Source organism: Tardiphaga sp. P4_G1 (assembly GCF_056401215.1).
In genome coordinates this window covers 55,759-112,268 of sequence record NZ_JBFUJU010000011.1, presented here as the reverse complement: position 1 = coordinate 112,268, position 56,510 = coordinate 55,759, and the positions used below count along the sequence as shown (strand labels likewise).

52 protein-coding genes and 1 pseudogene (2 of these 53 only partly in view) are annotated in these 56,510 nt (G+C 62.4%); 34 read left to right on the top strand and 19 right to left on the bottom strand.

All coding sequences use genetic code 11. The features are described from left to right. The 3 genes in view from pcaG to pcaF are tightly spaced (at most 60 nt apart) and all read right to left on the bottom strand, a layout consistent with a single transcriptional unit that may run on beyond the window. Positions 1-327, bottom strand: the 5' portion of a protein-coding gene (gene pcaG, locus AC1DUY_RS24625; RefSeq protein WP_441228539.1) for a protocatechuate 3,4-dioxygenase subunit alpha. The gene continues 255 nt to the left of window position 1, outside the view; only the first 327 of its 582 coding nucleotides appear in the window; the start codon lies at positions 325-327; the stop codon falls past the left edge of the window. Further along, positions 327-1,028, bottom strand: a complete 702-nt coding sequence (gene pcaH / locus AC1DUY_RS24620) for a protocatechuate 3,4-dioxygenase subunit beta (RefSeq protein WP_068732948.1) — start codon at positions 1,026-1,028, stop codon at positions 327-329. Before pcaH ends, pcaG begins: the two co-directional genes overlap by 1 nt. 60 nt (positions 1,029-1,088) lie before the next feature. Then, positions 1,089-2,297: a 3-oxoadipyl-CoA thiolase gene (gene pcaF, locus AC1DUY_RS24615; protein ID WP_093759700.1), complete on the bottom strand. Its 1,209-nt coding sequence runs from the start codon at positions 2,295-2,297 to the stop codon at positions 1,089-1,091. A 232-nt stretch (positions 2,298-2,529) separates the two neighbouring features. On the opposite strand from pcaF, the gene mutS reads away from it, so the two are divergent. Continuing rightward, entirely contained in the window at positions 2,530-5,253 is a 2,724-nt protein-coding gene (mutS, locus tag AC1DUY_RS24610) for a DNA mismatch repair protein MutS (RefSeq protein WP_478117763.1), read from the top strand. A 100-nt stretch (positions 5,254-5,353) separates the two neighbouring features. Here mutS and AC1DUY_RS24605 read toward each other — a convergent pair whose 3' ends face one another. From AC1DUY_RS24605 to AC1DUY_RS24585, 5 genes are all read right to left on the bottom strand, one after another. Continuing rightward, positions 5,354-6,151, bottom strand: coding sequence for a hypothetical protein (locus AC1DUY_RS24605; RefSeq protein ID WP_478117761.1), 798 nt, complete (start codon positions 6,149-6,151; stop codon positions 5,354-5,356). A gap of 61 nt (positions 6,152-6,212) precedes the next feature. Then, complete coding sequence (locus tag AC1DUY_RS24600) at positions 6,213-6,722, bottom strand: OsmC family protein (protein ID WP_093759694.1); 510 nt, start codon at positions 6,720-6,722, stop codon at positions 6,213-6,215. 57 nt (positions 6,723-6,779) lie between these two features. Beyond that, positions 6,780-7,559: an ABC transporter ATP-binding protein gene (locus tag AC1DUY_RS24595; protein ID WP_441228542.1), complete on the bottom strand. Its 780-nt coding sequence runs from the start codon at positions 7,557-7,559 to the stop codon at positions 6,780-6,782. Next, positions 7,559-8,407 carry an ABC transporter permease gene (locus AC1DUY_RS24590; protein ID WP_478117758.1) on the bottom strand — a complete coding sequence of 283 codons (849 nt, stop codon included), beginning with the start codon at positions 8,405-8,407 and terminating at the stop codon, positions 7,559-7,561. The genes AC1DUY_RS24595 and AC1DUY_RS24590 overlap by 1 nt, the downstream gene beginning before the upstream one ends. Positions 8,408-8,502: 95 nt before the next feature. Then, positions 8,503-9,477, bottom strand: a complete 975-nt coding sequence (locus AC1DUY_RS24585) for an aliphatic sulfonate ABC transporter substrate-binding protein (RefSeq protein WP_478117756.1) — start codon at positions 9,475-9,477, stop codon at positions 8,503-8,505. Between the two features lie 271 nt (positions 9,478-9,748). On the opposite strand from AC1DUY_RS24585, the gene AC1DUY_RS24580 reads away from it, so the two are divergent. Continuing rightward, positions 9,749-12,544, top strand: a complete 2,796-nt coding sequence (locus AC1DUY_RS24580) for a [protein-PII] uridylyltransferase (RefSeq protein ID WP_184513274.1) — start codon at positions 9,749-9,751, stop codon at positions 12,542-12,544. Here AC1DUY_RS24580 and AC1DUY_RS24575 read toward each other — a convergent pair. Together AC1DUY_RS24575 and phaR are read right to left on the bottom strand one after the other, a co-directional pair. Further along, the gene (locus tag AC1DUY_RS24575) at positions 12,541-13,065 is read right to left on the bottom strand and encodes a methylated-DNA--[protein]-cysteine S-methyltransferase (RefSeq protein ID WP_439057075.1); all 525 of its coding nucleotides are present in this window, start codon (positions 13,063-13,065) and stop codon (positions 12,541-12,543) included. The genes AC1DUY_RS24580 and AC1DUY_RS24575 overlap by 4 nt on opposite strands. 88 nt (positions 13,066-13,153) lie before the next feature. Then, complete coding sequence (gene phaR / locus AC1DUY_RS24570; RefSeq protein WP_089262652.1) at positions 13,154-13,753, bottom strand: polyhydroxyalkanoate synthesis repressor PhaR; 600 nt, start codon at positions 13,751-13,753, stop codon at positions 13,154-13,156. Between the two features lie 308 nt (positions 13,754-14,061). Between phaR and AC1DUY_RS24565 the strand changes: the two genes are divergently transcribed. From AC1DUY_RS24565 to AC1DUY_RS24555, 3 genes and pseudogenes are all read left to right on the top strand, one after another. After that, entirely contained in the window at positions 14,062-15,240 is a 1,179-nt protein-coding gene (locus tag AC1DUY_RS24565) for an acetyl-CoA C-acetyltransferase (RefSeq protein ID WP_089262650.1), read from the top strand. A 183-nt stretch (positions 15,241-15,423) separates the two neighbouring features. Beyond that, a complete protein-coding gene (gene phbB, locus AC1DUY_RS24560; RefSeq protein WP_184513276.1) occupies positions 15,424-16,149 on the top strand; it encodes an acetoacetyl-CoA reductase in 726 nt (241 codons plus the stop codon). A 69-nt stretch (positions 16,150-16,218) separates the two neighbouring features. Continuing rightward, positions 16,219-16,452, top strand: a pseudogene (locus AC1DUY_RS24555) (aromatic amino acid exporter YddG); the annotation flags it as partial. Here AC1DUY_RS24555 and AC1DUY_RS24550 read toward each other — a convergent pair. The 3 genes from AC1DUY_RS24550 to AC1DUY_RS24540 form a co-directional block, all read right to left on the bottom strand. Beyond that, positions 16,449-16,883 carry a cupin domain-containing protein gene (locus AC1DUY_RS24550; RefSeq protein ID WP_478117752.1) on the bottom strand — a complete coding sequence of 145 codons (435 nt, stop codon included), beginning with the start codon at positions 16,881-16,883 and terminating at the stop codon, positions 16,449-16,451. The pseudogene AC1DUY_RS24555 and the gene AC1DUY_RS24550 sit on opposite strands and share 4 nt — an antisense overlap. Further along, complete coding sequence (gloB, locus tag AC1DUY_RS24545) at positions 16,883-17,650, bottom strand: hydroxyacylglutathione hydrolase (RefSeq protein WP_441228546.1); 768 nt, start codon at positions 17,648-17,650, stop codon at positions 16,883-16,885. Before gloB ends, AC1DUY_RS24550 begins: the two co-directional genes overlap by 1 nt. A gap of 84 nt (positions 17,651-17,734) precedes the next feature. Next, positions 17,735-18,082, bottom strand: coding sequence for an MliC family protein (locus tag AC1DUY_RS24540; protein ID WP_478117750.1), 348 nt, complete (start codon positions 18,080-18,082; stop codon positions 17,735-17,737). A 180-nt stretch (positions 18,083-18,262) separates the two neighbouring features. On the opposite strand from AC1DUY_RS24540, the gene AC1DUY_RS24535 reads away from it, so the two are divergent. After that, positions 18,263-19,045, top strand: coding sequence for a class I SAM-dependent methyltransferase (locus tag AC1DUY_RS24535; RefSeq protein WP_175368639.1), 783 nt, complete (start codon positions 18,263-18,265; stop codon positions 19,043-19,045). 3 nt (positions 19,046-19,048) lie between these two features. Here AC1DUY_RS24535 and xerD read toward each other — a convergent pair whose 3' ends face one another. The 3 genes from xerD to AC1DUY_RS24520 all read right to left on the bottom strand — a co-directional run bounded on the left by xerD (position 19,049) and on the right by AC1DUY_RS24520 (position 21,569). Continuing rightward, positions 19,049-20,002 carry a site-specific tyrosine recombinase XerD gene (gene xerD / locus AC1DUY_RS24530; protein WP_231078199.1) on the bottom strand — a complete coding sequence of 318 codons (954 nt, stop codon included), beginning with the start codon at positions 20,000-20,002 and terminating at the stop codon, positions 19,049-19,051. A gap of 83 nt (positions 20,003-20,085) precedes the next feature. Further along, positions 20,086-20,496 carry a nuclear transport factor 2 family protein gene (locus AC1DUY_RS24525; RefSeq protein ID WP_231078198.1) on the bottom strand — a complete coding sequence of 137 codons (411 nt, stop codon included), beginning with the start codon at positions 20,494-20,496 and terminating at the stop codon, positions 20,086-20,088. A 32-nt stretch (positions 20,497-20,528) separates the two neighbouring features. Beyond that, positions 20,529-21,569 (bottom strand): NAD-dependent epimerase/dehydratase family protein, encoded by a 1,041-nt coding sequence (locus tag AC1DUY_RS24520; protein ID WP_309947809.1) that lies wholly within the window; start codon positions 21,567-21,569, stop codon positions 20,529-20,531. A gap of 100 nt (positions 21,570-21,669) precedes the next feature. On the opposite strand from AC1DUY_RS24520, the gene AC1DUY_RS24515 reads away from it, so the two are divergent. Continuing rightward, the gene (locus tag AC1DUY_RS24515) at positions 21,670-22,248 is read left to right on the top strand and encodes a TetR/AcrR family transcriptional regulator (protein ID WP_309947808.1); all 579 of its coding nucleotides are present in this window, start codon (positions 21,670-21,672) and stop codon (positions 22,246-22,248) included. On the opposite strand, the gene AC1DUY_RS24510 is transcribed toward AC1DUY_RS24515, so the two are convergent. Further along, entirely contained in the window at positions 22,238-22,384 is a 147-nt protein-coding gene (locus tag AC1DUY_RS24510) for a histidine kinase (protein ID WP_089262632.1), read from the bottom strand. The two genes, AC1DUY_RS24515 and AC1DUY_RS24510, sit on opposite strands and share 11 nt — an antisense overlap. A gap of 175 nt (positions 22,385-22,559) precedes the next feature. On the opposite strand from AC1DUY_RS24510, the gene AC1DUY_RS24505 reads away from it, so the two are divergent. From AC1DUY_RS24505 to AC1DUY_RS24485, 5 genes are all read left to right on the top strand, one after another. Further along, complete coding sequence (locus tag AC1DUY_RS24505; protein WP_309947806.1) at positions 22,560-23,201, top strand: shikimate kinase; 642 nt, start codon at positions 22,560-22,562, stop codon at positions 23,199-23,201. Continuing rightward, a complete protein-coding gene (gene aroB / locus AC1DUY_RS24500; protein WP_478117746.1) occupies positions 23,198-24,340 on the top strand; it encodes a 3-dehydroquinate synthase in 1,143 nt (380 codons plus the stop codon). Before AC1DUY_RS24505 ends, aroB begins: the two co-directional genes overlap by 4 nt. Positions 24,341-24,395: 55 nt before the next feature. Continuing rightward, positions 24,396-25,745 (top strand): hemolysin family protein, encoded by a 1,350-nt coding sequence (locus tag AC1DUY_RS24495; RefSeq protein WP_439073300.1) that lies wholly within the window; start codon positions 24,396-24,398, stop codon positions 25,743-25,745. A 78-nt stretch (positions 25,746-25,823) separates the two neighbouring features. Further along, positions 25,824-26,789: a Bug family tripartite tricarboxylate transporter substrate binding protein gene (locus AC1DUY_RS24490; protein WP_478117744.1), complete on the top strand. Its 966-nt coding sequence runs from the start codon at positions 25,824-25,826 to the stop codon at positions 26,787-26,789. A 177-nt stretch (positions 26,790-26,966) separates the two neighbouring features. After that, complete coding sequence (locus tag AC1DUY_RS24485; RefSeq protein WP_478117742.1) at positions 26,967-27,926, top strand: Bug family tripartite tricarboxylate transporter substrate binding protein; 960 nt, start codon at positions 26,967-26,969, stop codon at positions 27,924-27,926. Between the two features lie 54 nt (positions 27,927-27,980). On the opposite strand, the gene AC1DUY_RS24480 is transcribed toward AC1DUY_RS24485, so the two are convergent. Beyond that, the gene (locus AC1DUY_RS24480; protein ID WP_441279347.1) at positions 27,981-28,412 is read right to left on the bottom strand and encodes a nuclear transport factor 2 family protein; all 432 of its coding nucleotides are present in this window, start codon (positions 28,410-28,412) and stop codon (positions 27,981-27,983) included. A gap of 268 nt (positions 28,413-28,680) precedes the next feature. Here AC1DUY_RS24480 and AC1DUY_RS24475 point away from each other — a divergent pair, with 268 nt between their 5' ends. After that, complete coding sequence (locus AC1DUY_RS24475; protein ID WP_478117740.1) at positions 28,681-29,916, top strand: amidohydrolase family protein; 1,236 nt, start codon at positions 28,681-28,683, stop codon at positions 29,914-29,916. Between the two features lie 32 nt (positions 29,917-29,948). Continuing rightward, positions 29,949-31,133 (top strand): amidase, encoded by a 1,185-nt coding sequence (locus AC1DUY_RS24470; protein ID WP_175368652.1) that lies wholly within the window; start codon positions 29,949-29,951, stop codon positions 31,131-31,133. 94 nt (positions 31,134-31,227) lie between these two features. Here AC1DUY_RS24470 and AC1DUY_RS24465 read toward each other — a convergent pair whose 3' ends face one another. Then, entirely contained in the window at positions 31,228-33,567 is a 2,340-nt protein-coding gene (locus AC1DUY_RS24465) for a Tex family protein (RefSeq protein WP_338117603.1), read from the bottom strand. 239 nt (positions 33,568-33,806) lie between these two features. On the opposite strand from AC1DUY_RS24465, the gene AC1DUY_RS24460 reads away from it, so the two are divergent. From AC1DUY_RS24460 to AC1DUY_RS24365, 20 genes are all read left to right on the top strand, one after another. Next, positions 33,807-35,060, top strand: a complete 1,254-nt coding sequence (locus AC1DUY_RS24460) for an Hsp70 family protein (RefSeq protein ID WP_089262612.1) — start codon at positions 33,807-33,809, stop codon at positions 35,058-35,060. A gap of 94 nt (positions 35,061-35,154) precedes the next feature. Next, positions 35,155-35,736: a TetR family transcriptional regulator C-terminal domain-containing protein gene (locus AC1DUY_RS24455; protein ID WP_175368654.1), complete on the top strand. Its 582-nt coding sequence runs from the start codon at positions 35,155-35,157 to the stop codon at positions 35,734-35,736. Positions 35,737-35,851: 115 nt separating this feature from the next. Then, a complete protein-coding gene (locus AC1DUY_RS24450; RefSeq protein ID WP_175368655.1) occupies positions 35,852-37,198 on the top strand; it encodes an MFS transporter in 1,347 nt (448 codons plus the stop codon). 111 nt (positions 37,199-37,309) lie between these two features. Then, positions 37,310-38,416, top strand: a complete 1,107-nt coding sequence (locus AC1DUY_RS24445) for an efflux RND transporter periplasmic adaptor subunit (protein WP_175368656.1) — start codon at positions 37,310-37,312, stop codon at positions 38,414-38,416. Positions 38,417-38,443: 27 nt separating this feature from the next. Further along, positions 38,444-41,584 (top strand): efflux RND transporter permease subunit, encoded by a 3,141-nt coding sequence (locus tag AC1DUY_RS24440; protein ID WP_478117735.1) that lies wholly within the window; start codon positions 38,444-38,446, stop codon positions 41,582-41,584. A 19-nt stretch (positions 41,585-41,603) separates the two neighbouring features. Then, entirely contained in the window at positions 41,604-42,203 is a 600-nt protein-coding gene (locus AC1DUY_RS24435; RefSeq protein ID WP_093759638.1) for a TetR/AcrR family transcriptional regulator, read from the top strand. A 35-nt stretch (positions 42,204-42,238) separates the two neighbouring features. After that, positions 42,239-42,862, top strand: coding sequence for a flavin reductase family protein (locus AC1DUY_RS24430; protein ID WP_439062100.1), 624 nt, complete (start codon positions 42,239-42,241; stop codon positions 42,860-42,862). 236 nt (positions 42,863-43,098) lie between these two features. Then, positions 43,099-45,375, top strand: coding sequence for an acyl-CoA dehydrogenase (locus AC1DUY_RS24425; protein WP_478117732.1), 2,277 nt, complete (start codon positions 43,099-43,101; stop codon positions 45,373-45,375). 13 nt (positions 45,376-45,388) lie between these two features. Next, entirely contained in the window at positions 45,389-46,672 is a 1,284-nt protein-coding gene (locus tag AC1DUY_RS24420) for an acetyl-CoA C-acetyltransferase (RefSeq protein WP_478117730.1), read from the top strand. Between the two features lie 7 nt (positions 46,673-46,679). Beyond that, positions 46,680-48,776: a 3-hydroxyacyl-CoA dehydrogenase NAD-binding domain-containing protein gene (locus tag AC1DUY_RS24415; protein ID WP_478117728.1), complete on the top strand. Its 2,097-nt coding sequence runs from the start codon at positions 46,680-46,682 to the stop codon at positions 48,774-48,776. A 25-nt stretch (positions 48,777-48,801) separates the two neighbouring features. Continuing rightward, a complete protein-coding gene (locus tag AC1DUY_RS24410) occupies positions 48,802-49,233 on the top strand; it encodes an acyl-CoA thioesterase (RefSeq protein WP_184513321.1) in 432 nt (143 codons plus the stop codon). An 86-nt stretch (positions 49,234-49,319) separates the two neighbouring features. Continuing rightward, a complete protein-coding gene (locus AC1DUY_RS24405; RefSeq protein ID WP_093759633.1) occupies positions 49,320-49,514 on the top strand; it encodes a hypothetical protein in 195 nt (64 codons plus the stop codon). Positions 49,515-49,622: 108 nt separating this feature from the next. Next, on the top strand, positions 49,623-50,441 hold the full coding sequence (locus AC1DUY_RS24400; protein WP_231078170.1) for a DeoR/GlpR family DNA-binding transcription regulator: 819 nt from the start codon (positions 49,623-49,625) through the stop codon (positions 50,439-50,441). 139 nt (positions 50,442-50,580) lie between these two features. Next, positions 50,581-52,125 (top strand): glycerol-3-phosphate dehydrogenase, encoded by a 1,545-nt coding sequence (gene glpD / locus AC1DUY_RS24395; RefSeq protein WP_478117725.1) that lies wholly within the window; start codon positions 50,581-50,583, stop codon positions 52,123-52,125. Beyond that, on the top strand, positions 52,122-53,210 hold the full coding sequence (locus tag AC1DUY_RS24390) for an ABC transporter ATP-binding protein (protein ID WP_478117723.1): 1,089 nt from the start codon (positions 52,122-52,124) through the stop codon (positions 53,208-53,210). Before glpD ends, AC1DUY_RS24390 begins: the two co-directional genes overlap by 4 nt. A gap of 1 nt (position 53,211) precedes the next feature. Continuing rightward, positions 53,212-54,297, top strand: a complete 1,086-nt coding sequence (locus AC1DUY_RS24385) for an ABC transporter ATP-binding protein (protein WP_439073280.1) — start codon at positions 53,212-53,214, stop codon at positions 54,295-54,297. Continuing rightward, complete coding sequence (locus AC1DUY_RS24380; RefSeq protein ID WP_478117945.1) at positions 54,297-55,199, top strand: carbohydrate ABC transporter permease; 903 nt, start codon at positions 54,297-54,299, stop codon at positions 55,197-55,199. Before AC1DUY_RS24385 ends, AC1DUY_RS24380 begins: the two co-directional genes overlap by 1 nt. Continuing rightward, positions 55,199-56,005, top strand: coding sequence for a carbohydrate ABC transporter permease (locus AC1DUY_RS24375; RefSeq protein ID WP_478117721.1), 807 nt, complete (start codon positions 55,199-55,201; stop codon positions 56,003-56,005). Before AC1DUY_RS24380 ends, AC1DUY_RS24375 begins: the two co-directional genes overlap by 1 nt. A gap of 9 nt (positions 56,006-56,014) precedes the next feature. Beyond that, the gene (locus tag AC1DUY_RS24370; protein ID WP_089262582.1) at positions 56,015-56,344 is read left to right on the top strand and encodes a DUF2160 domain-containing protein; all 330 of its coding nucleotides are present in this window, start codon (positions 56,015-56,017) and stop codon (positions 56,342-56,344) included. 61 nt (positions 56,345-56,405) lie between these two features. Continuing rightward, on the top strand, positions 56,406-56,510 hold the 5' end (the start) of the coding sequence (locus tag AC1DUY_RS24365; RefSeq protein ID WP_478117718.1) for an ABC transporter substrate-binding protein. It continues 1,689 nt past the right edge of the window; only the first 105 of its 1,794 coding nucleotides appear in the window; the start codon lies at positions 56,406-56,408; its stop codon lies beyond the right edge, outside the window.

Below are 56,510 nucleotides of genomic sequence, written 5' to 3'. Positions count from 1 at the left end.
GGGTTTGACGGTGTCGAACGAATATTCGCCGGCATCGGTGGTGCCGGAGCGACCGAAACCCCTGAAGCTCGAATTCGGCAGCCCGCGGGTATCCTGCGGATCGGCGAAGCGGCCCTGCGCGTCGGCCTGCCAGATTTCCAGCACGGCGTCGGGCACCACCTTGCCGTCGCCGTCATAGATCACGCCTTCGATGCGGATCTTGTCGCCGGTGACGTCGGATGTCAGCAGGTTGCTGGTGAAGGCGTCGTTCCAGGCGTATTTGCCGTTCGGTGTCAGGCCGTAGGCATAGAACGGACCGACGGTCTGCGACGGGGTAATTCCGGGCATCAGTGATTCTCCGTCGGGGTGGCGTTGCGGCCGCGCAGCACGATGTTGAAACGATAGGCCAGCGCCCAGCCAGGCTCGGTGACGTCGAGGTCGAAATCCGACACCATGCGCAGGCGCGCCTTTTCGTCTGTGACCGAGTTGAAGATCGGGTCGAACGGGAACAGCGGATCGTTCGGGAAATACATCTGCGTCACGAGGCGCGAGACGAAGGAGTGGCCGAACACTGAGAAGTGGATGTGCGCAGGGCGCCACGCATTGTGGTGATTGCCCCACGGATAGGCACCGGGCTTGATCGTGACGAATTTGTAGTTGCCCGCGGCGTCGGTGACGGTGCGGCCGGCGCCGGTAAAATTCGGATCAAGCGGGGCAGGATGCTGGTCCCAGACATGCACATAGCGGCCGCAGGCATTGGCCTGCCACAGTTCGACCAGCGTGTTCGGCACGCCGCGGCCATCCTCGTCCATCACCGTGCCGTGCACGATGATGCGTTCGCCGAGCGGCTCGCCGGCATGCATGGTGGTGAGGTCATGATCGCCGGGGCGCACCGTCTCGTGGCCGTAGACCGGTCCTGTCGTTTCCGACAGCGTGTGCGGCATCAGGATGCGCTGCTTCTGTGGCGCGCGCTTGATGGTGCTCTTGTAGCCAGGTGAGAGGCGCGGCGCGTGCGCCGCATTGCTCTCGACGGGATAGATTAGCGTCATGCTGGTTTTCCCTTTTTGGCCGCCGCGGATTCCGCGGCGGCAGTCTTGAAAACGTCGTTGTTAGTTCAGTTTCTCGATCGCCATGGCGACGCCCTGGCCGACGCCGACGCACATGGTGGCCAGCGCGAGCTTGCCGCCGCGCTTCTCCATGCCGTGCACGGCCGTCATCGCCAGGCGCGCGCCGCTCATGCCGAGCGGATGGCCGAGTGCGATGGCGCCGCCATGCGGATTAACGAAGTCAGCGTCTTCCTTGACGCCGAGCTGGCGCAGCACCGCGATGCCCTGCGACGCGAAGGCCTCGTTGAGCTCGATCAGATCGAAATCGCTGATCTTCAGACCAAGGCGTTCCATCAGCTTCTTGGTCGCCGGCACGGGGCCGATGCCCATGATGCGCGGCGCGACGCCGCCCGAGGCGAGGCCGAGAATGCGGGCGCGGGCCTTGAGGCCGTGCTTCTCGACCGCAGCACCCGAGGCGAGGATCATGGCGCAGGCGCCGTCATTGACGCCCGAGGCGTTACCGGCGGTGACCGTGCCATCCTTGCGGACAATCGGGCGCAGCTTGGCGAGGCCTTCCAGCGTGGTTTCGGGGCGCGGATGCTCGTCCTTGTCGACGGCGATCGGGCCGGCCTTGCCGCCGGGCACCATCACCGGGATGATTTCTTCGGCGAAATAGCCCGAAGCGATCGCCTTTCCGGCGTTCTGCTGCGAGCGGATCGCAAAGGCATCCTGGTCGGCGCGCGAGATCTGGAAATCCTGCGCGACGTTCTCGCCGGTCTCCGGCATAGCGTCGACGCCGTACTTTTCGCGCATCAAGGGGTTGATGAAGCGCCAGCCGATGGTGGTGTCGAAGATTTCCGCCGAGCGGGAGAAGGCTTCGGTAGCCTTGCCCTGCACGAATGGCGCGCGGGTCATGGATTCGACGCCGCCGGCAATGGCGAAATCGATTTCACCGGCGCGGATGGCACGGGCGCCGGCGCCAACGGCATCGAGGCCGGAGGCGCAAAGACGGTTCAGTGTGGCGCCGGGAACGGAATCCGGCAGGCCGGCCAGCAGCGCGGCCATGCGGGCGACGTTGCGGTTGTCTTCACCGGCCTGGTTGGCGCAGCCGAAATAGACTTCCTCGACGGCAGCCCAATCCACACCGGGATTGCGGTCCATCAGAGCTCTAATGGGGGCGGCGGCGAGGTCGTCGGCGCGAACTTTGGCAAGGGAGCCGCCGAAACGGCCGATGGGGGTGCGGACGGCGTCGCAAATGAAGACATCGCTCATCAATTCTCTCCCTGGAGACTGCATCCGCGCTCGATTGCCGGATTTTCGCGGTGGTTTTAAGAACCCCCGCTGACCCGGTCAAATGCTGCTGCTGGATGGCAGCGTTGTCCTTGGAATTGCGGATATGAGATCGCAGTTGACTTGTCAACTGCCTCTCCGCGGTGGGGAAAACTACGGTTTGCGACAGCCGCGGGTGGGATCGGCGGAGCAAAATTTGCTAGCGTCCGGCGCCATGACGATCCAGCAGCCCATTACCGCCCCAGAACCCGCTCCCCGCGTGGATGACACCGCAAAAGTGTCTCCCATGATGGAACAGTACCTTGAGATAAAGGCCGCCAATCCCGGCCTCTTGCTGTTCTACCGGATGGGCGATTTCTACGAGATCTTCTTCGAGGATGCGGAGGTTGCCTCGCGCGCCCTGGGCATCGTGCTGACCAAACGCGGCAAGCATCAGGGCATGGATATCCCGATGTGCGGCGTGCCGGTGGTTCGCGCCGATGATTATCTGCACCGCCTGATCTCGCTCGGCATCCGTGTCGCCGTCTGCGAACAGATGGAGGATCCGGCCGAGGCGAAGAAGCGCGGCGGCAAGAGCGTGGTTCGCCGCGACGTCGTGCGCGTGGTTACGCCGGGCACGCTGACCGAAGAAAACCTGCTCGACGCGCGGGCCAATAATTATCTGCTGGCGATTGCGCGCAGCAAGGGCTCAAGCGGTGCGGATCGCATCGGTCTGGCCTGGATCGATATTTCGACTGCCGAATTCATTGTCACCGAATGTGCGACAGGCGAACTCGGCGCGACGCTGGCGCGGATCAATCCGAACGAGGTGCTGGTTACGGATGCGCTCTACAGCGATCCTGATCTCAGCCAGTTGCTGCGCGAATTGCCGGCGGTGACGCCGCTGACCCGTGACGTGTTCGATGGTGCCACCGCCGAGCGCCGGCTGTGCGATTACTTTGCCGTCGCCACCATGGACGGCCTCAGCGCCATGTCGCGGCTGGAAGCGACCGCTGCGGCGGCGTGCGTCACCTATGTCGAGCGCACGCAAGTCGGCAAACGCGTGCCGCTGTCGCCGCCGACCCACGAAGCGGTCGGCACCACCATGGCCATCGATCCGGCGACCCGCGCCAATCTCGAACTGACGCGCACGCTATCAGGCGAGCGCAAGGGCTCGCTGCTGGATGCGATCGACTGCACCGTCACCGCCGCCGGTTCGCGCCTGCTGGCGCAGCGCCTCGCCGCGCCGCTTACCGATGAAGTGGCGATCGGCCGCCGGCTCGATGCGGTCACGAGTTTCGTATCCGACAGCGGGCTGCGCGACGATCTGCGCTCGGCCCTGAAGTCTGCGCCTGACATGTCGCGCGCACTGGCGCGGCTTTCGGTCGGCCGCGGCGGTCCGCGTGATCTCGCCTGTCTGCGTGATGGTGTGCTTGCCGCCGATCAGGTGCTGGATCGCCTCGGCGCCATCGACAACCTGCCGGCGGATATCACCGCGGCGATGGCCGGCCTGCGCCGTCCGTCGCGCGAGCTCGCGGCGACCTTTGCGCGGGCGCTGGCCGACGATCTTCCGCTGCTGAAGCGCGATGGTGGTTTCGTGCGCGAAGGCTTCGAAGCTGCGCTCGACGAGACCCGAAATCTGCGCGACGCCTCGCGTCTCGTGGTCGCCGCGATGCAGGCGCGCTATGCCGATGACACCGGCGTGAAGGGCCTCAAGATCCGTCACAACAATGTGCTCGGCTATTTCGTCGAAGTCACCGCGCAGCATGGCGACAAGTTGATGCAGGCCCCGCTGAACGCGACCTTCATCCATCGCCAGACACTGGCAGGGCAGGTGCGCTTTACCACGTCCGAACTCGGCGAGATCGAGGCCAAGATCGCCAATGCCGGCGACCGTGCGCTCGGGCTCGAGCTCGAAATCTTCGAACGGCTGTCGGCGATGGTCGCCGAGGCGTCGGAAGATCTGCGCGCTGCGGCGCATGCTTTCGCGCTGCTCGATGTCGCAACGGCTTTGGCGAAGCTGGCGGTCGATGACAACTACGTCCGCCCCGAAGTCGACAACTCGCTGTTATTCGCCATCGAGGGCGGCCGGCATCCGGTGGTCGAACAGGCGCTGCGCCGCGACGGCCAGCCGTTCATCGCCAATGCCAGCGATCTGTCGCCCGGGCCGGGGCAGAAGTCCGGCCAGATCTGGCTGATCACTGGTCCGAACATGGCCGGTAAGTCGACCTTCCTGCGCCAGAACGCATTGATCGCGCTGCTCGCGCAAATAGGCAGTTTCGTGCCGGCCTCGCGCGCCCGCATCGGCATTGTCGACAGGCTCTTTTCGCGCGTCGGCGCTGCGGATGATCTCGCGCGCGGGCGTTCGACCTTCATGGTCGAGATGGTCGAGGCCGCCGTCATTCTCAATCAGGCCACCGAACGTGCGCTGGTGATCCTGGATGAAATCGGCCGCGGCACTGCGACCTTCGACGGTCTATCGATCGCCTGGGCCGCGATCGAGCATCTGCATGAGAGCAATCGCTGCCGCGCACTGTTCGCGACCCATTATCACGAGCTCACGGCGCTCTCCGCTAAACTGCCGCGGTTGTTCAATGCCACGGTGCGGGTCAAGGAATGGCACGGCGACGTGGTGTTCCTGCACGAGGTGCTGCCGGGCTCGGCGGATCGCTCCTATGGCATTCAGGTGGCTAAGCTCGCGGGCCTGCCGCCGGCGGTAATCGCGCGCGCGAAGTCGGTGCTGGCCAAGCTTGAAGCGCAGGATCGCGGCCAGAGCGCCAAGGCGCTGATGGATGACCTGCCGCTGTTCGCGATCACAGCGCGTGCACCGGTCGAGGCGGCTCCTCCGTCGGAGGCGGAATTGCTGATGGACGCCGTGAAGGCGCTGCATCCCGACGAGATGTCGCCAAGGGAGGCGCTGGATGCGCTCTATGCGCTGAAGGCGAAACTGCCGAAGTAACATTCTCCATCGTCATGCCCGGCCTTGTGCCGGGCATCCACGCCTTCGATCGGCGAAGACAGACGTGGATGGCCGGGACAAGCCCGGCCATGACGGCGTTTCAAATGAAGCGCGCGCGCCTGCGTCCCCACGACCACAGGCCGAGATTCCACACCACGCAAGTCGCCAGCGCGAGGCTCAGGGCGACCACCGAGCCGAAGCGCGTGGCGGTGACATGCATCACGGCCACCGCGATACCGAAACCCATCAGGCCCCAGCCACCATTGGCGATCACGGCGGCGGTGGGCGGGCCACCGATCCGCGGATGCAGGATCAGCATCAGGCTGGTGAAGACCACGGGATAAAGTGCGAGAATGCCGCTGCCGGTCGGGCCGATGGTCGAGGACAGCGTCACCACGGTGGCGACCAGCGTTGCGACGAGAGCAGCACGCAGCGGGATGTCGTACCAGCGCCTGGTGATGAGCGGCATCCTCGCATGGCGAAACCGCGCCATCAGCGGCAGGCAGATGCCGAAGGCCACGACATTGGCCGCGATGCCGCCAAGCAAAGTCCATTCGAACTGCCGCACCAGCAGGGCGAGGGCGAACCACACCAGCACAGCGGTGCCGAGGCTGACGATCACGTTGTGGCGTTGCGCCAGCAGCACGTAAGTCAATCCGAGAAACATCGTTGCGCCATTGATCGGCAGGCTGGCCAATGCACCTTGCGCGATGAAAGCGGCGTCATGATCGAGCGCGAGAAAGACGTAGGACGGTCCCGCCGAGATCGGCAGCGTCGCTACCAACGCGCCGATCACCGGGCCGGATCGTTCGGTGATGATGGAGGCCGTGATCACGAAGGCGGCGGTGATCGCCATGCGCAGAGTGAGCGTCAGGAGGAAAGCAAGTTCGGGGGACATGGCAGCCTGACGAGAGGAGGTGCTTGGCCTCCTCTTTCTTGGTGAGAGTCGTCTGGCCTGCTTACACCCTGTTGAGGGACACCGAAACCTTCGGGCCATGTTTGATGGTCTGGTAGACCACGCAATAACGCTCGGTCAGTTTCAGCAGCAGATCGAGCTTGTCCTGCGGCGCGTCGGTGGCGACGTCGAAGCGCAGGCGGATTTCGGCGAAGCCGACCGGGGCTTCCTTGTCGACGCCGAGCGTGCCGCGGAAATCGAGATCGCCCTCGGCTGTCACATTGCCGGACTTCAAGGGAATTTCGACCGCGGTGGCCACCGACTTCAGCGTCACGCCGGCGCAGGCCACCAATGCTTCCAGCAGCATGTCGCCCGAACAGAGTTCGAGACCCGAGCCGCCCGTTGCGGGGTGCAGGCCGGCAGCGGCGATTTGCCGGCCGGTCTCGACTTTGCAGGCGATGCCGTCACTGTCGATCGAGCCCTTGGCCTTCAGCGTGATGAAGGCAGCCTTGGGATCGGTCTTGTAGAGCTCCTTGATGGGGGCCTGGGTGGCGCGAAGCGCGGCGGCGTCCATGATATCTCTCCCTGAGATTTTGTTAGTTGCAGCTTTTATTAGCTCGCGGTGCTGTTGTCACCACCACGCGCCGACGGTCTCGGCGGGAGCGCTATCGGGCACGTCACGATCCAGCGATCGATCCAGTGCGGTAAGCACGCGGCGCTTCACCGCGTCGAACAGCGGCGATGCGCGGTCGCGGGGACGCGCAAGGCCGACATCGATCTCGGCGAACAGCCGACCCGGCCGCGGACGCATCACCAGCACGCGGTCCGCCAGCACAACGGCTTCGTCGACATCATGGGTGACAAGGACCAGCGTCGGCCGCGTGTCGGCCCACAGATCAAGCAGATGATCCTGCAGGTCGCGGCGCGTGAAGGCGTCGAGCGCGGAGAACGGCTCATCCAGCAACAGCACCTCCGGCTGCGGTACCAATGCGCGGGCAATGGCCACGCGTTGCGCCTGCCCGCCGGATAGTTCGCGCGGCCATGCCTGTGCTTTATCCGACAGGCCGACGCGCGCCAGGGCCTGTGCGACTTTCTCGCGGCGTGCGGCGACAGGAAGCTCGGACAGTCCGAAGCCGATATTGTCGGCGACGGTCAGCCACGGCAGCAACCGCGGTTCCTGGAAGATGATGCCGATTTTCTCATGCGGCGCGCTGATATCGATATTGTCGATGCGGATGCTGCCGGTCGAGGCGCGATCGAGCCCGGCAACGGCGCGCAACAGTGTCGATTTTCCGCAGCCGGAGCCACCGATGATGGCGACGATCTCGCCCTGCGGGATTTGCGCGGTGAAGCGCTCCAGCGCATGGACGCCGTTGGGATAGGTCTTGCCGACCTTGTCGAGGGCAAGCATCAGGTCTCTCCACCCGGTCGGAACGCATCCTGCCAGCGCAGCAGTGGTGTGGTGATCAATTCGATCAGCCAGTCGGTGGTCTTGCCGAGCAGCGCGAAGATGGTGATTGCGGCGAGGATTTGCGCGGGCTTGCCGAGCTGCTGGCCGTCGATGAGGAGATAGCCGAGCCCTTCGGAGGCGCCCATGAATTCGGCCGCGACCACGAACATCCAGCCGAGCCCGAGGCCGACGCGCAGCGCGACCACATAGGCGGGCAGAACCGCAGGCAGCAGGATCCGGCGGATCATGGTGGGGCCGGAAAGGCGGAAGGTGCGGCCGACCTCGACGATCTTGCGATCGACCGAGAGGATCGCGCCCAACACGCCGAGATAGACCGGAAAGAACACGCCGACGGCAATCAGCGCGACCTTCGAGGTCTCGAAAATGCCGAGCCACAGGATGAACAGCGGCACCCAGGCGATCGACGGGATGGCGCGCAGCGCCTGCACGGTGGGATCGAGCAGTCGCCGCGCGATTCCCCAATAGCCGGAGATAGCGCCGAGCAGCGTGCCGGCGATAACGCCGAGCCCAAAGCCTGCGCCGACGCGCATGAGCGTGGTGGTGATGTGACGCCAGAGTTCGCCGCTTCGGGCGAGCTCCATGATGGTGGCGAAGACGCGCGACGGCGGCGGTACCAGCCGGCCGTTCGACCAGCCGGACCAGACGGCCAGCTCCCATGCCAGCGCGAGTGTCAGGGGCAATACGACGCCCAGCGCCGGCCGCGCGAAACGCTGCCAGCGTTTGTTGGATACAGATGTCGCGCGCGTTTCCGTCGCGTCGAGCGCAGTCGTGTCGAGCGTCATGGCCATAGCTGAAGCGCGTCTCGATTTGGTTTGCAAGATACTCAAAAGCTTCACCCTCCCTTTGCAGGGAGGGTGAAGGGCGGCTTCGCAGATGCGGGACGTCAGCTCTTTGGCAGCGGCACCTGATCGTCGATCAGTGCATCCACCGTCGCCTTCACATCGACCTTGGCGTCGATGACGCCGGCTTGCTGCAATGCGAGACCGGCGGCGAGGATGGACTCGCGCTGCGATGCGCCAATGCGGCTGTGGGTCAGTTCGGTGCGTTCCTTGAGCTGCTTGTCGACCACGGCGTCGGGCAGTTTGGTGACGCCGATGAAGGCCTTCTTCAGCTCGGGATAATTCTCCAGCGAATATTTGCGGGCTTCCTCATAGACCGCGAGCACGCGACGCGCGGCATCCGGATAGTCCTTCAGGAACTGTTCTCGCACATTGAGGATGCCCCAGGTGTTGGCGTCCGGCTTGCGGAAGAACAGCTTGGCGCCGTCTTCAACCTCGGCCTGCGCCATCATCGGATCGAGTCCGGCCCATGCATCAACGTCGCCGCGGATCAGCGCGGCCTTGCCGTCGGCATGCTGCAGCAGAACTGGCGTGATGTCCTTGTCGGTCAGGCCGGCGCCGAGCAAAGCGCGGACCAGAAAAATGTGGGGATCGGTGCCGCGGGTCACCGCGACCCGCTTGCCCTTGAGATCGGCGACGGAGGCGATCTTGGAGTCCTTGCCGGTCACCAGCGCCGTCCATTCCGGACGCGAATAGACGTAGACCGACTTGATCGGGTTGCCGTTGATCTTCGCCACCAGCGCAGCGGAGCCCGCGGTCGAGCCGAAATCGATGGACCCCGCATTGAGGAATTCGAGCGCCTTGTTGGAGCCGGCCGACTGTACCCAGGTGATCTTCACGCCGTCCTTGGCGAATTCCTTCTCCAAGAGGTCGTTCTGCTTGAGGATGATCGAGACCGGATTGTAGGTCGCCCAGTCGAGCCGGATTTCCTTGAGCGGTTCGGCCGCGAAGCTAGCTCCGGGCAGCAGTGCAGCCGCAGCAATCAGACCGGCGACAGCGCGCCGTGACATCGTGAACATTCTGGTCTCTCCCTGATGAACTGTCGAAACGTGAGGTTCGAAGGCGACTTGCATCCTGCGGGCGTCATGGCACCATGCTGGGGTCGCTCTCTGTGCGAAAACGTGCTTTAATTTCAATTAGTTATGGCGTTTCGTCAACGAGAAGATATGAGGCGCCAAGGTCACCGCCGCGAGAACGTTGTTGCCCGGATTGCGCAAAAGGCAGCATGGACTAGCTGTGGGGCTACAATCACCGTGACAGCGCTTGCGCCGTCCGATATCCGGGTTGTTCATGGACAGCGTTGCTACACAAGACAGACCGACGACCGAAACCGACTTCGACACGACGCGGATTACCGCCGAGATCGATGCGCTTGCAGCGCAGCATCGCGGCAAGAACGATTTGTTTCGTGCCGCGGTCGCCAAGCTGCTGAAGGCGGAACTGCTCAAGGCCAGTGAAGCCGCCGAGGCCGTGTTGCTGAAGGACCGCCACGGCCGACGCTGTGCCGAGCAGCTCTGCCACGTGCAGGATGAAATCATCCGCATGCTGTTCGCCGCGGCGACGAAGCATCTGTATCATTCGCCAATCCCGTCTGGTGCCGAACGGATGGCGGTGGTCTCCACCGGTGGCTATGGCCGTGGGCTGATGGCGCCGGAATCCGACATCGATCTGCTGTTCATCCTGCCCTACAAGCAGACCGCCTGGGGCGAGCAGGTCGCCGAAGTCATTCTGTATTGCCTGTGGGACATGGGCCTGAAGGTCGGCCACGCTACGCGTTCGGTGGATGAATCGATCCGCCAGGCGCGCGGCGACATGACGATCCGCACCGCGATCCTGGAAACGCGCTTCCTCACCGGCGATCAGGCTCTCTACGACGAACTGGTCACGCGCTTCGATGCCGAAGTGGTGCAGGGCACCGCCGCAGAATTCGTCACTGCCAAGCTCGCCGAACGCGAGGAGCGCCATCGCCGCGGCGGCCAGTCGCGCTATCTGGTCGAGCCCAACGTCAAGGACGGCAAGGGCGGCCTGCGCGACCTGCACACTGTGTTCTGGATCGCGAAATACGTCTATCGGGTGCGCGACAGCAAGGAGCTGGTGGCGCGGGGCGTGTTCGATCCGCAGGAATACCGCACCTTCAAGCGTTGCGAAGACTTCCTGTGGTCGGTTCGCTGCAATATCCACTTCCTGACCAAACGGCCGGAAGAGCGGCTGTCCTTCGACCTGCAGCGCGAGATTGCGGTTCGTCTCGGCTATACCTCGCATCCTGGTATGCAGGACGTCGAGCGCTTCATGAAGCACTATTTCCTGATTGCCAAGGAAGTCGGCGATCTCACCGCGATCCTGTGCGCCAAGCTCGAAGACCAGCAGGCCAAGCCGGCGCCGGCGCTGACGCGCATGATGGCCAAGCTGCGGCCCGAGATGCATCGCCGCCGGCTGCCGGACAGCGATGCGTTCATCATCGACAACAACCGTATCAACCTTGCTGCGCCTGACGTGTTCAAGGAAGACCCGATCAACCTGATTCGGTTCTTCCGGTTGGCGCAGAAGCACAATCTGGCCTTCCATCCCGATGCGATGCGGACCGCGACGCGCTCGCTCCGGCTGATCACGCCGGAGATACGCGAGAACGCCGAAGCTAATGCGCTGTTCATGGAGATCCTGACCTCGGACAATGCCGAGATCGTGCTGCGGCGGATGAACGAGACCGGCGTACTCGGTCATTTCATTCGTGCCTTCGGCCGCATCGTGTCGATGATGCAGTTCAACATGTATCATCACTATACGGTGGATGAGCATCTGCTGCGGTGTGTCGGCATCCTTCAGGAGATCGAGCGCGGCGGGAATGACGAGTTCGTTGTCGCCAGCGATCTGATGCGTAAGATCCGCCCGGAACATCGGGCGGTGATCTATATCACGGTGTTGCTGCATGACATCGCCAAGGGGCGTCCGGAGGATCACTCCATCGCTGGCGCCAAGGTGGCGCGGCGGCTATGCCCGCGGCTCGGATTCAACGCCGCCGACACCGATCTCGTGGCATGGTTGATCGAGGAACATCTGACCATGTCCACGGTGGCGCAGTCGCGCGACCTGTCGGATAGCAAGACCATTGAGAATTTCGCGGCGGTCGTGCAGTCGGTCGAGCAGATGAAGCTGCTGACGATTCTCACCACCGCGGATATCCGCGGCGTCGGTCCCGGCGTCTGGAACGGCTGGAAAGCGCAGTTGATCCGGACGCTGTATTACGAGACCGAGCCGGTGCTCACCGGCGGCTTCTCCGAGGTCAATCGCGCGCAGCGCATCGCGTCGGCACAGGCCGAATTCCGCCGTGCCTTCACCGAGTGGCCCGAGCAGGATCTCAACGCCTATATTTTGCGGCACTATCCGGCCTACTGGCTCAAGGTCGAGCTCGATCGCAAAATTCGCCACGCGCGCTTCCTGCGGGCATCGGAAGAGGCCGGGCACAAGCTCGCGATCAATGTCGGGTTCGATGAAGCCCGCGGCGTCACCGAGCTCACGATTCTGGCCGTCGACCATCCCTGGTTGCTGTCGATCATCGCCGGCGCATGCGCCGCAGCCGGTGCCAATATCGTCGACGCGCAGATCTACACCACGACCGATGGCCGCGCGCTGGACACCATCGCGATCTCCCGGGAATACGATCGCGATGACGACGAAGGCCGCCGTGCAACACGGATCGGCGACATGATCGAGGACGTGCTCGAAGGCAAGGTGCGGCTGCCGGAAACCGTGGCCAAGCGCGCCTCGACCAAGGGCAAGATCAGGGCCTTCACGGTGGAGCCGGAAGTTATCGTCAATAACCAGTGGTCAGATCGCTACACCGTGATCGAGGTCTCCGGCCTCGACAGGCCGGGTCTGTTGTATCAACTGACCACGGCGATCTCGAAGCTCAACCTCAACATCGCTTCGGCGCATGTCGCGACCTTCGGCGAGCGCGCGCGAGACGTGTTCTACGTCACCGATTTGCTTGGAGCGCAGATCAATGCCCCGACGCGTCAGGCTGCGATCAAGCGCGCGTTGATCCATCTGCTGGCAAACGGCGATATCGCGGAGAAGCCGGCGGCTTAGGACGCCACCACGACACCCTCATGCTCTAGCAGCCAGCGTTTGCGCGCGATGCCGCCGCCATAGCCGGTGAGCGAACCGTTGGCGCCGATCAGGCGGTGGCAGGGCACGACGACACTCAGGGGATTGGCGCCATTGGCATGGCCGACCGCGCGCATTGCATTGGGCACGCCGAGTTGCGCGGCCAGCGTGCCGTAGCTGAGTGTGCTGCCTGCAGGGATTTTTCGCAGTGCCGTCCAGATGCGGTTCTGAAACGGCGTGCCGGGGATGTGGCAGGTGATGCCATCGAGCTGGTCGAGGTCGCCGTCGAAATAGCGTGAGAGTGCACTGCGGATCTCGGATGGTGCCGAGTTCTCGGTCAGTTCGACCGTCCCATAGTAACGACGCAGCAAAGTCAGCAAGCGCTCTTCGTAATCGATCCAGTCGAGTGCGCAGAGTGCGCCACCGTGGTTCGTCACCAGCAGCGCGATGCCGATCGGGGTGTCGAGCCGGTCGAGAGTGAGTGGGGTGGGTTGCTTCGCCATGGCGATGTTGCGCTCATCAAATGGAAACGCCGACCGTAGGTGTAGCTACGGCCGGCGTCATTCCGATTTCCGATAAGTGAGCCGCGAATTATTCCGGCTTCGGCTCGTGCGACATGCGCTCGAGGCGTTCCTGCATTTCCTTCATCTGGCGACGCAGGTCATCCATGGTGTCGGCAGGCTCAGCGGTCGGCTCCGGCGCCTTTTCCGGCTCCGGCGACGCAGCGCCACCGCGCGGCGGCACGAACGGCTTGAACATCGCGAAGGTCTGCTGAAACAATTCCATGTTGCGACGAACGGTTTCCTCAAGTGGCGCGAACGGCGTCATGCTGAACGTGTTCGTCATCTGCTTGCGGAATTTCTCCTGCTCGCGCGTCAGGCTGTCGATGGACTGCTCGAGATACTTCGGCACCACCATCTGCATGCTGTCGCCATAGAAGCGGATCAACTGGCGCAGGAAAGTGGTTGGCAGGAGATTCTGGCCAGCCTTGTTTTCCTGTTCGAAGATGATCTGGGCCAGCACCGAGCGGGTAATATCGTCGCCGGTCTTGGCGTCATAGACGAGAAAATCCTCGCCGTCCTTCACCATCGCAGCGAGATCTTCAAGCGTCACGTAAGTGCTTGTTCCGGTATTATAAAGCCGGCGGTTCGCATATTTTTTGATTGTCGTGGGTTGATCTGATTTCGCCATGGGGGCTCACACATACGGACCGAGGACAGGGAACCTTACGGCAGCGCGCCATAAGGTTGTCGAACAACGCAATGCAATAAAGTAAGCACTTTCAAAGGGGCTCGGCTACCGTTTTGTGCGTCACGGTTAAAATGGCAGCAGTCTTGTGCTATGCAAAGCGACATCCGTGCCATTTTGCGTGCGTTGCGGCCGTAATTTGGCGTCTGACCAATTGACAGTCCGACCCTCAGTTAACAGGATAGTTTGCAACGCGGCCCCCGCCATCCTGGCTCTGACCGTCGAAAAAACCTCAACAACAGGAGATGTCCATGTCAGACGATGTCGTCATCGTCAGCGCTGCCCGCACACCCGTCGGCAGCTTCAACGGCGCTTTCGCGACCATGCCGGCGCATGATCTCGGCGCCATTGCCATCAAGGCGGCGCTTGAGCGCGGCAAGATTGATCCGGCCCGCGTCTCCGAAGTCATCATGGGACAGATCCTCACTGCTGCGCAGGGCCAGAACCCCGCGCGTCAGGCCTCGATTGCTGCCGGCCTGCCGGTGGAAACCTCGGCTTGGGGCGTCAACATGCTGTGCGGCTCGGGCCTACGCACCGTCGCGCTCGGCTATCAGGCGCTGCTCAATGGTGATTCGGAAATCGTCGTTGCCGGCGGTCAGGAATCCATGAGCATGGCCCCGCATGCGCAATATCTGCGCGGCGGCGTGAAAATGGGACCGGTGGAATTCGTCGACACCATGATCAAGGACGGTCTGTGGGATGCCTTCAACGGCTATCACATGGGTAACACCGCCGAGAACGTGGCTAAGCAGTACCAGATCACGCGCCAGCAGCAGGACGAGTTCGCTGTTGCATCGCAGCAGAAAGCGGAAGCTGCGCAGAAGGCCGGCAAGTTCAAGGACGAGATCGTTCCGGTCACCATCAAGGGCCGCAAGGGCGACGTCATCGTCAGCGATGACGAATATCCGCGCCACGGCGCCACCATCGAGGCCATGGCCAAGCTGCGCCCGGCCTTCGAGAAGGACGGTACCGTCACCGCCGGCAGTGCATCGGGCATCAATGACGGCGCTGCCGCCGTGGTGCTGATGACCGCCAAGCAGGCCGCCAAGGAAGGCCTCAAGCCGCTCGCCCGCATCGTGTCGTGGGGCCAGGCCGGCGTTGATCCGAAGATCATGGGCACTGGCCCGATCCCGGCATCGCGCGCCGCGCTGAAGAAGGCCGGCTGGACCATTAACGATCTCGACCTGATCGAAGCCAATGAAGCTTTTGCTGCGCAGGCTTGCGCCGTGAACAAAGATCTCGGCTGGGATACGTCGAAGGTTAACGTCAACGGTGGCGCGATCGCGATCGGTCATCCGGTGGGTGCATCCGGTGCGCGTGTTCTCGTCACGCTGTTGCACGAGATGGAAAAGCGCGACGCGAAGAAAGGCCTTGCCACGCTGTGCATCGGCGGCGGCATGGGCATCGCGATGTGCATCGCACGCGACTAATCCTTACGCGTCGCGTGCCGAAAACATCGGCTCGCGCGTGCACTGCACACACTGCTACAACAAAATGCCCGGCGCTTTGCGTCGGGCATTTTCGCTTGATGGTCCAATTCTGCTTGATGTTCAGCGTATCGCCAGATTAATTCGAAGCTATAACTACAAAAGAGATTGGTGGAGGGATCGATCATGGCGCGCGTTGCATTGGTGACCGGGGGAACACGAGGGATAGGCGCCGCGATCAGCAAGGCGTTGAAGACTGCGGGCTACAAGGTCGCGGCAAGCTATGCCGGTAACGATACGGCCGCCGAGAAATTCAGAAGCGAGACCGGCATTCCCGTTTTCAAATGGGACGTCAGTTCCTTCGAGGCCAGCGCCGAGGGTGTGAAGAAGGTCGAGGCCGAACTCGGACCGGTCGATGTGCTGGTCAACAATGCCGGCATCACGATGGACGGCGCGTTCCACAAAATGACGCCCGATCAGTGGAACAAGGTGGTCAACACCAATCTCGGCTCGCTGTTCAATGTCACGCGTCAGGTGATCGAAGGCATGCGCTCGCGCAAGTTCGGACGTGTCATCAACATTTCATCGATCAACGGGCAGAAGGGGCAGTTCGGTCAGGTCAACTATTCCGCGGCCAAAGCTGGCGACATCGGCTTCACCAAGGCGCTGGCGCTGGAGAATGCCAAGCTTGGTATCACGGTGAATGTGATCTGCCCCGGCTACATCAACACCGAAATGGTGCAGGCGGTGCCGAAGGACGTGCTCGAGAAGAACATCCTGCCGCAGATCCCGGTCAATCGCCTCGGCGAGCCCGAGGAAATCGCGCGCGCCGTCGTGTTCCTGGCGGCTGAAGAGTCCGGCTTCGTGACTGGGTCGACGATGACCATCAACGGCGGGCAATATCACGCCTGAGCGGACGCGGTTTCCGCTGACCTCATCCTAGGAGCCCGCCCTTGCGGGCGTCTCGAAGGATGTGCGACATGCGCCACCGCCGCATTTCTGGCCGTCGCCGTACATCGCTTTACGGAGGACGCCGTATGGCCATCGAGTCCGCTGGTATGGGCGGCGATCATCGTGCTCGGTGCCACCTCCTATGCGACGCCGCTGCTATCAACGACGCTCCTGATTCTGGCCGGCTTCGCGCAGGCGAGCGCGAATATTGCTTCCGCGGCAGCATTGATCGCAGCCAAGGATATGATCTGGAAGCCGGGCTAGTCAGGCTTCCAGCCCTTCGGGGCCAACTCAAACGTCGCGAAATCGAAACCCGGTGCCACCGTGCAGCCGACCAGTGTCCAGTCGCCAGTGGTGGAGGCGGCCTGCCAGGCATGCGGTGGGACAATGCCTTGCGGCTCTTGTCCAGCGGCGACGTCCGGCCCGAGCGTGATCGTGCGCTGGCCGGCGTCGCTGGCGATTTCCAGCGCAAGCGGAGCGCCCGCATGATAGTGCCAGATCTCGACGGCATCGATGCGATGCCAGCGCGAGCGTTCGCCTGATGCCAGCAGGAAGTAGATCGCCGTCGAAGCCGCCCGCCCGCCGGCATCTACGCGACTGTCGCGAAACGTCTCGCGGTAGTGGCCGCCTTCGGGATGCGGCTGCAGGCCGAGCGTTGCGATGATCTCGGCTGCAGTTGGCGTCTTGCCTGTCATCAGGACTTGTTCTTGCGTTCACGGAGTTCGCCGAAAACGTCGTCCTCGCTGAATCCCTTGAGGCGGACCGCGGCGGCGATGGCCGGATCGTCGGCGCGCAGAAACACGTTGGTCTTCTTCTCAAGCCCGAGCAGAACGGGGATAGTCGGCTTGCCGACGGCGCGCAGCTGCGCCACCTCTTCGGCGCGATTCTTCAGCGCTTCGTTGTTGGCGTCGATGCCGAGGCAGAACTTCATGTTGGCCGCGGTGTATTCGTGGCCGCAGTAGACCCGGTAGTCGTCGGGCAGTGTGCGCAGCTTCTTCAGCGATTGCCACATCATCGGATAGGTGCCTTCGAACACCCGCCCGCAGCCGCCCGAAAACAGCGTGTCGGCCGAGAACAGCGCCAGCTCGCTGTCGAACACGTAGCAGATATGGTCGAGCGTATGGCCGGGGGTCTCGAACACCCGGGCGGTGAGCGCGCCGACCTGCACGGTATCGCCTTCGGCGACGCGGAGGTCGACTTCAGGAATTGCCGTGCCCTGATCGTGCGGCGCTGTGACCTTGCAGCCATAGGTCTTCTTCAGCTCGGCGATGCCGCCGACGTGGTCCGCATGGTGATGCGTCACCAGAATATCGGTGAGCTTCCAGCCCTCGCGCTGCAGCACCTTCATGATCGGACCGGCCTCCGGCGCGTCGATGGCGGCAGTCTTCAGGCTCTGCGGATCGTGGATCAGGTAGCCGAAATTGTCGGACAGGCAGGGGAAGACGCGAATTTCAGCAGCCATGGTAACTCCGTTGGATCACGTCGTGATGCGCTCGCACATACGTGCGGCGAATTGATGGGGATGAATATGGGCGATGCATGACGGTCAGCGCGGTGTCACACATTGGCGCGCGGGCTGGCCGGCAATCTGCAGCGTGATGGTGGTCTGGCCCTTGCCGGCAATCCCGACATTGCCTTCGCCGTAGCGGAAGCCCGAGCCGGATCTCTGGATCGGCATGCGGAGCGTTTCGCCATTAGGATAGAACAGGGTGATCGACTTGCCGCCTGAATTGTAATCGACGGAGATCTTGTTGCCGCCCGGCAGTGCGGGGGTGCAGATGTAATCGACCGTCGCCGGATTGGCCTCGGCGGAGAATGGCGCGAGTGCTGCCACGGCCAGACCCGCAGCCGTCGCCGCCGTCCTTGTGATCGTTTGACCTCGGCGTGACAGCATTTTTGTCTCTCCTGCAACGACGTCGCGGCGCCTGTTTCTTCGACTAGGCCGCAGCCGGGCCGGGCTTGTCAATTGGTGCAACTCACCACCCGCGATGGTCTGGATATCTGGCGTTAACACTGCCCCGGCAATGCGCGATTCGGGGGATCGTGGGCCGCCGCAACGTGTTAGAAAGTCATCATGACCATCGATGTGATCGATCTCCGGGATTTCTATTCGCGCCGCCTCGGTATCGTGGCGCGGCGGCTAATCAATCGCGGTATTCAGGCGCATTGGCCGGATGCCGAAGGCCAGCGTGTGCTCGGTCTGGGGTACCCCACACCGTATCTCGGTCTTTTCCGGGAGAATTCCGAACGGTGCATCGCGTTCATGCCGGCGGCGCAGGGGGTGCTGAAATGGCCGACGGCAAAGCCGGCGCTGGCCACGCTGGTCGACGAATTCTCGCTGCCGCTGCCGGATGCCGCCGTCGATCGCATTATCCTGGTGCACGCCCTGGAAATGTCCGACGATCCCGAAGGTTTGCTCCGCGAGGTTTGGCGCGTGCTCGCGCCGTCCGGCCGGTTGATGGCGGTGATTCCGAATCGCCGGGGCGTCTGGACTCGCACCGACTCGACGCCATTCGGTCACGGCCGACCCTATTCGCGCTCGCAAATCACGCAGTTGCTGCGACAGACCTGGTTTACGCCGACGGCGTGGAGCGAAGCGCTGTTCATGCCGCCGGTCGGAATGGGCTGGTTTCTGCGCTCGGCGATGGCGTGGGAGCGGATTGGCGCGGCGCTGTCGATGCCGTTTGCCGGCGTGCATATCGTCGAGGCCACCAAACAGGTCTATCGCGCGATCCCCGCCAAGCGTGAGCGCTCTCGGCTGATTCCGGCACTGCAGCCGGTGCTGGTGCCGACCTCCGGGATGCGGCGCGACGATGAGACGGATCATCTTGGCGAGGCCGAGCCGCACTCGCGTTGAGCGCTATTTTTCCGCGAGCGGATGCAGGTCGCGGACCAGGCTCTTGAGCCGCTCTTCCACCACATGGGTGTAGATCTGTGTGGTCGAAATATCGGTATGGCCGAGCAGCGTCTGCACGATGCGAAGATCGGCGCCGTTATGCAGCAGATGGCTGGCAAAGGCGTGACGCAGCACGTGTGGCGACACCAGCCGCGGCGCAATGCCGGATGCTGCGGCAAGTTCTTTCAGGTCGCGCGCGAAATGCTGCCGGGTCAGGTGGCCGCTCTCGCCAAAAGACGGAAACAGCCATTTCGAGGCGGCGCTCTTTTTTGGTTGAGACTTCTGCAACTCGGCCATCGCAGCGAGATATTCGGCCATCGCCTGTTTGGCGGTTTCGTTGAGCGGCACCAGCCGCTCCTTGTTGCCCTTGCCGCGCACCACGATCATGCGGGCATCGCGGCGCGCCGCGGTGAGCGGTAGCGAGACCAGCTCGGAGACGCGAAGCCCGGTGGCGTAGAGCACTTCGAGCAGACAATAGAGCCTGGCGTCGCGCAGCCGCTGTTGCGCTGAGGCTTCGGTATTCTGTGCCTGCGCCCGCGCCTGCACCAGCATGCGGTCGACGTCTGCGATCGACAGTACCTTGGGCAGGCTGCGGCCACGCTTCGGGCCCGACAGGATGGCGGCCGGGTCGTCGGTGCGGATTTTTTCGCTGAGCAGAAAGCGAAACAGATGCCGTATGGCGGACAGCCGCCGCGCCGCGGTGGTCGATTTGAAGCCGCGCTCGTCCAGGTCTTCGAGATAGTCGCGCAGTAACTGGGTGTCGGCTGCCATGAAACTGGATTTCGCTCCGGTGGCGAATTCGGAGAAATCTTCGAGGTCGCGGCGATAGGCGTCCAGTGTATTGACGCCAGCACCTTGTTCGGCGGCGAGCATGTCGAGGAACAGATTGGAGAGCTTGGCGTCTGAGGAAGTGGTCATGTGCCATCATAACCCATGATCCGGGCTGCAGCAGCGGTTTTCACTGGCTGCAGCACCCCGGAGCGAATGCAGATCCACAAAGATCAGGCAAGCTGTGTGATCGATGTGGCCTGCGACCAGACCACCATCCACTGCCGGTCACGCATTTCATAAGCATCGGTGTGCCAATAGTCGCCTGGCGGGACCTTGTGGCCCCCGAAAACCACCTCAATGCGGGCGCGATAGCGGATCACGGCACTCATGCCATACAGCCGCACGGCAATGTCACCGGGCGTCCATGTCAGGTACTTGATGTGGCCACCTGCAACGGCACCAAGATATTCGGCTTTTGACAGTGCCGCGCCGATCGGCGTGATCAGCTGGAAGTCTGCGGCGTGCAGCGGCTCGGCCGCTGCCATGTCGGCGCTGACAAGCGCACGAAGCCGCGCGCGTTCGATACCTTGGATGGCTTCCGCTTCCGGATGCTCTTTCGGATCGATGATGGATGAGGTCATAGGCTGGTTCCGTTGTTGTGAGGTGTGGGAATTCAGGAGGTCGCGAGCAGGCCGTGGTCGATCAGGCTTTGTGCACTGGCGCGAATGGCCTCGTCGGCGGACCTTGGTTGCCAATCCAGCATTCGCTGCGCCTTCGCGGCACTGACACTCAGATCGACGTCGAGTTCGTGGACGATCATGCGCGAGCGTGCGCTGAACGGCGCCATTGCCTTGATCATCCAGTTTGGCACCTCGCCCGAGGGCAGAGCCGGGGCATAATTCGGAAATGACTGCGCCAGTACGGCCGCCATGTCGCGCATCCATAGAAACTTCCCGGCGGCAATGAAGCGCTGGCCTGACGCATCCGGATGGGTCATTGCCCTGATATGCACGTCAGCCACATCGCGGACATCGACCACCGCGATGCCGAAACGCGGCACACGTTTGAGCTTGCCGCTCATCATCTGCTGAACAAGCCCGATCGACGTGCCGTAATCCGGACCCAACAGAGGCCCGAAAATGATGCCGGGATTGATGACGGCGAGATCCAGTCCGGTTTCCGCAGCAAAGGCCCATGCCGCCCGTTCGGCCAGCGTCTTTGATTTATAGTAGGGCGTTGCTCGCTTGGCCGTCGGATCGGTCCAGTTGTCTTCCGTATACGGCGCCTTGCCGCCACCGTGGTTGGTGGCCGCGATCGAGGACGTCAGCACAACCCGCGTCACGCCTGCGCGATGCGCGGCACGTAGTACCCGTAACGCGCCGTCCCGCGCGGGTTGGATCAGTTCATTTTCATCCTTCGGAAGGCCTGCCGGAAACGGCGATGCCGTGTGGATCACATAGCTGCAGCCTGTGACGGCGGCATCCCATCCGATGTCGGAGCAGAGGTCGGCTTCGACGAAACTGAGCGAATGCGAGTCGGTTGGCGCCGCACAGATCTGCTTCGCGATCCGGTCGCAGCCGCTCATGCGACGAACGCTACCGCGAACAGAGTAACCCTTGGCCAGCAACTGCCGGGCGATATGTCCGCCCAGAAAGCCGCCGATGCCCGTGACAAGAACAATGGTCTCTCGATTGCCGACCGATCCCGAATGCATGTTCGCTCCTGTCCCATGTGGAATGCGTGAATTGGACAATTGGACTATTATTGTCTAATTGTCTTTTGACGCTTTGGACACGAACTGTCAATCTGTCTGAATGAGCGAACGAGATGCCAAAACCGATCACATTCTGGATGCCGCACTCCCGGTGTTCGTCCGCCACGGTTTCCGCAAGGCGTCCATGGCCGATATCGCGCGTGCGGCAGGAATTTCGCGGGCGTCGCTCTATCTGAGCTTCAACAGCAAGGAAGATCTGTTTCGGGCGGGCTCGACGCGCGCCCATGCGCGGACCATGCGCGATGTCGAGGCGGCACTCTCAGGCGATGGTGACGTGTTCGGCCGCATCGAGACGGCGATGGCCGTGTTTCAGCGCGAACTGATCGCCCCTTTCGCGGGCAGCGCCGACGCCATTGAGCTGTTCGACGTCAACATGGCTCTGGCCAAAGATATCACGCTCGCCGCGCGGGCCCGACTGGTTGCTCTGCTGGCGCAGGCGCTGAGCGATGCCGAGACCGCGGGCATGATTAATCTCGGCTCATTGCAAGCCAGACCCGCCGACGTCGCGGGAGTCATTGTCGCCGCGATCGATGGCATCAAGCACGCGGAGGGAGCCGGTCCGAAATTCGCGGAGGACATGCAGCTCTTCATGCGCTTGCTGCGCGCAGCTATTTCTTGAGAAACTTGTCCGGCTGGATGGTGACCGTCATGTCCCGTGGCTTCGGATTGACGAAATTGGCCAGCGCGAAGATGACGCCATAGACCACGCCGACGATCACCGCGACGACCGTCAAAAAGCGGAACAGGCTGGGCATGATCAGGGAACTCGGCGGCGAAATGGAGCGATTCGTTCCGCCGGTGGCGGTCACCCTGTCCGGATACAGACTGTAAGAGGTGCTGGCAACGCTGGCGCTGGGGGTAGTATAGGTGACCGGAATGCGGCAAACCTCTGCGATCCCTTGTCGCTCACTGATTTTGCAGGTGTTTTTGATGTCCGAGACCATCTTGCCGGCGATTGCCAGCGCCCCCCAGGAGGCCGCCATCGTCGCGGCGCTGGGAAAGCGCTCGATCGTGCTGGTGGGCATGATGGGGGCGGGCAAATCGACCATCGGCCGGCGCATGGCGACGCGGCTGCGGCTGCCGTTTGTCGATGCCGACAATGAGATCGAGGCGGCGGCCGGGATGTCGATCCCCGATATTTTTGAAGTCCACGGCGAACCGCATTTCCGCGACGGTGAGGCGCGGGTGATCGCCCGGCTGTTGGACAGTGGACCCATCTTGCTGGCGACCGGCGGCGGTGCGTTCCTGCGTGAGGACACTCGCCAGAAGATCCGCGACAAGGCGATCTCGCTGTGGCTGAAAGCCGATGCGGACGTGATCCTGCGCCGGGTCCGGCGCCGGGAGAACCGTCCGCTGCTGAAGACCGCCGATCCCGCCGCGACCATTGCGCGGCTGATCGAGGCGCGCCATCCGTTCTACGAGCAGACCGACATCACGATCGACTCGCGCGACGTGCCGCATGAGAAGATCGTTGAGGAAGGCATCATCGCGCTGCATGAGCATTTGTTCCGCCCGCACGCAGCTTCCGCCATTTCCGAACCGACAGGCGATCCCTTGAGTTCTCAACTATGACCGCCCCGCTGAAACATTCCGATCCGATCGTCGTGGACGTCGCGTTGGCTGAGCGCGCCTATGACATTGTCATCGGCCGCAATGTACTGCCGTCGCTTGGTGCGCGGATCGCCAGACTGCGGCCGGGCGTGCGCACAGCGATCGTGACCGACAGGACCGTTGCCAAGCATTGGCTCGCTGCAACGGAAGCCTCGCTGGCGGAAGCCGCTATTCCGACCTCGCATATCATTGTTGAGGAAGGTGAGGGGTCGAAGAGCTATGCGGGCCTGGAGAAAGTTTCCGAAGCATTGATCGCGGCGAAAATCGAGCGCAACGATCTCGTCATCGCGCTCGGCGGCGGCGTCGTCGGCGATCTCGCGGGCTTTGCTGCAGCGATCGTGCGCCGCGGCGTCGATTTCGTGCAGGTGCCGACCTCGCTGCTGGCGCAGGTCGACTCCTCCGTCGGCGGCAAGACCGGAATCAACTCGCCGCAAGGCAAGAACCTGCTCGGCGCGTTCCATCAGCCGGTGCTTGTTGTGGCCGACACGGCGGTCCTTGATACGCTGTCGCCGCGCCAGTTTCGTTCGGGCTATGCGGAAGTCGCCAAATATGGCGTGCTCGGCGATGTCGCGTTTTTCACATGGCTTGAAGCCAATCATGCCGACATCATGCGCGGCGGTAGCGCTCGTGAACATGCGATCGCTACCTCGTGCCGTGCCAAGGCAGGCGTCGTGTCGCGCGACGAACGTGAGAATGGCGAACGCGCACTGCTCAATCTCGGTCACACCTTCGGCCACGCGCTGGAAGCGGTGACGGGTTTCTCCGAGCGGCTGTTTCATGGCGAGGGCGTGTCGGTCGGCATGGTGCTTGCTGCGCAACTGTCGGCGCAACTCGGCATGATCGCTGAGAGCGATGCGACCCGCGTGCAGCACCATCTTGCCGATGTGGGTCTACCCACGAAGCTGCAGGACATTGCCGGCTTCGCGCAGGAAGGCCTCGCGGACGCGGATACGCTGATGGCGCTGATGGCGCAGGACAAGAAGGTGAAACGCGGCAAGCTCACCTTTATTTTGCTGGAAGCTGTCGGCCGGGCTGTCATCGCTGGCGATGTTGATCCCGCGACGGTTCGCGCCTTTCTGCATCAGAAGCTGACGGGATAGAACTGACCGTGTCCGGTTTGGGAGTTACCAAAGCTGGCGCCGTCGCAGGACTTTCATGAATTCGATTACCGTCAATCTGCTGATCGCGATCTTCCTGCTCGCCGCCAACGCGTTTTACGTGGCGGCGGAGTTTGCGCTGGTCAAAAGCCGCGGCTTCCGCGTCAAGAGCATGGTCGAGCAGAACCGCTTCGGCGCACGCCTGCTGCAGAGCATGATGGGCAATATCGAAGCCTATCTGGCCTGCTGCCAGCTCGGCATCACAATGGCTTCTCTCGGCCTTGGCTGGGTCGGCGAGCCCACGGTGGCGGCACTGCTGAAGCCGGTGCTCGATCCGCTCGGCCTCTCGGAATCCGCGCTGCACTTTACCTCCTTCCTCACCGGCTTCCTTGTTTTCTCCTCGCTGCATATCGTGATCGGCGAGCAGGTGCCGAAGACGCTGGCGATCCGGCAGCCGGAGCCGGTGTCGCAATGGATCGCCTATCCGCTCTACGCATCCTACATCCTGTTCTATCCGCTGAACTGGCTGCTCAACGCGGCGTCGCGTGGCACGCTGGCGCTGCTCGGCGTGCAGGAAGCATCGCCGCACGAGATTCTCACCGGTGTGGAGATCGAAGGTCTTGTCGGTGAATCCGCCGAACATGGCGGCATCGCGTCGGGCGAGGCTGAGTATATCCAGAACGTGTTTCGCTTCGGCGATCTCGCGGTGTCCGATGTCATGGTCCATCGCACGGCGATGGTGACGCTGAATGCGGACCTGCCATCCGAAGAGCTGGTGCGCGAAGTGCTGGCCACTGAATACACCCGCATTCCCCTCTGGCGTGAGAAGCCGGAAAACATCATCGGCGTGCTCCACGCCAAGGACCTGCTGCGCGCGATCCGCGCCGTCGACGGCGATACCGCAAAGATCGACGTAGCTTCGATCGCGCTGCCGCCGTGGTTCGTCCCGGAGATGCGTCCACTGTCGGATCAGTTGAAAGCCTTCCGTCGCCGCAAGACTCACTTTGCGCTCGTGGTCGACGAATATGGCGAAGTCGAAGGCATGGTGACGCTGGAAGACGTGTTGGAAGAAATCGTCGGCGACATCGCGGATGAACACGACGTGGTCGTCGCGGGTGTGCGCGCGCAGGCCGATGGTTCGGTGGTGGTCGATGGTTCGGTGCCGATCCGCGACCTCAACCGCGCCATGGACTGGCATCTGCCGGATGATGAAGCCACCACGGTGGCCGGCCTTGTCATTCACGAGGCGCGTTCCATCCCCGAACGCGGGCAAAGCTTCACGTTCTACAACTTCCGCTTCCGCGTGCTGCGCCGTGAGCGCAACCGCATCACCGCGCTGCGCATCGGGCCGGTGCCGACCGAGCCGGAAGTGCCGGAGAAAAAGCCGCGGGCCGGGACCTCGTTCTAGGCCATCGCCGGTCCAGTTCTTGCTTTTGCCTTCTTCCATGAGCTGCCATTCCATTGAATGGCGCAACTGGAGCGAGCGATGAACAAGTCCTGGCGATTGTCGTGCGTATTGGCCGCTGTATTGATGTCCGGCGCTGCGCTGGCCGACACCAACTGGCCAACGAAGCCGATCAAGGCGGTCAATCCGTTCGGTGCCGGCAGTGCGGGTGACGTAGTCCCGCGCCTTTTCTTCGAAAAACTGAGCACGGAGCTCGGGCAGCCGATCGTGATTGAAAATCGCGTGGGCGCGGGCGGCTCGGTGGGCACGGGCGCGGTCGCGAAAAGCGATCCGGATGGCTACACCTTGCTGTCGCAGACCAACGCCATCTCCATTGCGCCCGCGATCTTCCCCAACCTCAACTACGACACCACCAGGGAGCTGTCCTCGGTGCTGATGATTGGCTATGCGGCCAATGTGATGATCGTGCCCAACGAACGGCCATGGAAAACGATTCAGGATTTCCTGGCTTCCGCGAAGACCAAGGGCACTGTGATCAATTACGGCTCGGTGGGCGTTGGCAGCGCCGTGCATATCAGTTCGGAAAAATTCCGCGCCGCTGCCGGTTTCGAGGCCACGCATATCCCCTATCGCGGCGGCTCCGAGGTGATCACCGACATCATTGGCGGACGTATCGATTTCTATTTCTGCCCGCTGGCCACGGCGCTGCCGCTGATCCGCGAAGGTCAGGTCCGCGCGCTGGTGGTGTCGACGCCGACCCGTGTGCGCGATCTGCCGGATGTGCCGACGCCGATCGATGCCGGCCTCAAGGATGCGGACAGCTCGATCTGGTTCGGCGTGTTCGTGCCATCGAAAACGCCGCCGGAGATCGTCGAGAAGCTCTATGTGACTGGCACCAAGGTGCTGAACACGGCTGACATGCAGGCTTCGCTGAAGAAGATTGGTGTCGAGCCGATGCCGATGGAGCCGAAAGCGATGGATGAGCTGCTGGTCAAGGAAATCGCCGACAACAAGGTGCTGCTCAAAAGCGAGGTCGCGGCCAAGTAGGCGGACTGCCGGCCTTGCCAGCACGGGTGAGGCCGGCATTGTCCTTTGTCTGGGCTGGATCACCGCGCGTTTGGGCGTTGTTTTAGGCTTCAAACGGTCCGAAACTTGCTTCGTTGTCGCCGATTGGCCCGATCATTGGGCGGCCATTCCCCTCGAATGGTATTATTGGAGCGAGTAATGAATAAGCTTATGCGGTGGTCGTGTGTTTTCGCCGGTGTGCTGCTGTCGTCTGTCGCGGCGCAGGCCGAAAACAACTGGCCGAGCCGTTTGATCAAGGCCACCATCCCGTTCGGCCCCGGCAGCGCGACCGACGTGGTGCCGCGGATATTCTTTGAGCGCCTCGGGCCCGAGCTCGGTCAGACGATCGTGGTCGAGAACCGGGTCGGTGGTGGTGGCTCGATCGGCACCAATGCGGTGGCCAAGGCGGAGCCGGACGGCTACAGCATCCTGGCGCATTCTTCGGCGCTGGCGATCACGCCAGCGATCTTTCCGAACCTGCCTTATGACACGTCGAAGGACTTGTCATCGGTCATCATGATCGGCTCCAGCCCGCAAATCATGATCATTCCGAAGGAGCGGCCCTGGAAGACCGTGGACGATTTCCTCAAGGATGCGAAGGCCAAGGGATCGCAGATCAATTTCGGTTCGGTAGGCGTCGGCAGCGCCGTGCATATCAGCGCTGAGAAATTCCGCCTCGCTGCCAAATTCGAAGCGACCCACGTGCCGTATCGCGGCGGTCCGGAAGTGATCGCCGATATTCTCGGTGGCCGTATCGATTTCTACTTCTGCCCGGCGGCGACCGCTTTGCCGCTGATCCGCGAAGGGCAAGTGCGTGCACTGGTCGTCTCCACCGACAAGCGCAGCAATGAACTGCCCGACGTGCCGTCGATGACGGAAGTGGGTCTGAAGGACGGCGTCAGCGAGAGCTGGATCGGCGTATTCGTGCCCTCCAAGACGCCGCGCGAGATCGTCGACAAGATGCATGATGCTGGTGTCAAGGTGCTGGCCAAGCCGGAGATGCAGGCGGCGCTGAAGAAGATCGGCGTGGAGACGATCACGATGGAGCCGAAAGCGGTGGATGAGCTGGTCGCAAAGGAAGTCGCCGCAAACATCGCGCTGCTGAAGGATGTGAAATAAGGCGACAAGGGCTCCTCGTCATTGCGGGGAGCTCTTGCAGTGAGACGAAGCTGACTACGCTTCGATGTCCATGCGCACGAGAATGCGTTCGGCGCTGTCGTTCCAGACATCCATTTTCACGATCTTGCCGTCGCGCACGACGAAGCGATCGACATAGCGATTGCCTTCGAATGGCGTGCCGTCATGCCATTCGCCATAGAGCGTACCGGTATTGTAGACGATGGTCTCGCCATTCCCCGGCGACACGTCGGTGCGCTCCATCTTCTTCTTCACCCATTTGTAGCGCATGGCGTTGAACGCGGTGGCATCGCGCGGATGCTTGAACTTGCGACCGCCGGTGAAGGTGATCGCGACGTCGGCCGACATGAAGGTGCCGGCGGTTTCCGGGTCCGGCACCATGGAGGCGACGAGAAACCGCTCGACGAGGTCGGCAGCCTGGGCGGTTTCATCGGTGACGGGCGCAAGCGCGGTGGGGGATTGCGACATCGGGTTTCTCCTGCGGGCAGATGCTGGCGCCATCATAGCAAAACCGGTGCCAGAATTGTATTCGGTAGATGCACCAGATCGTATACAATTCTTATTTGGCGCGCCTCATTATTGGGCGTTTCTTGAAGCAAGATTTGAAGATATTGTCTTATTTTCAGATAGTTAATCAGAGGTTGAATCGCATGCGCCTTGGCACATGCCTTGCTTGCCCGCGCATATGCTTTCGCTACGTCCCGATCGGTGGCGTGGCCTCTTCAGGAGTCCTCCCATGACCTTCGATCTCATCCTGCGCAACGCGCGCATTGCCGACCGGCCCGATGGCCCGGTGGATATCGGCATTCGCGGCGGGCGGTTCGAGGCCATCGAGATCGGCCTGCCGCGCGGCGTGGCGCCGGATCAGGATGTCGGCGGCCGGCTGCTCGTGCCGGGCTTCGTGGAGACGCATATCCATCTCGACAAATCCTGTCTCCTCGGCCGCTGCAATTGCGCGAATGGTACGCTCGTGGAGGTGATCAGCGAAGTCTCCCGGGCCAAACGCGACTTCACCGAAGAGGACGTCTACGCGCGCGCATCGCAGACGCTGGAGAAAGCGATCAAGCACGGCACCAACCGCATGCGCACGCATGTGGAGGTCGATCCGCGCATCGGCCTGACCAGCTTTCGCGCGCTGAAGAAGCTGAAGCAGGACTACGCCTGGGCGATCGATCTGCAGCTCTGCGTGTTTCCGCAGGAAGGATTGCTCGACGATCCCGGCTGCGAGGAGGTCCTGCTGCAGGCGATGCGAGAGGGCGCTGATCTTCTCGGCGGCGTGCCTTACATCGACAAGGACTCGAACGGCCAGATCGCCAGGATCTTCGGCATTGCGCGGGAGTTCGGCGTCGATATCGATTTCCACCTCGATTTCGATCTCGATCCAACGCGGTCGGACTACGAAGAGGTCTGCCGCATGACGGAGGCCACAGGCTGGGGCGGCCGTGTCGCCATCGGTCATGCCACAAAGCTGTCGGCGATGCCGCCAGCGGATTTCGAGGCGGCGGCGAAACGGCTCGCCGATGCCGGCGTCGCGGTCACGGTGTTGCCGGCGACCGACCTGTTCCTCACTGGCCGCGACCACGATCACAATGTGCCGCGCGGCGTCACCTCGGCGCACAAGCTCCGTGCGCTTGGCGTGAACGCCAATATCTCCACCAACAACGTGCTGAATCCGTTCACGCCGTTCGGCGATGTCTCGCTGATCCGCATGATCAATCTCTATGCCAATGTGATGCAGGTCGGCGCCATGGACGACCTTGCCGGATGTCTCGACCTCGTGACGTCCGCACCGGCGACGCTGCTCAACCTGAAGCACTACGGCATTGCCGTCGGCAATCCTGCCGATCTCGTGGTGCTCGATTGCGAGACCAAGGCAGAGGCGGTATGCGAGATCGCGCAGCCGCTGTTCGGTTTCAAGAACGGCATCAGGACCTTCATCAGGCCGGCTGCGAGTCTGCTCAAGCCCCACTGAAGCGGGCGTCCTTTTGTCGTACGGAGACTTCGATGCCGATCAATGACACGCTCAACGCCTTTGTGGATCATGGCCACATCGAAGTGCAGACCACGACAGAGGGGCCTCTAGCGGGTTTCACCTTTGCGCTGAAGGATTTCTTCGATCTCGCCAATGTGCCGACCGGCGCTGGCAGCCCGGAATGGCTGGCGACACATCCGGTGCCGACAAAGTCGACGCCGATCGTGGATCGTTTGTTGAATGCCGGCGCGAAGCTCGTCGGCAAGACGCATACGGATGAACTGGCCTGGAGCCTCAACGGCGAGAACGCGCATTACGGCACGCCGATTAATCCCGCCGCGCCCGGCCGCATCCCCGGCGGCTCGTCGAGCGGTTCGGCCGCTGCGACCGCCGGTGCGCTCGTCGATTTCGCCATCGGCTCCGACACCGGCGGCTCGGTGCGTTTGCCCGCCAGCTATTGCGGTGTCTACGGCATTCGCACCACGCATGGTCGCATTCCGCTTGATGGCGCGGTGCCGCTGGCACCGAGTTACGACACCGTCGGCTGGTTCGCGCGCACGCCCGAATTGATGGCCGAGGTCGGCAAGGTATTGCTCGACAAGGCCCGTGCTCCGCGTCGGGTGAAGAAGGTTCTGATCGCAAGTGACCTGTTTGGCGCGGTCGATGAGAAGGTTCGTAACCTGCTGCAGCCGTCGATCGATCGCATCAAGGCGCTGGTTGGTGCGAGCGAGGAGGTGAATGTCGCAAGCGGTGAACTCAACGCTTGGCGCAACACCTTCCGTGTAGTCCAGTCGGAAGAAGCCTGGGCCGCACAGGGCGAATGGATCAAGGCGACCCAGCCGAAGCTTGGCCCCGGCGTGAAGGAACGCTTCGCGGCTGCGGCGGTACTCGATCCCGCCGAAATCGCGGCCGCGTACGCCATGCGCATGGCGATCGTTGAACGCGTGCTGTCGCTGCTGCCGACCGATACGGTGTTGCTGCTGCCGACCGCGCCGGGCATTGCGCCGCTGCGCAACACACCGGATGCGACGCTCGACGTGTTCCGCGCCCGCGCGATCGAACTGCTGTGTGTGTCCGGCCATGCCGGCACGCCGCAGGTCTCACTGCCTGTGGCAAAGCTCGACGATTGCCCGATCGGCCTGTCGATTATGGGCGGGCGCGATTGCGACGAGGATATTTTGCAGTTGGCTATGGAGTTGGGGGAGGCGCAGGCCTAACAGCCGTCATTGCGAGGAGCATTTGCGACGAAGCAATCCAGACTGCGCTTTTGGCTTCTGGATTGCTTCGCTTCGCTCGCAATGACGGGGAGAGTTACTTCGCCTTTCCGGCGCCCTTCTCGGCTGCACGGCGGAGTGCCTCTGCAAATGCACCACCGCCACTGCTCTCCTGCTTCGCCGGAGCACGCGATGTCATCTGGCGCTCGTTGAAGCGCGGGCCGCGATCGGCTTGCGGACGGTCGGCCTTGGCACCGACGGGGTCATCCATGCGCAGCGTCAGGGCGATGCGCTTGCGGGCGACTTCGACTTCCAGCACCTTCACCTTGACGATGTCGCCTGACTTCACGACCTCGCGCGGATCCTTGATGAAGGTCTTGGACATCGCCGAGATGTGCACCAGACCATCTTGATGCACGCCGATATCGACGAAGGCGCCGAAGGCAGCGACGTTGGTCACAGTGCCTTCGAGCACCATGCCGGGTTTGAGGTCGCTCAGCTTCTCGACGCCTTCCATGAACACCGCAGCCTTGAAGGCGGGGCGGGGGTCGCGGCCGGGCTTTTCGAGTTCTTTCAGAATGTCGGTGACCGTCGGCAGACCGAAGGTGTCGTCGACGAAGGTCTTCGGCTGCACCTTGCGCAGGATCTCGGCATTGCCGATCAGCGCCTTGATGTCGCTCTTGGTGGCTTCGAGAATCTTGCGCACCAGCGGATAGGCTTCCGGATGCACGCCGGACTTGTCGAGCGGATCCTCGCCGTCATTGATGCGCAGGAAGCCCGCGCATTGTTCGAACGCCTTGGGCCCGAGCCGTGGCACTTCCTTGAGCGCCTTGCGCGACTTGAACGGGCCGTTGGCGTCGCGGTGCTGCACGATGCTCTGCGCCAGACCGGTGCCGATGCCGGACACGCGTGCCAGCAGCGGCGCCGATGCCGTGTTCACGTCGACACCGACGCCGTTCACGCAGTCTTCCACGACGGCATCGAGCGACCGCGCCAGTTTGCTCTCGCCGAGATCGTGCTGGTACTGGCCGACGCCGATCGCCTTTGGATCGATCTTCACCAGTTCGGCCAGCGGATCCTGCAGGCGGCGCGCAATCGACACCGCGCCGCGCAAGGTGACGTCGAGCTCGGGCAGTTCTTCAGAAGCGAAGGCCGAGGCCGAATAGACCGAGGCGCCGGCTTCCGACACTACGATCTTCGACATCTTCAAGTCCGGCAGCAGCTTCACCAGCTCCATCGCCAGCTTGTCGGTCTCGCGCGAGGCCGTCCCGTTGCCGATGGCGATCAGATCGACCTTGTGCTGGACGGCGAGCTTGCCGAGCATGGCGAGCGACGCATCCCACTGGCGCTGCGGCTCATGCGGATAAATCGTGGTCGTTGCGACGACTTTACCGGTGGCGTCGATAATCGCGGTCTTCACACCCGAACGGAAACCGGGATCGAGACCCATGGTGACGCGCGCGCCTGCAGGTGCTGCGAGCAGGAGATCGCGCAAATTGGAGGCGAACACGCGGACGCCTTCTTCTTCGGCCGCAGTCCACAGCCGCATGCGCAGGTCGATGTTGAGATGGACCTGGATCTTGGTGCGCCAGGCCCAGCGGGTGGTTTCGGTCAGCCACTTGTCGCCGGGGCGGCCCTGATCGGAAACGCCGAAGCGATTCATGATCTTCAGTTCATAGGAACTCGGTGTGGTGGTGGCGGGCGTCGCCGGCACTGGCTCAGGCTGCATCGCGAGATCGAGGATCTCTTCCTTCTCGCCGCGAAACAGCGCGAGAATGCGATGTGACGGCAGCTTGTGCAGCGGCTCGCTGAAGTCGAAATAGTCCTTGAACTTCTCGCCTTCGGTCTTCTTGCCGGTGCGCACGGTCGAGGCCATCAGTCCATTCGACCACATCTGCTCGCGCAGCGCGCCGATCAGATCGGCATCTTCGGCGAAGCGCTCGACAAGAATGGCGCGCGCACCGTCGAGTGCAGCGGCGACATCGGCGACGTTCTTCTCGGCATTGACGAAGGCTTCGGCAACTTTCTTCGGATCGTTCTGCGGCTCGGTGAGCAGCAGTTCCGATAGCGGTTCAAGGCCGGCTTCCTTGGCGATCTCGGCCTTCGTGCGGCGCTTCGGTTTGAACGGCAGATAGATGTCCTCGAGACGGCCTTTGGTGTCGGCGGTCATGATCGCCGTTTCGAGCGCAGCGTCGAGCTTACCCTGTTCGCGCACCGATTCCAGAATCACGAGACGGCGTTCTTCGAGTTCGCGCAGATAGGTCAGGCGCTCTTCCAGCGTGCGCAGTTGCGCGTCATCGAGACCGCCGGTGATTTCCTTGCGGTAACGCGCCACGAACGGCACCGTCGCGCCGCCGTTGAGCAGTTCTACCGTCGCGGCGACTTGCTGTTCGCGCACGCCAAGTTCGTCTGCGATCTTCTGATTGATGTTTGCCACGCGTAGAGATTCCTTCGAAATTCCGTGGCGGGTCATACCGCCGTCGCAAACCGCTTATGGACCGATGCCGCACGATTCATCAACCCCGGCGGATGCAGTCGATTGTTCTGTGGATCGCGTTGTTTTGCTTCGAAAATTGCAGTGTTCGATGCGCTTCATGACAGTCCGGCTGTGCAAAAATATAATGCTAGATCGCGGCCTGCGAACTGTGTAGACGGACGTTCCTTTCGGGAGCGGCAATGTCGGTTTGTGGTCTGGATTTTGGGACGTCGAACACGACGCTCGGCACGGTCATCAATGATGTTCCGGTGCTGGCGGCGCTCGAAGACTATCATGTCACAATTCCGAGTGCGATCTTTTACAAGGCCGATACCGGCGCCTTCATCGGCCGCAAGGCGATTGAGGCCTATGTCGAGGGGGCGCCTGGCCGCCTGATGCGCAGCCTTAAATCCGTGCTTGGCACGTCGCTGATCGACGAGACGACGCGCGTCGGCCGCGAACGCGTCAGCTTCCGCAATGTCATCGCCTATTATCTCGGTGCGGTGAAGCGGCGTGCGGAACAGGCCACAGGGCTTGAACTCCGCCAGGTCGTCCATGGCCGTCCCGTCCATTTCGTCGACGACAATCCGGCGGGCGATGCCAAGGCCGAAGCTACGCTGCGCGCCATAGCGAAAGACGTCGGCTTCGAGGACGTCACGTTCCAGTTCGAGCCGATTGCCGCGGCGCTGGATTACGAGCGCCAGATCAATTCGGAGGAGATCGCGCTGATCGCCGATATCGGCGGCGGCACGTCGGATTTCTCCATCGTGCGCCTTTCGCCCGAGCGGCACCGTCATGCCGATCGCAAGGACGACATTCTCGCCAATGACGGCGTGCGCATCGGCGGTACCGATTTCGACAGACATCTCAGCCTCGGCGTGATCATGCCGCTGCTCGGCTATCGCTCGGCGATGAAGCGCGCGGGGCTCGATGTGCCGTCAGGCTATTTCCACGATCTGGCGACCTGGTCGAGCATCAACCGGATGTACGATTCCAAGGTCATGAATGAGGTGAAACAGGTGCGCTATGAGGCACAGCAGCCGGAGCTGCTGGATCGCTTGGTGCGCGTACTGGACGAGCAGCGCGGCCACACACTGGCCATGGAAGTCGAGGGCGCCAAGATTGGCCTGTCCGACAAGCCGAAATCGAGCATCGCGCTGGACTGGATCGAGCCTGGCCTTGCCGCCGGCGTCGCCCGCAAGGAACTCGTCAGCCACACCCAGTTGCTCGCCGATCGGATCACCGCGCGGATCAAGATCTGCCTGAACCAGGCCGGATTGAAGCCCGAAGCGATCGATGCGGTGTTCCTGACCGGCGGTTCGGTGCAGCTCGCCCATGTCCGCAAGGCGATCACGGCAGCGCTGCCGGCCGCCCGCGCTATCGATGGCGACACGTTCGGGGCCGTCGGCAAGGGTTTGACTGTCGAGGCGGCCCGCCGCTACGGGCACGGCTAGACCCAAAGGCCACGGCAGTAAAAGGGGGCTGAACGCCTTGTGGTTATGCGCGGCGGTCGCTTGATCCGGCGCCCGGCACAGCCATATTAAGTCCATGGCGAAGCTCTCGAATCGCGACAGGATTCTCACCGCAGGCCTCGCGGTCGTGCATGCGCGCGGCTATGCGGGGGCCAGTGTTCGCGACATCGTGCATGCCGCGGGCGTGCCGCAGGGCACCTTCACCAACCACTTTACCTCCAAGGAAGAATTCGGCCTCGAGATCATCGATCTCTATTTCGCGAAGGGTCGCGAACTGATGGCGCAGACGCTGCGCAATGAGGGCCTGTCGCCACTGGCGCGGTTGCGCGCCTATATCGATGCCAATGTGGCCCGGCTCACCGAAGACCAGATGTGCAATGGCTGCCTGTTCGGCAACTTCACGGCCGAAGCCAGCGACCACAGCGACCTCATTCGCGACCGGCTGCTGACGATCTTCGCCGATGTTCAGCAGAGTATTGCCGAATGCCTAACCTCCGCGGTGAAAGCCGGCGAGCTGCCGGCCGACTTCGAATGCGCGGAGGTTGCGGGTTTCATCGTCTCGTCGCTGCAGGGCGCCAACCTGCTGTCCAAGGCCGAACGCAGCCCGGCACCGATCGAGCGCTTCGCGCAGGTGCTGTTCACGCAGGTGCTGCGCTGAGCTGATTGCTGCTCTGCACAGACATTGCCGCTCCCCGGCTCTTTCGCTAAACCGTGCGACATGACAGCGCGGCCCGCAGAGGCCGTTGCCGACAACAAGCGACCGGGAGTGAACTATGAGCCAGACCGCCGTCGGCGCGCGCGCCACGCGCAGCGCAAAATCCGACATCGAAACCTCGACCATCCGCGCCATTTCCTGGCGGCTGATCCCGTTTCTGGTGCTGGCTTATTTCCTGGCCTATCTCGACCGCGTCAATCTTGGCTTCGCCGCGCTCACCATGAATGCCGAGCTGAATTTCTCGCCCACCGTTTTTGCGTGGGGTGCTGGCATCTTCTTCATCGGCTATTTCATTTTTGAAGTTCCCAGCAATATCGCGCTGGAGAAATTCGGCGCCAGCCGCTGGATCGCGCGCATTATGGTGAGCTGGGGCATCATCTCCGCGCTGATGGCGATCGTCAGTGGCCCGTGGAGCTTCTACACGCTGCGCTTTCTGCTCGGTGTCGCCGAGGCCGGCTTCTTCCCCGGCATTATCCTCTATCTCACTTACTGGTTTCCGGCCGAATATCGCGCGCGTTTCCTCGCCGCCTTCGCGATCGCGGTGCCCGTATCCACGGTGATTGGCGCGCCGATCTCCGGCATGTTGTTGGGGCTCGACGGCGTCATGGGCCTCAGGGGCTGGCAGTGGCTGTTCATCATCGAAGGCATTCCGTCGGTCATTCTCGGCGTCGTCACCTGGTTCTATCTCACCGACAAGCCTGAAAAGGCCGACTGGCTGACGCCCGACCAGAAGATTTGGCTGTCCGACAAGCTCGAAGGCGAGCGTCTCGCCAAGGAGAGCGCCCATGGCATGACGCTGGGGCAGGCGCTATCGTCGCCGAAGGTGCTGATGCTGAGCGTGATCTATTTCGGTTTCGTCGGCGCACTCTACGGCATGCAGTTCTGGCTGCCGCAGATCGTGAAGGCGTTCGGCTTCACCAATCTGCAGACCGGTTTCGTCACCGCGATCCCCTATCTGTTCGGCTCCATTGCCATGGTGCTGTGGGCTCAGCATTCCGACAAGACCCGCGAGCGCGTGTGGCATGTTGGTCTGCCGCTGCTGCTGACCGCCGTGGCGCTCGCGCTGTCCGGCATCTCCACCAATCCGACGCTGACCATGGTCGCACTGACGGTCGCGGCAATCGGCGTGTTCTGCACCTTCGCACTGTTCTGGACGCTCCCGACAGCGTGGCTGAGCGGCACAGCCGCCGCCGGCGCCATCGCGCTGATCAATTCGATCGGCAATCTCGCCGGCTTCGGCGGTCCCTATCTGATCGGCTGGGTCAAGGAATTGACCGGCAGCACCTCGACCGGGCTTCTGGTCCTGGCGGCCATGCCGCTGGTCGCCGGTATTCTCGTGCTGGTCGGCAATCACGGGACAGCAACGGAGTTCGCAGCTACCGGCAAACCGGCGCGGGTGAAATAAGGCCGGGATGGGGTGCGGCAATCTGTCGAAATTGTGACCACTGACGAATATTGACATTCGTCAGTGGTCACGCCTAAGTTCCTTCGAACATTCATTCGAAGGACGCTCGTGATGCTCGGCCACACCAAAGTCAGCGCTTCCCGCAAGCCATTCGCCGCTGCGCTCCTGTTGATCCCGGCCCTTGCTCTGGCCGGCTGCGGCAAGAAGACCGAAGCTGAGGCCAAGCCGACCCGCCCCGTGCTGGTCGCGACCGTGCATTACGAGCCGGAATCGCCGCAGCGCAGTTTCGTCGGGACCATCCGCCCGCGGATCGAAACCGATATGGGCTTCCGGGTCACCGGCAAGGTCGCCAAGCGCCTTGTTGAGGTCGGCCAGAACGTCGAGATCGGCCAGCCACTGGCTACGCTCGATGAGGTCGATCTGAAGCTGCAGGCCGAGCAGGCCGTCGCCGAACTCAACGCATCCACGGGCGTGCTGGCCAACGCCACTGCGGCCGAGGGCCGCGCCACCGAATTGCGCAGCAAGGGCTGGTCCACTCAGGCACAGCTCGATCAGGCCAAGGCCACGGGCGACGAAGCTCGCGCGCGTCTCAATCGCGCCGAACGCTCGGTCGAACTTACCAAGAACAGCCTCTCTTATGCGACGCTGATCGCCGACACCCGCGGTGTTGTTACCGCGACGCTGGTCGACGCCGGTCAGGTCGTCGCCGCCGGCCAAGCCGCCATCCGTGTCGCGCGTTTCGGCGAGAAGGAGGCGGTGGTTTCCATTCCGGAAACGCTGGTTGGCCGCGCCAAGGAAGGCAAAGCCAGCGTGACGCTGTGGTCCGAGCCCGGCAAACAATATGCCGCCAAGCTGCGTGAACTGGCGCCCAATGCCGACACCGCGACGCGCACTTATCTCGCCAAGTTCTCGCTGCCCGAGGCCGACGACAAGGTGTCGCTCGGCATGACGGCGACGCTGACGCTCTCCGATCCCGCCACCGAACGCGTTGCGCGCGTGCCGCTCTCGGCGCTGTTCAGCCAGGGCAACAACCCTTCGCTCTACGTCGTGAGCGCATCGGGCGACGTCGCGCTGCAGCCGGTCAAGGTGAAGTCCTATGAGAGCAACGACGTCATCATCTCAGGTGGCGTCGATGAAGGTGCCAAGATCGTGACGCTGGGCGTGCAGAAGCTCGACCCGGCGCTGAAGGTTCACGTCGTCTCCGCATTGTCGTTTTAAGACGCTCGCATTCAAAGGACGAAGCCGATGCATCGCTTCAACCTCTCCGCCTGGGCCGTCGCTCATCCCGCGCTGATCCTGTTTCTGATTATTGCGCTCGGCGTCGGCGGCTTCTTTTCATACGAGAAGCTGGGCCGCGCCGAAGATCCGTCTTTCACGGTGAAGGTCGTCAACGTCACGGCGATCTGGCCGGGGGCGACGGCCAAGGAAATGCAGGAACAGGTTGCAGATCCCATCGAGAAAAAGATGCAGGAACTGCCTTACTTCGAAAAGGTGCAGACCTATTCGAAGCCGAACTTCACGGCGCTCCAGGTCACGTTCAGGGACAACGCGCCGGCCAAGGATGTGCCGTTCCTGTTCTATCTGCTGCGCAAGAAGCTCGCCGACGTGCAGGGCAGTCTGCCTGCCAATCTGGTCGGGCCGACGGTCAATGACGAGTTCAGCGACGTCGATTCCATTCTCTATATGATGACCGGCGACGGTGCCGACTTCAAACAGTTGAAAGTGGTCGCCGAAGGCCTGCGCCAGCGCCTGCTGAAGGTGAAAGGCGTCACCAAGGTCAATCTCTACGGTACGCAGGACGAGCGCATTTTCGTCGAATTTTCTCACGCCAAGCTGGCGACGCTCGGCATCACGCCGCAGACGCTGTTCGATTCTCTCGCCAAGCAGAACGCGATCCAGCCGGCCGGTACGGTGGAAACCTCGTCGCAGCGCGTGCCGCTGCGCGTTACCGGCGCGCTCGATGGCGTGAAGACCGTCGCGGAGACGCCGGTGGAGAGCAACGGACGCACGTTCCGCCTCGGCGATATCGCGACGGTGAGCCACGGCTTCGTCGATCCTCCGGATTTCAAGGTCCGGCAGAAGGGCCAATACGCGCTCGGCATCGGCGTGGTCACGGCCAACGGCGCCAACATTCTCGAACTCGGCAAGGACGTCGAAAAGGCCAAGAACGAGTTCATGGTCGCCGTCCCGCAGGGCATCAATGTCGAACAGATCGCCGATCAGCCGCTGGTGGTCGAACATGCCGTTGGGGAATTCACCCACTCGTTCATCGAGGCGTTGGGCATCGTGCTGTTCGTCAGCTTCCTGGCACTCGGCTGGCGCACCGGCATTGTGGTGGCGCTCTCGGTGCCGCTGGTGCTCGGTATCGTCTTCATGGTCATGAATGCGATGGGTATGGACCTGCATCGTATCACGCTAGGTGCGTTGATTATCGCGCTCGGCCTACTGGTCGATGACGCCATTATCGCAGTCGAGATGATGGTGGTGAAGATGGAGCAGGGCTGGGACCGCGTGCGCGCGGCATCCTTCGCCTGGGAGTCCACGGCATTCCCGATGCTCACGGGCACGCTGATCACGGCCGTCGGCTTCCTGCCGATCGGCTTCGCCAATTCCGCAGTCGGCGAATATGCCGGTGGCATCTTCTGGGTGGTCGCGATTGCGCTGATCGCCTCATGGTTCGTCGCGGTGATCTTCACGCCCTATATCGGCGTCAAGCTGCTGCCGAACTTTGCTGCCCACGGAAAGGCCAATCACGATCCGCATGCGGTCTATGAGACGCGCATCTATCGCGGTCTGCGCAGCGTCGTGCAGTGGTGCGTCACGCACCGCATCAAGGTGGTGGCTGCCACCGTCGGTATCTTCATTGCTGCCATCGTCGGTTTCGGGCATGTCCAGCAGCAGTTCTTCCCGTTGTCGGAACGTCCCGAACTGTTCCTGCAGCTGCGCCTGCCAGAAGGCACGGCCTTTGGCGTTACCGAAAAGGCGGTCAAGGACGCCGAGAAGCTGCTCAAGGACGACAAGGACATCGCCACCTATACGGCCTATGTCGGCCGCGGCTCGCCGCGCTTCTGGCTCGGCCTCAATCCGCAGCTCCCGAACGAGGCCTTCGCCGAGATCGTGATTGTGTCCAAGGATGTCGAGGCACGTGAGCGCATCAAGTCCAAGATCGAGAAGGCCGTCGCCGATGGCCAGCTGCCGGAAGCACGCGTGCGCGTCGATCGCTTCAATTTCGGTCCGCCGGTCGGTTTCCCCGTCCAGTTCCGCGTCATCGGGCCGGATACCGCGACCGTGCGGGATATAGCCTACAGGGTGCGCGAAGTAATGCGCGCTAACAAGAATATGGTCGATCCGCAGCTCGACTGGAACGAACAGACGCCTTCCCTCAGGCTGGTGGTCGACCAGGATCGCGCCCGCGCCCTCGGCCTGACGCCGCAGGAACTGTCGCAATCCCTGGCGATGCTGATCTCCGGCGCGTCGGTCACGACCGTGCGTGACGGCATCGAGAAGGTCGGCGTCGTCGCCCGGGCCGTGCCGTCGGAACGCCTCGATCTCGGCCGTGTGGGCGATCTCACCATCATCTCGCGCAACGGCGTTCCGGTGCCGCTGTCGCAGGTGGCGAAGATCGAATACGCCCATGAGGAGCCGATCCTCTGGCGCCGTAACCGCGACATGGCGATCACCGTGCGCGGCGACGTCGTCGATGGCGTGCAGCCCCCGGATGTCACCAACCAGATCTGGCCGCAACTGCAGCAGATCCGCGACAGCCTGCAGCCGGCCTATCGCATTGAGATCGGCGGCGCGGTGGAAGAATCCAGCAAGGGCAATGCCTCGATCGCCGTGCTGTTTCCGCTGATGATGATCATCATGCTGACGCTGCTGATGGTGCAGTTGCAGAGCTTCTCGCGCCTGATCCTGGTGTTCCTGACGGCGCCGCTCGGCATCGTCGGCGCCTCGTTGGCGCTGAACGTCGCCAACAAGCCGTTCGGCTTCGTGGCACTGCTCGGCCTGATCGCGCTGGCGGGTATGATCATGCGCAACGCCGTTATTCTGGTGGATCAGATCGAAACCGACGTGCGGCACGGCCTGACCCGCCGCGAAGCCATCGTCGAGGCGACCGTGCGCCGTGCGCGTCCGGTCATCCTGACGGCGCTGGCCGCCATTTTGGCGATGATCCCGCTGTCGCGCTCGGCCTTCTGGGGCCCGATGGCGGTCACCATTATGGGTGGATTGTTTGTGGCGACGTTCTTGACGTTGTTGTATCTCCCGGGCCTCTATGCCCTATGGTTTCGCAAGAGCCTGGATGAACGCGGATCGGGTGAGGATGTGGATCATCACGCACCGCACCATCACGACAAGAAGCAGGCCTTTCCGCTTGCTGCCGAATAGCTAAAGACTGTTATCCGAGATGACTCTGATTTCTGAACACGTCGAAGCCGATATGCGAGGCCGCATCGTTGTGGTCGCGGAAAAGCTGTTTCGTGAAATCGGCTACCAGAAGACCACGGTCGCCGACATCGCGAAGGTGCTGCGAATGAGCCCGGCGAACGTCTATCGCTTCTTCGATTCGAAGAAGTCGATCATCGCGGCCGTGGCGCAGCGATTGATGGGGGAAGTTGAAGAGGCCGCTGGAGCGATTGCTGAAAATCCGCAGCCGGCCGCCGCGCGGCTCCGCGAACTGCTGACGTCGATCCATGAGATGAATGCCGAACGCTATGTCGGCGATGCCAAGCTGCATGAGATGGTCGCCATCGCCATGGAAGAGAGTTGGGATGTCTGCACTGCTCATATGGAGCGCATCACCGTTACCATCGGCGGTGTCATCGCGGACGGTGCTGCCAAGGGTGAGTTTCAGGCTCCGGACGTCGAATTGGCAGCCATGTGCGCCTGCACCGCCATGATGCGGTTCTTTCACCCGCAGATGATCGCGCAATGTGCGACGAAACCTGGCCCGACCCTGGACCAGATGATCGACTTCGTTCTTGCCGGGTTGGCGCCGCGGGGCTAGACGATCTCTCTGACGTCAATTCAGGGGATCTTCGCGTGACCGCATTCGATCTGCATTCTTACGAGCCGGTCAACGGCCACGGCCTCAAGCACGATCCCTTCAATGCCATCATCGGTCCGCGTCCGATCGGGTGGGTCTCCTCCCGGGATGCCAATGGCCACGTTAATCTGGCGCCATACAGCTTCTTCAACGCCTTCAACTACACGCCGCCGCTGATCGGCTTTTCCAGCATCGGGATCAAGGACTCCGCCCGCAACATGCAGGCGACGAAGGAATTCGTCTGGAATTTGGCCACCATGGATCTGGCCAAGCAGATGAACGCCACGGCGGCGCATGTCGGCCCGGAAGTCGATGAATTCGAGATCGCCGGCCTGACGCCGGTGCCGAGCAAGCTGGTGAACGTACCTCGTGTCGGCGAGAGCCGGGTCGCTTTCGAGTGCAAGGTGACTCAGATCATCGAACTCAAGGGTGCGAACGGCGCTTCGGCCAACGCCTTCCTCACCATGGGTGAAGTCGTCGCCGTGCATATCGACAAGACCCTGATCGTGGATGGCGTGTACCAGACCGCATTGGCTGGCCCGATCCTGCGCGCCGGCCGCCGCGGCGACTATTTCCACATCAAGCAGGACGCCATGTTCGAGATGAACCGGCCGGACTGAGGCCGGCTATTCTTCCGGCGCTTCGGTTGCGCGACCACTGGTCACGCGGCGAGAAATCGCATTTCGGGAACCGTTGCGGTATCCTGCCGTTAATCATGGCTCGATGTTGTAAAATTTCGCTTGAATATCAATGCGAAAGCTAAGGTGACACCAATACCGTCCTGCTAAGAGCGTCTGCCTTTTGGCGCCCGCGGTCCGCCCGGACTGCTTGTCGTCTCGATTGAGAGGAAGCCTCCATGAGCTCGTCCAGCTTGCGCCGTGATTATCTCACCAAGCCGATCTTTGGCTGGGCCAAGGGCGTGCTACCGAAAATGTCGGATACCGAGCGCGAGGCGCTGGAAGCTGGCGACGTCTGGTGGGATGCGGATCTGTTCACCGGCAATCCGGACTGGGCCAAGCTGCTCGCCGTCAAGCCGGCCACACTGACGGACGAAGAACAGGCCTTCATGACCGGTCCGGTGGATTGCCTCTGCGAGATGATCGACGACTGGAAGATCAATTGGGAATTGCGCGATCTGCCGCCGGACGTCTGGGAGTTCATCAAGCGCGAAAAGTTCTTCGGCATGATCATTCCGAAGGAATTCGGAGGTCTCGGCTTCTCGCCTTATGCGCATTCGGAAGTGGTGCGCAAGATTTCGTCGCGGTCGGTGGTCGCCGCCGTCACCGTGATGGTGCCCAACTCGCTCGGCCCCGGCGAACTGCTGATGAAGTTCGGCACCGACGCGCAGCGCCAGCGTTGGCTGCCGCGCCTTGCCGATGGACGCGACATTCCCTGTTTCGGCCTCACCAGCCCGGAAGCGGGCTCGGACGCGGCCTCGATGATCGACAGCGGCATCATCTGCAAGGGCACGTTCGAAGGCCAGGAGGTTCTGGGCCTGCGCCTCAACTGGCACAAGCGCTACATCACGCTCGGCCCGGTCGCGACGCTGATCGGTCTCGCCTTCAAGGCCTATGATCCCGATCACCTCGTGGGCTCACAGGACGAGCTTGGCATCACGGTTGCGCTGATCCCGCATGATCTTCCGGGCGTCGAGATAGGCCAGCGCCATCTGCCGTCGATGCAGGTGTTTCAGAACGGCCCGAACTGGGGCCGCGACGTCTTCATCCCGCTCGACTACATCATCGGCGGTCAGGAGCGGCTTGGTCAGGGTTGGAAGATGCTGATGTCGGCGCTCGCCGCCGGCCGTGGCATCTCATTGCCGTCCCTGTCTGCGGCCGGTGCCGCCTATGCCGCGCGCACCACTGGTGCCTATGCCCGCATCCGCGAGCAGTTCAACATTTCGATCAGCAAGTTCGAGGGGATCGAGGAGCCGCTCGCCCGCATCGCCGGCACGGCCTATCTGCTCGATGCCGCACGGCGCCTGACCTCGGCGGCGCTCAATCAAGGCCATCATCCCGCGGTTATCTCCGGCATCATGAAGCTGCATGCCACCGAGCGTATGCGCCTGGCCATCGATGATGCCATGGACATCCATGGCGGCAAGGCTGTGATCGACGGACCGCAGAATTATATGGGCAATCTCTATCGCGCGGTGCCGGTCGGCATCACGGTGGAAGGTGCCAACATCCTGACGCGCAATCTCATCGTGTTCGGGCAGGGTGCCATCCGCGCGCATCCTTATTTGTTGCAGGAAATGAATGCGCTCGGCGATCCCGACAAGGCGAAGGGCTTAGAGGCCTTCGACACCGCGTTCTGGAAACATATCGCCCACAGCGTCACCACGCTGTTCCGCGCCTGGGGCCGCTGCTGGACCGGTGGCGTATTCGCGCCTGCGCCGGATGCTGGCGATGCCACACAGTTCTATCGCCAGCTCTCGCGTTATTCCTCGGCCTTCGCATTGTGCGCGGACATGGCGTTGCTGACGCTCGGCGGAGCGTTGAAGCGCAAGGAAATGCTGTCGGCGCGGTTCGGCGATATTCTCTCCGAGCTTTATCTGCTCTCGGCTGCGCTGAAGCGCTGGGAGGACGAAGGCCGCCAGCAGGACGACCTGCCGGCGCTTGAATGGTGTATGGCGTCCGGCTTCAAGACCATCGAGAACCGCTTTGCGGAGATTCTGGCCAACCTGCCGAACCGCTTTGTCGCCGGCATCCTCAAATTCATCGTGCAGCCATATGGTGCATCGGTGCTCGGGCCTTCGGACCGCGTGGTGCATCGCTGCGCGCAGATGATCCTGGAGCCGTCGGCGACGCGCGATCGCCTGACGCCGGATCTGTCGCATGTGGATGATGACCGCGGTCTCGCGCGGCTTGAGAAGGCGTTCAAACTGGTGACATCGAGTGACGATATTGCCAAGCGCATTCGGACGGCGAAGCTCAAGAACTGGAAGGATGCAGTGACACAGGGCGTCATCACTCAGGCCGAGGGCGAAAAGCTCGCCGCTGCGCAGGAAGCCGTCAAGCTGGTGATCGAGGTCGATCACTTCGCGCCGGAAGAGCTGTCGCCCGGCTATAAGAAGTCCGATAACGTGCATCAGTTCTTCCAGGAACTTGGTGAGCAGCGGGCAGCAAGCTGATGGCAAGACTTTCATGACAAGACCAGTCTATATCGTCGACGGCAGCCGCACGCCGTTCCTGAAGGCGCGCAGCGGCCCCGGCCCTTTCACCCCTGTCGATCTTGCCGTTCAATGTGGCCGCCCGCTGCTGGCACGGCAGCCATTTGCACCAAATGCCTTCGATCAGGTGATCCTCGGCTGCGTCAATGTCATTGCCGACGAGATGAACCCGGCGCGCGTCGCCGCGCTTCGGCTCGGTATGGGCGAGGCGATGGTGGCCTTCACCGTGCAGATCAATTGCGGCTCCGGCATGCAGTCGATCGACACCGGCTATCGCTATATCCGCGAAGGGAATGCCGATTTGATTCTCGCTGGCGGTGCCGAAGCGCTCAGCCACGCGCCGCTGGTCTGGCCGCAGAACGGCGTGCGCTGGTTCGCCGGGCTTGCCATGGCCAAGGGTGTGCTCGGCAAGGTGGCGGCGATCGCCAAGGCCCGGCCGGCTTATTTCAAGCCGATCATCGGCCTCGAGCGCGGTCTCACCGATCCAATCACCGACCTCAATATGGGCCAGACTGCCGAGAAGGTCGGGCATCTGTTCGGCATCACGCGTGCGCAAGCCGATGCCTATGCCGTCGAAAGCCACAAGCGCCTTGCGCATGCGCAGGAACAGGGCTGGCTGAAAGGCGAGGTTGAGACCGCCTTCGACCGTAAGGGCAATTTCTACGACCACGATGACGGCGTCCGCGCGGATTCGTCGGTCGACAAGCTCGCGACACTGAAGCCGGTATTCGAACGTCCGTGGGGGCAGGTCACCGCGGGCAATTCCTCGCAGATCACCGATGGTGCGTCATGGACGGTCCTTGCGTCCGAAGAAGCGGTGGTGAAACATGGTCTTACGCCGAAGGCGGTGATCGTCGACAGCCAGTGGTCTGCGCTCGATCCGTCGATCATGGGGCTCGGTCCGGTGTTGTCGTCGAACGATCTGTTGAAGCGCAACAGCATGACGATTCAGGACATCGAGACCTGGGAGTTGAACGAAGCCTTCGCCACGCAAGTACTCGGCTGTCTCGCCGCCTGGAAGGACGAAAAATTCTGCCGTGAGGTGCTCGGCCTCGATGGCGCTGCCGGCGAGATCGATCGCGCCAGGCTCAATGTCGATGGGGGTGCGATCAGCCTCGGCCATCCCGTCGGCACGTCCGGCAACCGCATTGTGCTGCATCTCGTCAATGCGATGAAGCGGCTCGGCACCAAAAGGGGAATCGCGACCGAATGTATCGGCGGCGGCCTCGGCGGCGCGATGTTGATCGAGACGGTGTGAGGGCGTCATGGACAGCAAGATCATGGACGTTCTTGGGGATCGCGTGCTCGAACTCGGGCCGGCTCCCGACACATCTGGCGCTTATCGCCACTTCAAGCTGACGCGCGATGCCGATGGCATCGCGTGGCTGTTGTTTGACCGCGCCGATGCGAGCGCCAATACGCTGTCGGCTGTGGTGCTGGAAGAATTCGATCAGGTGCTGAACGCGCTGGAAGCTCAGCGCCCGACCGGCATCGTGGTTCGTTCGGCCAAGAGTTCCGGCTTCATTGCCGGCGCCGACGTCAATGAATTTCGCGGCGCCAGCGACCCATTGGAAGTGGAAACGCTGATCAGCCGCGCTCACGCGGTGATCGATCGCTTCGAGGCGCTGAAGATCCCGACGGTGGCCGTCATTCACGGTTTCTGCCTGGGCGGAGGCCTCGAAGTGGCGTTGGCCTGCCAGATGCGTATTGCCATTGACGGTGCGCGCTTCGGTTTTCCGGAAGTCATGCTTGGCCTGCATCCAGGTTTGGGCGGCACGGCGCGTTTCACGCATCTGGTCAATCCGATGCAGGCGATGCCGCTGATGCTGACCGGCAAGACCATAGACGCGCGCAAGGCGAAGGCGATCGGTCTTGTCGATGCGGTGACCGAGGAGCGCCATGTCCGTAACGCCGTGCGCGATGCGGTGTTCGGCAAGCTCAGGCGCGCCAAGCCGAGTGCGCTGATCCCGATCGTGAACTTCTCGCCGGTGCGCGGCATTCTCGCCTCGCGCATGGTCGCTGAAGCCTCGAAGGCTGCGCCGCGCGAACATTATCCCGCGCCCTATGCGCTGATCGAGCTCTGGGAGAAACATGGCGGCGACCGTGCGGCGATGCTCAATGCCGAGAAGGCGTCCTTCGCCCGGCTAATGGTGACGCCGACGGCGCAGAACCTGATCCGCATCTTCTTCCTGCGCGAGCAGATGAAGAAGCTTGCCGGTGACGGCAACACCATCAAACATGTCCATGTCATCGGCGCCGGCGCCATGGGCGGCGACATCGCGGCGTGGTGCGCGCATCAGGACATACGTGTCACGCTCGCCGACATGAAACCTGAACCTATCGCGGGCGCCATCAAGCGCGCCGCCGATCTCTACAGCAAGATCATCCGCAAGCGCACCGATCAGCGTGATACGCTGGATCGCCTGATCCCCGATATGGACGGCGAGGGCGTACGCAATGCCGACCTTATCATCGAGGCCGTGTCGGAAAAGCTCGAACTGAAGCAGAAGGTCTATGCCGGCATCGAGCCGCGCATGAAGCGGGATGCGATCCTCGCCACCAACACATCCAGCATCCCGTTGCAGGATCTGCGCAGCACGCTCGCCAGGCCGGAGCGACTGCTGGGGTTGCATTTCTTCAACCCGGTGTCCCGCCTGCAGCTGGTCGAAGTCGTCAGCCATGAGGGCGTCGATGCGGAGATGCTGAAGAAGGCCACGGCCTTTGTCGGCGCTATCGATCGCCTGCCGCTGCCGGTGAAGAGTTCGCCGGGCTTCCTCGTCAATCGCGCGCTCACGCCCTACATGCTCGAGGCGATGATGCTGATGGAGGAGAAGGTCGACAAGGAGACCATCGACGCCGCCGCTGAGCAGTTCGGCATGCCGATGGGGCCCATCGAACTGGCCGATCAGGTCGGCCTCGATATTTGTTTGGCCGTCGGCGACATGCTGCGCTCCAAATTCGGTGACCTGCTGCCGCCGACGCCGGCTTGGCTGCGCGAGAAGGTCAACAAGGGCGAGCTCGGCAAGAAGACCGGCAAGGGCTTCTATACATGGCGTGATGGCAAGGCCGAGAAGAGCTCCAGCGCGGTCGCCACGGCCCGTCCGACCCAGGAGATGATCGACCGCCTGGTGCTGCCGATGTCCAATGTCTGCGTCGCCTGTCTGCGCGAAGGCATCGTCGACAATGCCGATGTGGTCGATGGCGCAATGATTTTCGGAACAGGTTACGCGCCATTCCGCGGCGGCCCGCTGAACTATGCGCGGACGCGTGGAACCGAGAATATCACCGCCACGCTGCGCACGCTGGCGGCCCGGTTCGGCGATCGCTTTGCGCCGGATGCCGGCTGGGAAACCTTTAAATGATGACTCAATTTGCGGCAGGCTGCTTATGACTGAATCAACGACGCAGCCAGTGACGGGGCTGGATGCGGAACCGACCGGCGATCTCACCATCCGCACGGTAGCGATGCCGGCGGATACCAATGCCAATGGCGATATTTTTGGCGGCTGGCTGCTCAGCCAGATGGATCTCGGCGGCGGCATCTTTGCGGCCAAGGTGGCGAAGACGCGCACGGTCACCGTCGCCATCGAGGCGATGACCTTCCGCAAGGCCGTTCATGTCGGTGACGTCGTGTCCGTGCATGCGGAACTGGTGCGGACAGGCCGCACGTCACTCACCGTGCATATCGAGGCCTGGGTGCTTCGCCGCAATGAAAATGCCCCGATCCTGGTGACCGACGGCAATTTCACCTTTGTGTCCATTGACGAGAATGGTCGCCCGCAGGTGATCAAACGACCGGATGCGACGATCTCGACCTGAGCGATTCTAAACACCGGCTGGAACGAAATACCCCCATTCGGGTTAGTGGCCCGGAATATGCATCGCCTATCGCGTAGGGGGCCGCCATGTCAGACACTTACATCATCGAAGTCTCATCGCAGGCTGCCGGCATCGTGGTTCGCGATCCCGGTGGGTACAGGTTCTTCGCAGCGTCTCACCGTTTCAACCCCATGGAAGGCCAGCTGTTTCGCAATGCGCGCGAAGCTGAACGCGCGGCTTTCCAGTTCGCGCAGGGTATCCAAGCCGCTGTGACGCCTTAGAAGGCGGTTCTCTGACGACATCGCGGCGCCGAAGCGCCTGCGCCGGTGATGCGTTGACCATCGCCGCCAACACCCGCACGATGGAAACACTCCATCTGAGGTGTTGTTGTGACTGCTGGCCTGACCCATCGCCAATCCGAAATCCTGAATCACGCGCGCGCCTTTGGCCGCGTGATGGTCGACGATCTCGTGCGCCGCTTCGAGGTGTCCGCACAGACCATCCGCAAGGATCTCAACGATCTCTGCGACCAGCGCCTGCTGACGCGTATCCACGGCGGCGCCATCGTCGCGTCGGGCGTGGAAAACCTCGCTTATGAAGCGCGGCGATTCGTGGCCGCCGAGGAAAAGAAGGCGATTGGTGTTGCTGCCGCGGCGCAGATTCCCAATGGCTCGTCGCTGTTCATCAATATCGGGACCACCACGGAAGAAGTCGCGAGCGCCCTGACCAATCACGAAAACCTGCTGGTCATCACCAACAATCTCAATGTGGCGATGATGCTTTATCGTCACCCGCATATCGAGGTAATTGTCGCCGGCGGTACCGTGCGTCGCTCGGATGGTGCGGTGATCGGCTCCACGGCGATCAAGCTGATCGGCCAATTCAAGGTCGATTACGCCATCATCGGTGCCTCCGCGATCGACGAGGAGGGCGCGCTGCTCGACTTCGACTATCGCGAGGTGCAGGCGGCGCAGGCGATCATCGCCAATGCCCGCAGTGTCATGCTGGTCTGCGATTCGACCAAGCTGCGGCGCTCGGCGGCCGTGCGCATCGCCCATATCAGCCAGATACAGACCTTCGTGACCGACGTCCCGCTGCCGCCCTCCTTGCAGGAGATCTGCCGGAGCCGGGGCGTTCAAGTGATCGCCGCCCTGCCGGGCTCCGCCGACGATGCGGACGACCTGGAACCCGAGCCGACCCCGCTTTAGAGCCTGTTCAGACCCCGAAAACGCCAGTTGCTTTCGTTTTAGGTTGTGGTTTAATCGAAAACGAAAGCCAAATCGCTGAAAGCGAAGATGGCGCGTCCGAAGGAAGGCGCCAGACAAGTGGCGCAGGAGGGGAGACGGGGTGGGTCAGATCTACGACCTCGCAATCATTGGTGGTGGTGTGAATGGCTGCGGCATCGCCCGCGACGCCGTCGGCCGCGGCAATTCCGTGTTCCTTTGCGAGATGAACGATCTGGCCAGCGGCACCTCGTCGTGGTCGACCAAGCTCATCCATGGCGGGTTGCGCTACCTCGAATATTACGACTTCAAATTGGTGCGCCACGCGCTGCTGGAGCGCGAAGTTCTCTGGCAGATCGCGCCGCATATCATCCGCCCCTTGCGTTTCGTGCTGCCGCATCACGCCGGTCTGCGGCCCGCCTGGCTGCTGCGCTTGGGGTTGTTTCTCTACGACCATATCGGCGGCCGTAAGCTTCTGCCCCCGACGCGCACGCTTGACCTCACCCGCGACGAGACCGGCAAGCCGCTGGCGCCCGGCCGGTTCAAGCGTGGCTTTGAATATTCCGACTGCTCGGTAGATGATGCGCGCCTTGTCGTGCTCACCGCGCGTGATGCCGCCGACCGGGGCGCTGAGATCCGCACGCGCACGCGCGCAATCGAGATCAGGCAGGCCGACGGGATGTGGCAGGTCACGGTGCAGGATACGGCGACGGGCGACCGCTCGACCATCAGCGCGCGCACGCTGGTCAATGCCGGTGGTCCGTGGGTCGAGAATGTTCTGGCGGTCGGTGCCGGCGTCAATGCGAAGGCGAAAGTCCGCCTCGTGCAGGGCTCGCATATCGTGGTGCCGAAACTTTACAGCCACGACCGCGCCTACATCTTCCAGAATGCCGATGGTCGTATCGTATTTGCGATTCCCTATCAGGACGATTTCACCCTGATCGGTACCACCGATATCGATTATGACGGCGATCCCGCCGATGTGAAAATCTCTGCCGACGAGATCAATTATCTCTGCAAGTCGGTCAGCGAATATCTCGCCCGGCCAGTGCTGGCCGAAGACGTGGTATGGACCTATTCCGGCGTGCGCCCGCTCTATGACGACGGCGCCAACGAGGCCAAGGCGGCGACGCGCGACTATGTGTTCGAGCTCGATCTGCCCGGCGGCCTGCCGCTGCTGTCGATTTATGGTGGCAAGATCACGACCTATCGTCGTCTCGCCGAAGAAGCCTTGCAGAAGCTTGCGCCGTATCTGAAGGGCACCAAGGCCAGGGAAGGCTGGACGGCCCATGCCACGCTGCCTGGCGGTGATTTCGATGTCTCCGCGGTCGATGCGCTGATCGCCGAATTGTTGCGCGACTATCCGTTCCTGACGCCGGCCCATGCCAACCGGCTGGCACATGCCTATGGCACGCGCGCCGCAAAGATGCTGGGCACCGCGAAATCGCCGGCCGATCTCGGTCAGGCCTTTGGCGCAACGCTGACCGAGCGCGAAGTGCGCTATCTCGTGGCCAATGAATGGGCCGTCAGTGCCGAGGATATCGTGTGGCGCCGTTCCAAACTCGGTCTGCGCCTGTCGAAGGAAGAGATAGCGGCTCTCGATCAATGGCTGCAGGCTAATCGCGCCCAGCCCGCCAATCCAATGCGTGAAGCGGGAGTGCGGTCATGAGCGTCGCACTCGATCACGTCTCGCAGATGGTCGATGGCGTCACGACGATCCGTGACGTGTCGCTGACGCTGGAAAGGGGCACACTGAACGTGCTGCTCGGGCCGACATTGGCCGGCAAGACCTCGATCATGCGGTTGCTGGCCGGGCTCGATAAGCCGACCCAAGGTCGTGTGCTGGTCGATGGTAAGGACGTCACCGGCGTTGATATCCGCAAACGCTCGGTGGCGATGGTCTATCAGCAGTTCATCAATTACCCTTCGCTGACGGTCTATGAGAATATTGCCTCGCCGCTGCGCGTGCAGGGCAAGCCGAAAGCCGAGATTGAAACCCGCGTGCACGAAGCCGCGGCCTTGCTCAAGCTTGAGCCCTATCTGAAGCGTACGCCGCTGCAGCTCTCCGGTGGCCAGCAGCAGCGCACCGCCATTGCCCGCGCGCTGGTCAAGGGTGCCGATCTCGTGCTGCTCGACGAGCCGCTCGCCAATCTCGACTACAAGCTCCGCGAGGAATTGCGCACCGAACTGCCGAAGATATTCGAGGCCTCCGGCGCGATCTTTGTCTATGCGACGACGGAGCCCTCCGAAGCGCTTTTGTTAGGCGGCAGCACCGTGTGCCTGTGGGAAGGTCAGGTTTTGCAGGTCGGCCAGACTTCCAAAGTCTATCGCCACCCCGAGACTCTCAAGGCCGCCGAAGTGTTCTCAGATCCGCCGCTTAATCTGGTGGTGATCGAGAAGAAGAACGGCCACGTGCACTATGCCGGTGGCGCGACGGCGCCCGCCAGCGGGCTCTACGCAAACCTCGCCGACGGCAGCTATCGCGTTGGCTTCCGCGCGCATCAGCTCGAAGTCGCCAGTGGTCTCGCCGGACGGCATGCATTTCCTGCGGAAGTGACCGTGACCGAAATCACCGGGTCGGAAAGCTTCGTCCATCTGAAGCGCGACGCGTCGAATTGGGTTGCGGTGCTGCAGGGCGTCCATGAATTCCTGCCCGGCCACATGCTCGACGCCGTGCTCGATCCCGCCAATCTGTTCGTCTTCGATAGCAGCGACCGTCTGGTTGCCGCTCCCAACAGCACGCAGGGAGCGTAACATGGCCCGCATCGATCTCGTCGATCTCGCGCAGTCCTACAGCGGCCCCGATGCCGATCTGGAGAGCTTTGCCCTCAAGCCGATCTCCATGACCTGGCGGCAGGGCGGCGCCTATGCGCTGCTCGGCCCATCCGGTTGCGGCAAGACCACGCTGCTCAATTTGATCTCCGGCATCGTGACGCCGACGCGCGGCCAGATCCTGTTCGACGGTAAGGACATCACGCCGCTGTCGACCCAGAAGCGGAACATCGCGCAGGTGTTCCAGTTCCCGGTCATCTACGACACCATGACGGTCGGCGAGAATCTCGCTTTTCCGCTGAAGAATCGCGGCGTGCCGAAAGCGCAGATCGATGCACGTGTCGCCGAGATCGGCGAACTCCTCGATCTCACGCCCTATCTGGGCCGCAAGGCAACGCGGCTAACGCCCGATGCCAAGCAGAAGATCTCGCTCGGCCGTGGCCTGGTGCGTTCCGACGTTGCTGCGGTGCTGTTCGACGAACCACTGACGGTGATCGATCCCGCACTGAAATGGGAACTACGCTCGAAGCTCAAGGCACTGCACCGCGCGCTGGACCTCACGATGATCTACGTGACCCACGACCAGACCGAGGCGTTGACCTTTGCCGATACGGTGGTGGTGATGCATGACGGGCGTGTCGTACAGTCCGGCACGCCGCAGGAGCTGTTCGACAAGCCCGCACATACATTCGTCGGCTATTTCATCGGCTCGCCCGGCATGAATATCGTGCCGGCCGAAGTCAGCGGCCGCGAGGCGCGTATCGGCGGGCACGTGATCGCGCTGCAGCGCAGTTACGACAAGTTGCCAGCGGGCGCGACAATCGAAATCGGCGTTCGCCCCGAATTTGTCCATGTTGCGACGCCCGCACCGGGCTTGCTGTTGGCGCAGGTCGAGCGGGTCGACGATCTCGGCCGTATCAGTTTCGCGCGCGTCCGCATCGGCGGCGTCAAGTTCGCCGCGCGCGTACCTCAGGGATTTTCTGTTGCGGGGAGCGATGTCGGGCTGGTGTTCGATCCCGGCCGGGTGCACGTTTATGCTGACAGCCGCCTTGTCGAAGGGGTTGCATGATGGACAAAACCGTCAATCAAAAAGCCTGGTTCCTCGTCCTGCCGGTGTTTCTCATCGTGGCGTTCTCCGCGGTGTTGCCGCTGATGACGGTCGTGAACTATTCGGTGCAGGACACCTTCGGCAACAACCAGTTCTTCTGGAACGGCGTTGGCTGGTTCAAGGAGTTGCTCGATCCGTCCAGCGATCTCGGCGGGCGTTTCTTCGCGTCGCTGCTGCGAAACCTGGCTTTCTCCGCGATCATCCTCGCCATCGAAGTGCCGCTCGGCATTCTTGTCGCGCTGTCGATGCCGCGTGACGGCTGGCGCGTCGCAGCCTGCCTCGTGATCCTCGCGCTGCCGCTGCTGATTCCATGGAACGTGGTCGGCACCATCTGGCAGATCTTCGGGCGTCCCGATATCGGCCTGCTCGGCTACACGCTCAATCACATGGGCATCGACTATAACTATGTGTCGAACGAGTTCGATGCCTGGGCGACCGTCATCGTGATGGATGTCTGGCACTGGACCAGCCTCGTTGCGCTGCTGTGCTACGCAGGCCTGAAGTCGATCCCCGACGCTTATTATCAGGCGGCACAGATCGACGGCGCGTCGCGCTGGGCGGTGTTTCGCGCGATCCAGTTGCCGAAGCTCAACCGTGTGTTGCTGATCGGCGTGCTGTTGCGTTTCATGGATAGTTTCATGATCTATACCGAGCCCTTCGTGGTCACCGGCGGCGGCCCCGGAAATTCGACCACCTTCGTCTCCATCGAGCTCGTCAAGATCGCGCTCGGCCAGTTCGATCTCGGCAAGGCCGCGGCGCTGTCGCTGGTCTACAACATCATCGTGCTGATCGTGTGCTGGATATTCTACACCGTGATGACCAATGCCGGCGTCGATCACACCAAGCGTGTGGGAGCGGTCTGATGCATACGATCCCCGGGCGTCGCATTATCCTGTTGCTGTTTTTGGTGTTCTTGCTGCTGCCGATCTACTGGCTCGTGAATATGAGCTTCAAGACCAATGGCGAGATCGTCTCGACCATGACGCTGTGGCCGCATGCGCCGACGCTGGAGAACTATACCCGCATCTTCACCGACGAGAGCTGGTATTCCGGTTACATCAATTCGCTGAAATACGTCATCATCAACACCATCCTGTCGATCTCCTTCGCTCTGCCGGCAGCGTATGCGTTCTCGCGCTATCGCTTCCTCGGCGACAAGCACCTGTTCTTCTGGCTGCTGTCGAACCGGATGGCCCCGCCTGCGGTGTTCGCGCTGCCATTCTTCAATCTCTATTCGGCGATCGGCCTGTTCGATACGCCGTGGGCCGTGGCGCTGGCGCATTGCCTGTTCAACGTCCCGCTGGCGGTGTGGATCCTCGAAGGCTTCGTGTCCGGCGTGCCGCGCGAGATCGACGAGACGGCGTTTCTGGATGGTTACTCGTTCCCGAAATTCTTCGTGAAGATTCTCGTGCCGCTGATCGCGTCGGGCATCGGCGTCGCTGCCTTCTTCTGCTTCATGTTCTCCTGGGTCGAATTGCTGCTCGCGCGCACGCTGACCTCGGTGAATGCCAAGCCGATCTCGGCGGTCATGACGCGCACTGTATCCGCCTCCGGCATGGATTGGGGCCTGCTTGCAGCCGCCGGTGTGCTGACCATCATCCCCGGCGCGCTCGTCATCTGGTTCGTCCGCAATTACATCGCGCGCGGTTTCGCGCTTGGCCGGGTCTAGGAGGTCGTCATGGAAAACATTGCATGGATGGCCTGGACGCCGCCGACCGCGATCTTCTTCGGCCTGCTGGCACTCACGCTAGGCACCATGACATGGCTCGCAGTCGCTTATCCCGAAGCCGAACGTATCGGCATTCTGCGCATTCCCACCACGCGCGGCGACCGGCTGTTCCTGTCGCTGATCGCGGCGGCCGTCATCCACCTGTTGTGGATCGGCTTCGTCGGCAGCGATCCGATCGCGACGCTGCCGATCGGCGAGGAGGGAGTTGAAATCTCGAATCTGTGGTTCGGGACATTGATTTCGCTGGTCTCGGCGGTGGCAATTTTTCGCACCGTCTGACCAGCATGGACTGCAGTCCCGGGATGAACCCGGGCCTGAAACAGAAGTGAGGGAGGAAGCTATGAGGCACCAGACGACACAGGCACGTCGCCCGACGCGCCATATCATGATGACCAGCGCTGCTGCGTTGATCACGGCGACTGCGCTGCTCGCCGCGCCGGCCAAG

Excerpts from the sequence above, each read along its gene's own strand:
- AC1DUY_RS24605 (WP_478117761.1), bottom strand. The coding sequence starts at position 6,151 with ATGTCCCCCGAACTTGCTTTCCTCCTGACGCTCACTCTGCGCATGGCG.
- AC1DUY_RS24565 (WP_089262650.1), top strand. The coding sequence starts at position 14,062 with ATGTCAGACGATGTCGTCATCGTCAGCGCTGCCCGCACACCCGTCGGC.
- aroB (WP_478117746.1), top strand. The coding sequence starts at position 23,198 with ATGACCGCCCCGCTGAAACATTCCGATCCGATCGTCGTGGACGTCGCG.
- AC1DUY_RS24590 (WP_478117758.1), bottom strand. The coding sequence starts at position 8,407 with ATGGCCATGACGCTCGACACGACTGCGCTCGACGCGACGGAAACGCGC.
- AC1DUY_RS24450 (WP_175368655.1), top strand. The coding sequence starts at position 35,852 with ATGAGCCAGACCGCCGTCGGCGCGCGCGCCACGCGCAGCGCAAAATCC.
- AC1DUY_RS24485 (WP_478117742.1), top strand. The coding sequence starts at position 26,967 with ATGAATAAGCTTATGCGGTGGTCGTGTGTTTTCGCCGGTGTGCTGCTG.
- pcaH (WP_068732948.1), bottom strand. The coding sequence starts at position 1,028 with ATGACGCTAATCTATCCCGTCGAGAGCAATGCGGCGCACGCGCCGCGC.
- AC1DUY_RS24575 (WP_439057075.1), bottom strand. The coding sequence starts at position 13,065 with ATGGCGAAGCAACCCACCCCACTCACTCTCGACCGGCTCGACACCCCG.
- xerD (WP_231078199.1), bottom strand. The coding sequence starts at position 20,002 with ATGACCACTTCCTCAGACGCCAAGCTCTCCAATCTGTTCCTCGACATG.
- phaR (WP_089262652.1), bottom strand. The coding sequence starts at position 13,753 with ATGGCGAAATCAGATCAACCCACGACAATCAAAAAATATGCGAACCGC.
- AC1DUY_RS24375 (WP_478117721.1), top strand. The coding sequence starts at position 55,199 with ATGCATACGATCCCCGGGCGTCGCATTATCCTGTTGCTGTTTTTGGTG.
- AC1DUY_RS24385 (WP_439073280.1), top strand. The coding sequence starts at position 53,212 with ATGGCCCGCATCGATCTCGTCGATCTCGCGCAGTCCTACAGCGGCCCC.
- AC1DUY_RS24370 (WP_089262582.1), top strand. The coding sequence starts at position 56,015 with ATGGAAAACATTGCATGGATGGCCTGGACGCCGCCGACCGCGATCTTC.
- AC1DUY_RS24550 (WP_478117752.1), bottom strand. The coding sequence starts at position 16,883 with ATGACAGGCAAGACGCCAACTGCAGCCGAGATCATCGCAACGCTCGGC.
- AC1DUY_RS24600 (WP_093759694.1), bottom strand. The coding sequence starts at position 6,722 with ATGGACGCCGCCGCGCTTCGCGCCACCCAGGCCCCCATCAAGGAGCTC.
- AC1DUY_RS24505 (WP_309947806.1), top strand. The coding sequence starts at position 22,560 with ATGTCCGAGACCATCTTGCCGGCGATTGCCAGCGCCCCCCAGGAGGCC.
- AC1DUY_RS24540 (WP_478117750.1), bottom strand. The coding sequence starts at position 18,082 with ATGCTGTCACGCCGAGGTCAAACGATCACAAGGACGGCGGCGACGGCT.
- AC1DUY_RS24495 (WP_439073300.1), top strand. The coding sequence starts at position 24,396 with ATGAATTCGATTACCGTCAATCTGCTGATCGCGATCTTCCTGCTCGCC.
- AC1DUY_RS24480 (WP_441279347.1), bottom strand. The coding sequence starts at position 28,412 with ATGTCGCAATCCCCCACCGCGCTTGCGCCCGTCACCGATGAAACCGCC.
- AC1DUY_RS24420 (WP_478117730.1), top strand. The coding sequence starts at position 45,389 with ATGACAAGACCAGTCTATATCGTCGACGGCAGCCGCACGCCGTTCCTG.
- AC1DUY_RS24380 (WP_478117945.1), top strand. The coding sequence starts at position 54,297 with ATGGACAAAACCGTCAATCAAAAAGCCTGGTTCCTCGTCCTGCCGGTG.
- AC1DUY_RS24595 (WP_441228542.1), bottom strand. The coding sequence starts at position 7,559 with ATGCTTGCCCTCGACAAGGTCGGCAAGACCTATCCCAACGGCGTCCAT.
- AC1DUY_RS24535 (WP_175368639.1), top strand. The coding sequence starts at position 18,263 with ATGACCATCGATGTGATCGATCTCCGGGATTTCTATTCGCGCCGCCTC.
- AC1DUY_RS24490 (WP_478117744.1), top strand. The coding sequence starts at position 25,824 with ATGAACAAGTCCTGGCGATTGTCGTGCGTATTGGCCGCTGTATTGATG.
- AC1DUY_RS24410 (WP_184513321.1), top strand. The coding sequence starts at position 48,802 with ATGACTGAATCAACGACGCAGCCAGTGACGGGGCTGGATGCGGAACCG.
- phbB (WP_184513276.1), top strand. The coding sequence starts at position 15,424 with ATGGCGCGCGTTGCATTGGTGACCGGGGGAACACGAGGGATAGGCGCC.
- gloB (WP_441228546.1), bottom strand. The coding sequence starts at position 17,650 with ATGGCTGCTGAAATTCGCGTCTTCCCCTGCCTGTCCGACAATTTCGGC.
- AC1DUY_RS24510 (WP_089262632.1), bottom strand. The coding sequence starts at position 22,384 with ATGCCCAGCCTGTTCCGCTTTTTGACGGTCGTCGCGGTGATCGTCGGC.
- mutS (WP_478117763.1), top strand. The coding sequence starts at position 2,530 with ATGACGATCCAGCAGCCCATTACCGCCCCAGAACCCGCTCCCCGCGTG.
- AC1DUY_RS24580 (WP_184513274.1), top strand. The coding sequence starts at position 9,749 with ATGGACAGCGTTGCTACACAAGACAGACCGACGACCGAAACCGACTTC.
- AC1DUY_RS24470 (WP_175368652.1), top strand. The coding sequence starts at position 29,949 with ATGCCGATCAATGACACGCTCAACGCCTTTGTGGATCATGGCCACATC.
- pcaF (WP_093759700.1), bottom strand. The coding sequence starts at position 2,297 with ATGAGCGATGTCTTCATTTGCGACGCCGTCCGCACCCCCATCGGCCGT.
- AC1DUY_RS24520 (WP_309947809.1), bottom strand. The coding sequence starts at position 21,569 with ATGCATTCGGGATCGGTCGGCAATCGAGAGACCATTGTTCTTGTCACG.
- AC1DUY_RS24585 (WP_478117756.1), bottom strand. The coding sequence starts at position 9,477 with ATGTTCACGATGTCACGGCGCGCTGTCGCCGGTCTGATTGCTGCGGCT.
- AC1DUY_RS24525 (WP_231078198.1), bottom strand. The coding sequence starts at position 20,496 with ATGACCTCATCCATCATCGATCCGAAAGAGCATCCGGAAGCGGAAGCC.
- AC1DUY_RS24415 (WP_478117728.1), top strand. The coding sequence starts at position 46,680 with ATGGACAGCAAGATCATGGACGTTCTTGGGGATCGCGTGCTCGAACTC.
- AC1DUY_RS24515 (WP_309947808.1), top strand. The coding sequence starts at position 21,670 with ATGAGCGAACGAGATGCCAAAACCGATCACATTCTGGATGCCGCACTC.
- AC1DUY_RS24475 (WP_478117740.1), top strand. The coding sequence starts at position 28,681 with ATGACCTTCGATCTCATCCTGCGCAACGCGCGCATTGCCGACCGGCCC.
- AC1DUY_RS24405 (WP_093759633.1), top strand. The coding sequence starts at position 49,320 with ATGTCAGACACTTACATCATCGAAGTCTCATCGCAGGCTGCCGGCATC.
- AC1DUY_RS24425 (WP_478117732.1), top strand. The coding sequence starts at position 43,099 with ATGAGCTCGTCCAGCTTGCGCCGTGATTATCTCACCAAGCCGATCTTT.
- AC1DUY_RS24455 (WP_175368654.1), top strand. The coding sequence starts at position 35,155 with ATGGCGAAGCTCTCGAATCGCGACAGGATTCTCACCGCAGGCCTCGCG.
- AC1DUY_RS24460 (WP_089262612.1), top strand. The coding sequence starts at position 33,807 with ATGTCGGTTTGTGGTCTGGATTTTGGGACGTCGAACACGACGCTCGGC.
- AC1DUY_RS24435 (WP_093759638.1), top strand. The coding sequence starts at position 41,604 with ATGACTCTGATTTCTGAACACGTCGAAGCCGATATGCGAGGCCGCATC.
- AC1DUY_RS24390 (WP_478117723.1), top strand. The coding sequence starts at position 52,122 with ATGAGCGTCGCACTCGATCACGTCTCGCAGATGGTCGATGGCGTCACG.
- AC1DUY_RS24440 (WP_478117735.1), top strand. The coding sequence starts at position 38,444 with ATGCATCGCTTCAACCTCTCCGCCTGGGCCGTCGCTCATCCCGCGCTG.
- AC1DUY_RS24445 (WP_175368656.1), top strand. The coding sequence starts at position 37,310 with ATGCTCGGCCACACCAAAGTCAGCGCTTCCCGCAAGCCATTCGCCGCT.